Source organism: Fibrobacter sp., from assembly GCA_024398965.1.
In the GTDB taxonomy this organism is placed as follows: domain Bacteria; phylum Fibrobacterota; class Fibrobacteria; order Fibrobacterales; family Fibrobacteraceae; genus Fibrobacter.
The window spans coordinates 1-57,671 of the sequence record JAKSIF010000015.1 but is presented as its reverse complement, the minus strand read 5'-3'; the positions used below and the strand labels follow the sequence as shown (position 1 = coordinate 57,671).

The window sequence follows — 57,671 nt, the reverse complement described above, 5'->3', positions numbered from 1 at the left end:
TTGATGTAAGTCTCGCTCTGGTAATCGCGATAAGTCCAGTCGAAGGCATGGAAATGCCCGTCCTGGAAGTACAGGGTGGGCTCCACAAAAATGCCCCGCTGCATGTACACGCGTTGGCGCTGGTCCTTGGTTGTTGCTAGGAAGAACTGCCCCAGGGTCATGTAACCCGGGTCCAGGTTGACTGGGCGAAGTCCTGGTGTTCCTGTTGCTTCGGCGATGGCGAGTTCTACGTCGTTGGTCCAGAGCTTGATATCTACAATGTCAGTACGGTCCACCAGCTGTTCGTAACTGAAAAAAGCTCGCACAGGGGCTGCTCCGATTTCGTCGATATAGTAGTTGGTGAATGTGAAGGGGAAGGGGGATAGGTTTAGATCCTCTTCTCCGAACTTTTGGCGAAGGGTTTCTCGTACGGCTTCTACAGCCTGGGTGTCCTTGGCCAGGATTCCGACAATGATTTTAACCTTGGCTGGTTCCCTGATGGCGCCCATTATAGACCCTCGCTTGAAAGCTTGTAGATGTAGGGCCAGTCCTTACCGGTAACCCAAAGGTTCCTGCCATCGAAGGCGATTCCGTTCAGCACATCCATATTTGGATACTTGCGTCGCAGTTCGGCGGCTTTCTTGGAAAAGTTCAGGTACTTCAGGACTTTTCCGCTGGGCAGTTCAATGACGGCAATGTCGTCGGTCTGCCAGATATTGGCGTAGAGGATGTCGCCGATGACTTCAAGTTCGTTTAGCATCTTTACCGGGCGACCGTCGTCGGTTACGGAGATGACTCCTGCCACGTAGAATCCACCTAGGGCAATCTGTAGAAGTTCATTGGACCCGTTACTCATCAGGAGTGCGCTTTTCCAGTAGGTCAGTCCCCATCCCTCTGTAGGAATACGGAATTCTCCTTTTTTCTGGAAGGGCTTTCGATTGTAAATAAACGCCTTTCGTGATTTCCAAGTCAGGTAGAAAATGTCATCACCGACGGCAATGGATCCTTCGCCAAAGTACTGCTTGCCAAGTCTTGCGGAATCCAGGATCTTGCCGTTCAAGGTTCGACGGTAAAGTCCAGATTCTCCGTACTGTCCGGTAGTCTCGATCAGGTCAAGTCCATCAAAGAACAGTCCTTGGGTAAAGTGGTTCTGTTCGTGGGGAATGGAGTCCACGATGGTCGGTGTTATCCTCGGGGCTTCGGCCGTAGCAACTGCCGAAAGCACGGTCATGGCTATGACGGTTGTGCGAATAAGTTGTGCTAGTTTCCGAAGGTCCATACGATACCGTAAGCAAATCTAAGCCCTTCGGGAGTGTAACCCGATTCCGGCATATAGATGCTGTGGTTGAAATTTTCAATTCTGGAGTAAAGCTCGAATTGCAGAATCTGCATACGGGCTTCGAAATCCAAGGCCAGGTACTTTTTCAGGTGTTCAAGTTCCGGTCCGCCGTGTTCGCCGATGGTGCAGTCGTAACGGTCGTTAAACCACTGCCAATCCACACGGATGCTGACACCGAGGCGGTCAAATACAAAGCGATTCTGCCAGTGAATGCTTCCCTTGTAGTAAAGTTCCGGAGTGTCCAGCAGTCTGCGGCTTCGGTCAAGAACTTGACCGCGTTCCAGATAGAATCTCCAGTTGCCAAGTCCAAATCCCACCTGGAACATCCAGTCGAAGGTTTCCACATGGTCGATGTTTGTCCAGGTGTAGACCTCATCCAGGGTGTTGGTAGAATCTACGTAGCCCCACTTGACCCAGCGAGGCTTGATCAGGTTGTCCACGTGTTCCTTGCGTAGTCCAATCCCGTAGAAAACGTTGCGCATCTGCCATCCGATGTTTGTGGCCATGCGTGTTCTTTCTTCGTACTTCAGGTCCTTACGGTGGAAGGCCAATCGTCCCGTTTCGTCAAAGCGGATTTGGTCCACGTCGGGGAACTTGTTGTCATGGCGGATGCTTCCGCTCAGACGCAGGTGGAAGGGCAAAAGGGCTGTGGCGTCAATGGAATAGGCCTGGGCGTAGTCGACGCTGTCGCGCACGGAACTGTTGCGCTGCATGCCCGATTGGGTGCGGAACATAAGACGGCGCCACAGTGTGTCAGACATCTCTATGTAGCCCACTTCGCGGTCCTGCTGGTGATCTCGCTTAATGTCGTCGCTGCTGGTGTGATCGGCGTTAATGAATTCGTACTTCAGGCGGATTGCCGGATTCAACAGCGTGTGATAGGCAATGCCGAAACTTCCAAGCATGGTCTCGTAATTGACGAGCTTGGTCGTATCGTAGTAGAGTGTATCCTGTAGGGTTCTGCCTAGGGTATCCTGGTATTCCTTGACGCCGCTTACAAAGTGGGGCAGGGAATCCTCTTCGATTTCGTGATTGCCGTAAGTGAAGTCTGTGCTGAATGTCAACTTGCGGGTGAGGTAAAGTTCAAGGCCTGCACCGTAGGTAACCGTAGAAATGTCAATGGTGTAGGGGTCTGCCTGGAAGTTGCGGATGGACCAGTCCAGAGTATCCAGCAGAACTTTGTGGTTCGGGTTGTCTGCGTTATGAAGGTCAAAATAGTTCATCTTGACGTAGGCCTTGCCAAGGCCGAAACGCCAGGTCAGCATAGGCTGGATATGCATGCTGTTCATGGCAATGTTTCTGCCGCCAAAAGGAATCTGGGTGGAGTCGCGACCGAGGGAGAAATAGGGGGAGTGGGTTACGTTGGTGTAGCTGTACTCCTTGGAGTCCACATCGGAATGGCTCGTCAAGCCCAGGTCCAGGGTGACAGAGTCGGTCACCAGTCGACGAAATTCCAGGCGCAGGGCATTTCCGCTAAAGGCGGGGCGCTCCCAGTTAAGGTCGGTAATGGGGGTGTCTACGGGAATGCCCTTTCGCTGTTCAAACAGGATTCCGTTTTCGCCGTTCAGCCCCAGGGCGCTCCCGTCGTAACCAAGACGGGTGGTATACAGACCGGCCAGCTTGCTTGGGTACCTGCGGCTGAGGGAGCCTATGCCCAAGATGTCTGCATCCGGTTCCGGGCTTCCCAAGATGGATGTGCCCAGGACCCATTCGGATTTTTGTCCGGACAGGTCGTAGGTTCTCTGCATGACTTCACGAAGTGGGAGAACCCAACGGCCGGCGTCGGTTTCTCGAGGTGCGGGATCCGGGCCCCAGGGCGTCTGGAACAGACTGTCACTGGGGGCGGGTTGCCTATACTTGGTGGGGTGGATAACCTCGGCGTTTGCAAAGGCTATAAAGGCTAAAACGGCGAACAGCAGTAGGCGAAGCATCTTGGATACGACTAGTACCATTCGGCACGGGACTTTTCACGGCGTTCACGAAGTGCCTGTACCACGGTGTAAGGCATCTTCATGCAGTTAGGCGGGTAGGTTCCGCTTTCGGTGTGGAAATCGGATCCGCCTGTACCAACCAGACCGTAGTGGGCGGCCATTTCCTTGTACTTTCTGCCAACGGCACCCTTCTGGGCCGGGCTGTAGACTTCGATACCCTGGATGCCCCATTCCACCATGTCCTCGATGAACTCGTCGCTGACACCGGATTTGTAGGGGTGGGCAAGCACTGCGATGCCGCCTGCGTTTTCGATAAGGCGGATGGTCTGCTGAGGATTGAGGCCTTTCTTTTCAACGAATGCGATGCAACCGTCGCCCAGGTACTTGGTAAAGGCTTCGGAGAAGCTACCGATGTATTCTTCATCCACCATGGACATGGCAATGTGGGGGCGGCCGATGACCTTGCCCTTGCAGTAGCTCAAGACCTTTTCGAAAGTGATGTCGATACCCAGGGCGTTCAATTTCTTGATGATTGCCTTTACGCGGGTTACTCGCTGCTTGGCGAAATCCTGGAGCTCCATGTTCAGGGCCAGGTTGGTAGGGTCGCAGTAGTATCCAAGGATATGGATGTCCTTGCCCTGCCATACGGCGGAAATCTCGATGCCAGGAATAATCTCCAGGCCGATATTCTTGGCCGGTTCCGCAGCCAGATTATAGCTGTCCAGGTTGTCGTGATCGGTAATGGAAATGCAACGTAAACCCTTGCGCTTGCACAAGGTCAGAAGTTCTTCCACTTCCAGGGTACCGTCGGAGAGCTTGGTATGCAGATGGAGGTCTGCATAGCCGCCGTTTTCGGTAATGATGGTGGAAAAGCCTTTCTGCATTACTTGATTCCGTAGTACTGGGCGATAAGGGATGCTTCAGAGGACTTGTCCGGTTGCAGGCTCAAGTTCAAGAAGGGATAGCATTTTTCGGAACAGAAACCGATTCGGCAGGATGCTCCGCTGACCTTGGCCAGGTATAGACGGGGGAGAAATACTTCGCCTACGTAAATAACCACCTGGGGTGCAAAGGCCTTGATTTTTTCTTCCAGAGTCGCAAAGGCGATTTCGCCAAAACGGCATTCCAAATCGCTAAAGTAGATTGCCTGGGCTCGCTTAGCCGAGATAACGGCATGTAGGGATTCGTGGGCGCAGAGCAGGGCGTTCTGGAAGAATGACTGGGGCATGGCATGCATAAAATTGGAGGCATGTTCCATGTCTCGGGGGAGGATCAGCAATGTCTTGGGGGATCCCCTCAGGGCTTCTGGAAAATTGAAAGCTCCGGAGTCTTCGCCAGCCTGTTTCAAAAACCAGCGGAACAGGGATTCCTGACTGCTGAATCTCTTAAAAAAGTAGCGGAAACGGTCTGCAAAATACGGTGAGGGTTTCACTGTGACTCCATGAGCAAATACGGTTCAAAATATACTAAATTAGAGGTATGGCTAAACCGAAGTTCTATGCAATTAAGACCCCTACAGAAAGCAAAATCGTAACCACTTGGGATGAATGTGAAAAACTGACCCATGGGGTAAAGGGAGTGCTGTTCAAATCCTTCGGAACTAAGGCTGATGCGGAGGCTTGGATCTCTGGGATGGCCGCTCCAACGCCCGGTGGAATCCGCGTGTTTGTGGACGGTTCTTTTTCGCCTGGCTATCCCTATTCCGGTTGGGCTTTTGTTGTGACAGAAGATGACAAGGAACTTGCCCGCGGAAACGGCCTTACCGCCTTTGAGGCCGAGAGCCGCAACATCGACGGCGAAGTGATGGCTAGCTACCAGGCCATGCGCTGGCTGGACGCCCACGACAAAAATGGTGTTATTTGCCACGACTACGAAGGAATCGCCCGTTGGGCCAAAGGCGAATGGGCTGCAAAGAGCAACATTGCCAAGCGTTATGTAACCGCCGCCCAACCTTACCTGCACCGCGTCCAGTTCGAAAAGGTTGCCGCCCACACCGGCGTCAAGTGGAACGAACTGGTGGACCAGCTGGCAAAAGAAGCCATTGCGAAGGGACGCAAGGCTGAGAAAAAAGAGGGGTAGCGGCTCTCTTGTCATCGAGACCTGTATAGTTCGCTTTTGGGGAAGGGATTTTGTTGAAATTAGGGCTAGGTTGGATTCATGGATTTATCGCGCTTTTGCTTTGTGCGGTAAGCTTGTGCTATTCCCAGACCGGGGAATATGATGCCTGCGATTTTGATGACAAGGTCATCGACGCCTTTATTGCCAATGAAAATGCCCCATCCAATTACAGGACGGTTCTGGATTTATTCTTGAAGGAAGGCTCTTTGGTAAGACATTCTGTTTGTGCAGACAGTGTCCGGTATGAATTTTTGTCCCAAAAGGTTTCCAAACTTTTTAATAGAAGCAAGACCGACAAGGATTTGCCGGAATACGACGTGGCCTATACGAAGTATGTCTATTTTGCGGGTGGCGAGGAGAGCGGTTACACGTACGAGGACAATGCCTTCTACAATTTTGCATTGGACCTTATGATTGCAAAGTATGACCGTCACTTTGCCCATGTGAAAAATACCATGTTCCTGGCAGGAGTTAAGAGAAACTATAAACGGTATGGATTTGAATCAAAGTGGGATGCTGTTCTGGATGAATTTCTCGTTACCAGGTTGGCTGCTGAAAATGGAGTTTCCCTTGAGATTATGCGGTCTGAATTGGAGAAAGTTGTTCCGTTTTATTGGAATGTTCATCCTAAGTACAGTTCCAGTCAATACCAATGGCTGCAAAATTTTTTACGGGGTTATGAAACAGTCTATTATCGAAGCGAATACAGCACTTATGCGCCTATTCTTGATTTGATGATTGATGACAGTTTAATGGCTGCCCTTGCAGAAAATCAGGAAGAGCATGAAATAGAAAGTCGTAGGGATGACGAAATTGTCTTTGTCTTTAGCGTGGGTGCCATGGTCGGCAAATCCCTGTTGTCGTCCGCCTTTGATCCTGTAGGGGAAAAAGTTTCTGTTTCTGTTCCCCATGCCCGTTTCCGTTTTGGTCGCGCTGTGTTGCAGTTGCAGGGCGACATGTACATTGACCATAGCCTTTCTGCCATGGGCTTGGAAGGAATTCTGGGTTACGCCTTTGACTTTGGAACTTTTGAAGTGGATCCTCTTGCGGGATTTGGCTTTGACCAGTTCTTTATGGGGGCGGATACTACGTCTTCAAAGATTGGACTCTTGGGTGTGCAGGCTCTAAAGCGGATTCATCTGCACACCAATGCGGCCCTGGTGCCCAAGGTTCAGTGGTCCGTAAAGGCGATGAAATTTGACTCGCCCTTAAGTAGCCGTAGGCGTTGGGGTGTTGTTAACCAGTTCTATGCAGGGATTTCCCTTGAATTTATGATCTGGGACCATGATGTAGAAGCGGGCCTATAATGCGCTCTCTGAAAAACATTCTTATTGTGCTGTTGATGCTTTGTTCGTTTTCTGCGGCAGGGCAAATGGATGCCTGCACCTTTGACCGGTATTTGCTTGGTTTGTTTAACGAGAATGAAGTTGCTGATTCTGCCCGAAGGCATTTGGAACTTTTGGACTTTGTTGTTGAATATGGGCCCCAGGTAGAAACAAAAATCTGTGCTGATAAGAATCGCCTAGACAAGTTGGTGGAAGTTACCTACACACTTTACCAGGAACAAAGGGGCGCTCATGAAATGCTTGATGTATACACGAAGTATGCCTATTTTAGGGGCCGCGAAGAAAAGGGGCGAATCGCTACCGACGAGGATAATGCGGCGTACAACCTACTGCTGGATTTTACCATAGCCAAGTACAATTTTTTATTTGCAAGTTCCAAGCGGGAAATGTTGATGGATATTCCCCATAGCTCCTGGGTTTTGGTGAAACTTGTTTCGGATAAATTATTTAACGAAAGTAGGCTTGCTACAATTGCAAAAAGCGTGGGGAAGACGACCACTGGTGTGGTGTATGATATTACGGAATCCTGGGCGGGGCTATGGTTTGATAACGAAAGTCCCCTTGGCCGGAATGAAAAGTTTGATGTTGATTATTCCTGGATTATGAAAGTCCGCGATAACTTTTTGGAAAAATATCCGGAAAGCCGCTATAAAGCTGCCATCCAAAATCTCATGGACGAGGAAACTGTAAGCCTGCTTGAAAATTATGATCGCGAAGATGATAAGTTCAGTATGGGTATTGGACTAAATTTTGGAAAGACATTGCTGGGTTCGCCCTTTGAAGATGTTGACGAAACTGTGGCTCTGGGATTTGCTGGGCGGTTCCAGTACCATCATCTTCTGTTCCAACTCCAGATGGACGGTATTTTGGGACACAACTCATCTGCAACGGGGTTGGATGGAATTTTTGGCTACAGTTTTGAAATAGGTTCCTTTGTCGTTGATGCCTTGGCTGGCATTGGATTTGTGGAATTTGTGGTTGACAAGGATTCGTCTATGAATATGGCCTACATTGGAGGAATCCAGGTGATGAAACGCCTTCCTGTGGGTGATGTTCTTTACATATCCCCGAAGCTCCAGTGGCTTGCCAAGATGGTGGATTACGAAAATCCCGTTACGGGGCGTAACCGCTGGGGGCTGCTCCATCATTTCTTCTTGGGCTTTGTATACGAAGGACGTATACCTTTATCTAAAATGAATACGGATCCCACGGGCAGTGGCCACCGTTCCATCCGAAAATAGAACGCTATGTTAGTCGCATTTCTTGCGGTTTTGCCAGGTGCTGTCGTTAAACAGCTGGCCCTCGCTTAAACCGTACTTTTCCTGAATACCTGCCTGCTTGATGGCGTCTTCGATGGAAATCTTCCCGAGGATTGCCTGGGTGTAGATCAGCACCTTGCGGCGGACGGTTTCGGCGTCTTCGTTCAGCATTTCAAGGCGGAAACGGTTTACGCCTGCGGTGCGGAGCTGCGGCAACAACTTTAATGCGGATTGCGGGTGGCCTACGAACAAAGTGTTGCGGCATTCCGCATCGGATTGCAGGAAGTGGCGTTCGCCCTTATGGTCCTCGATTTCAACCTTGTGCTGGGTGCAGATCTTGCCGCATTCCGGGAAGCGTCGGCCTGTGGTAAGGCTCCTTGCAAAGGCGCAGTATTCGGAATGGAAGGCGGGCATGTACTGGTGAAGTGTCAGTTCCAGACGGCTTCCGTCGATGTTGTCCAGCAGGTCGAAAAGCTGGGTGCTGTTTAAGTCCCAAGAGGGATGCAGGGCGGTGAGGCCCTGGTCCAAAAGCCACTGGTAGCTGGCGCTGTTGGCTGCGTTCAGGCTGTAGTCGCCAACCAGAGGGATGCCGCTGTCCTTGAGAATGGAAAGGGAACCTAGGTTACGTACCAGGGCGAAGTCGGGGCAGAGCTCCAGAATCTTTCTCAGGTAATGGTTTTCGCCAGGCTTATGGATGCGAAGGGTGGCCATGCCTGCCTTGAAACCAAGGTCGCGAATCTGCTGGAGGGGTTCGTCGTATTTGACGCCCCAGTCAAAGTCCATGATGACGTTGTCGATGGCAAGGCCCTTCAGGGCAGCAATCTGGTCCGGGTTACGGACCAGGACAGAAATTACGGGCTTTGTTACTTTGGAAATGATACCGAAAGATTCCCTAGAGTCATCCTGAGCTTTGCGCTGCGAACCCTGCTTGTCATCCTGAACTTTGCGTTGTGAACCCTGCTTGTCATCCTGAACTTTGCGTTGTGAACCCTGCTTGTCATCCTGAGCGTAGCGTAGCGAAGTCGAAGGATCTAGCTGTTTTTTTATAACATCTTCCAGGAACTTGCGTCCTTCGGCGGCGCTCACGTGCATTTCCTTCCACTGGAGCTGAACATCTTCAAGCTGCTGCACGGCGGATTGGCGCAGGTTGCGCAGCACCTTTCCGGGAACGAAAGGTGTGCCGTCCACGCGAACCATCAGCGTTCCAAGTTCGTAAGGCGTGGACGACAATCCGCCCAGCTCCTTGCGGGCTAGAGCCTCAATGGCCGTAGGATCCACGGCGTTCTTCGCGGCTTCCAGCGGGCTTTCGCTTTCAACGACAGCCGCCTTGTCTACTCCCTGCATCAGGGTTGTGCCAGCAAGCCAAACCTTCAAGGTCAGTTTTTCGCCTACTGCGCCCGTCAATTCCATGTTCACGGGACGCTTCGTTTCTTGGTTGCGGTCGGTAAATGTCTTGCGCAGTTCTTTTTCAAGAGCGGGGGAGTCGTTGCGGAAAACGTCCATGTTCCGCCCAATCTGGCGCATGTCAAAATCACGGCTGAAATCCAGTCGTAGCACGGGGCCAATGCCACGCATGCCATCACCGCGCCTGTTGTGGGCGTTCTTCACCATCTCTGCACCGTACAAACGGCTGCCAGTACTTATTCCGAAGGTCGCATCTTCAAACAAGATGCCGTCGCCGGGGCGGGGGAGTGCGGTGTTTCTGTCTGCGCCATCCCTGCTAACCATGGAGGCAGGCATATTCAGTTCCACATAAACTGCTCCGCGGTCCACTTTCACCACCTTGCCTAAATACATCCCATGGTGGTTGCTGAAGGTTCCGTTCACCAGTTCCTGATGGTTATCGCCATCTAGCCAGCCGGTGGTTAAACCGCGGGAGAACAGAACTTCCAGCGGCTCCAGGTCGGCGCTTTCCAATCCCAAGTCCGCGCGGTTCTTTTCGCTTTCACCTAAAGCGCGGTTCTTCCCGCTTTCACCTAAATTATTCAAAGCCTTCCTATAGGCTCTTGTCACCGCTGCTACATATTCGGGGCTCTTCAGGCGGCCTTCCACCTTCAGGGATTCCACGCCGATTTCAGCCAGTTCCTTCAGCTTGGGCAGGGCGCACAAATCCCTAGTACTGAACAAGTATTGCGCGTTGGTTTCAGTATATTCCTTGCCGTCTACGAAAATGCGGTAGGGAAGGCGGCAACTCTGGGCGCACTGCCCGCGGTTTGCGGAACGTCCGCCGAAGTTTTCGCTGGTGAGGCACTGTCCGGAATAAGAAACGCAAAGGGCACCATGAACAAAAACTTCTATTTCAAGGTCGGTGCCTGCCTTTACTGCGGCAATCTGCTTGGCAGAAAGTTCGCGGCTTAGAACTGCGCGGTTGAATCCGATGGGCTTCACCAGGTTTACGCCCTCGGCGCTGGCCAAGGTCATCTGGGTGCTGGCGTGTATTTCCTGCTCGGGGCAGATGGCGCGAATCAGGCGAGCAAGGCCAATGTCCTGGATAATAAATGCGTCGGGCTTCAGTTCAATAATCTTCGCCAAGAATTCCGGCAGGCCCTGCAGTTCGCGCTCGAACACAAGAACGTTCATCGCCAAAAAACTGCGGACTCCGTGGGCGCGGGCATAGCGGATCATTGCTCCAACGTCTTCGAAAGAAAAATCCTCGGTGCGGCCGCGGGCATTCCAGTGAGGGACTCCAAAATAAACGGCGTTGGCCCCGTTCTTCACGGCGGCTTCCAGCATGTCCCAGGTTCCCACAGGCATCAAAAGTTCTTGTTCTTTCATCGTGACTGTACCGTTGCTTATGTTCTTCATCAAACATAGAAATTTTGGTATTTCGCAGATGATTGTTCGTAGAAGATTGTTAAGACTAACTGTTATCTGTTGTGACTTTAGTCCTAGGCAATCAATGTGTTGGGAGAATTGGTTAGGACTAATCCCTTAAAACTCTTAGACTAGCCTTATTTTTTTACTTGCATCCCATAGGCTCATAGAACCAAAATCGCTTTATTTCGTATTAGTCCTAACATTCTCTTTGACTATTTGCTCTTTGCTAGGACTAAAATTCCAAATCAAGCATCGTAATCCTAGTGAGAAAATTTTTCAACGATTTTCATAGGATTAAAATGTACAAGCGCGTGTTTTAGTCCTATTGAGCCATACGTTTTACGGATTTTTGATAGAACTGAAACTATTTATTTTAAATGTTAGTCCTAATTTTGCCATTTTTTTCCCCTGTCTTGTGGGAATATTCTAATTTAGCGGTTATGAAAATGCTGAAGAAAATTTGCGCACCTCTTTCGACTTTGACCTTTATTCTTTTCGCTTTAACCGCCATGGGTTGCTCTGACAAGGAAGCCGAGGCTGAAATCGCCCGCCTGACCCAGGAAAATGCCTCTCTTCAGAAAACGGCTGATTCTCTGCAGACAAATCTGGATTCCCTGAACAGGTATGCCGATTCTGTTAAGAAGTCACTAGATAAGCTGGATATGGGAATTTAGTCCATATATACGGATCTGCCGTAAGCTTTATTCCTAAAAATTACTTGTAGAAATCAAACTGCCACCCCCAGTCGAACCGATTTGGGGGATTTTTTGTGGATAATTTTGGGATAAAAACAAAAAATTATCTATATTTGGGCCCGTGACTGCTAGGTCCACCGCCAAGGCGGGGACCCTAAACCCGCTTCGCTGGCCCAATTATTGCCCGAAGCCCTTTGCCGTCAAGCCTCCAAGGAGGCGCAGCCTTTTTTAGGCAAGTAAGATGGTCCCTTTAACTAAACACAGTCAGTCACCCGGCCTATGGGTTTATTTCCAGCCTGTACGCTCGGTCAACCCTTACTTATGAGGTGCCCCGAATGGAATACATCGCAATCGCACTGTCTCTTGTAGCAGTGATTCTGTGCATTGTTATCCTGACTAAGGTTAACAAGCTCCTTACTATGCTTCGTACCCCGATTTTCAAGAAGCTCACACCGGACATGAACTTGAAGCCCAATTCCCGCCGCCCCGTTAGCGCTCAGGAAATGGCTCAGCGCGGTGAAAAGTCTAACAAGGAAAATCGCCAGAACAATAACGGTAAGGACCGTCCTGCAAAGGAAAACCGCGAAAATAATCGCGAAAAGGCCGCTTCTGCTGCTCAGCAGCCTGCTGCCAACCGCGAACGCAATAACGAACAGCGTGAAGGCCGCGGCAACCGCCGTGACCGTCGCGAAGGTCGTCCCGAACGCGCTCGTCGTGAAAACAATAACGAAGCCCAGGCTCCCGTTGCCGCACCCGCAGTAGAAGCAGCTCCTGCAGCTGCCGAAGCTCCTGCCGCAGAACGCCGTCCTCTGGCTCCCCGTATCCCCGTTGAAACCCCGGCTGCTCCTGCCGCTGCCCCTGTTGCAGCTCCCGCAGCACCTGCAGTTCCCGCTGTTTCTGACGATGATATCGCTCCGGTAGAAACCACTTTTGATCCGTCCAAGGTTCGCTACGGCCGCCGTAATGTGATCAAGAAGGCTCCGGAACTTTCCGACGAAGAAGCATAATTAGCTTAAAGTTTAGAGCTTAAAGCTTAAAGAAACCCCGATCCGAAAGGATCGGGGCTTCTTTTTTATCTAGACGTTGAAGAAAAGTCGCTGTAAAAAAAGTCGCGGAATTTACCCGCGACTATCTTTATACTTTAACCTTTAGACTTTCTACTAGAATTCAATCAGGCCCTTTTCAGCGTCGGCGAGAATCACCTTGGTGGCCATGCCGATGAACAGGCCGTGGCCAACGATACCCACGATGTGTTCCAGGTCGCGAGCCAGCTTGTCTGCATTGGCGATGGGGGCGAACTTGGCATCGGCGATGAGGTTGCCGGAATCGCTAATCACCGGACCGTCCTTGCCGGGAGCGCCCATGCGGACCTTCAGTTCACCGCCCAGCTGCTTTACCTTCTCGGTAACAACGGCGATGGCGCCCGGGATGATTTCCAGGGGAACGGCGAACTTGGTGCCGAGAACGTCAACCTTTTTGCCGGAGTCTGCGATAATCACGTAGTTGTCGGTCATGGAGGCGACGATCTTTTCCAGCAGGTGAGCGGCTCCGCGGCCCTTGATCAGGTTGCGGTTGTCGTCGATTTCGTCGGCGCCATCGATGACCATGTCCAGGTGGGAGACTTCGCCCATTTCCTTCAGGGGAATGCCCAGGGCGCGGCACTGCAAGGTGGTGCTCCAGCTGGTAGAGACGCCAACGACCTTGATGCCTTCGGTCTTGATGCGTTCGGCAAGACGATTCACCATGTGGGCTGCGGTACTGCCTGTACCGAGACCAACGGTCATGCCGTCCTTGATCATGTCTGCTGCCTTAACGCCAGCTGCCTTCTTCAGTTCGTCCATGTTTGCCATTAGCGCCATCTCCTGTGGTTGTCGGGATTGTGTCCGAAGTCGTCGAAATTCTCGCCGTCTTCAAAATCGTCAAAATCTTCTTCGTTCTTGTCTGGGAAACCGGATTCCAGTTCCGTAAAGCTGGGGGCGTCTATGCCTACCACCTGCACGTCGAAGGTCAAGTCCTTGCCGGCGAAGGGGTGGTTTCCATCAACGATGACTGTATCCTTTTTGATTTCCTTGATTGTGTAGATTCCATCGGACTCGTCGTCATCGTCCAGGTTCAGTCCGTCGATGAATTCGTCCGGGGTTTCGGGCATCTGGAACTCGCGGACATCCTCGTCCATGCACATTTCCAGTTCCATTCCCAGCCAGATTTCGCCGATGTCCTTCAGCTCCTCCTTGGGAACTTCCAGCACCAGGTCCTCTCGGTAAGGTCCGTAACCTAGGATCGTTGGAATGTCTACAGAGAATTTTTCATCCAGGTGCCTGCCGTTCAAGGCATCTTCAAGACCGGGAATAATGTTGCTATACCCGTGGATGTACACAAAGGGGTGGGTAGGAGGCACCTCTTCGAGGATTCTGCCGTCCTTTTCCATAAGTGTATAGGCAATGCTGACCTTCAGCTTGTCTTGAATTGTTTCCATACGGAACAAAGATAGATTTTTAGCCCTGTTTTTGGGGTTGAAAAGTTTAATTGTCGGTCAAATTAGAGTAAAAAAACAAATAAAACACTAAACAAACTCTAATAATTTGTAACTCATATCTCATAATTATATAAATTAGGCCCATGCTTTACGGAATTTGCTCTGATATTCATTCCAACGCGGTGGCTTTCGAGGCTGTTTTGCAGTCTATGAAAGACAATGGCGTAGAAAGAAAGATTTGTCTTGGTGACCTGGTTGGCTATGGTGTTGATCCCGATGAATGTGTCCGCTTGGCCCGCGAGAATATGGACGCTTGTATCATTGGAAACCATGATAGCGTTGCTATCAAGCATGAGTCCTGCGAGGGGTTCAATCCCTATGCAAAACAGGCCATCATGTGGACCCAACAGCATCTTTCCAAGGAATCTGTTGAATATCTGCGCAGCCTTCCGTACATTTTTGAAGAAAATGACATCTGCTTTGTCCATGCCTCTCCCTTGAGCCCGGCGGACTGGGTCTATGTGACTGAACTGGAAGATGCCCTTGATGCCTTTGACCATTTCACCGGACGCTACTGCTTTGTTGGTCACACGCATAGCCCTGTGATTGTAGCGAGCCGTCCCATGGCCATTCCAAAGATTCTGGATGAGTACGAGTACACCATCGAGGATACGGAACGTCTCTTGGTGAATGTCGGTAGCGTTGGTCAGCCTCGCGACCGAGATCCTCGTTCTTGCTGGTGCCTGCTGGATACCGAGACCAAGTGCGTCCGCCTGATTCGTGTTGACTACGACGTCTTTGAAACACAGGAACGCATGCGTAAGGCCGGCATGCCGGACTTCCTTATTGAACGCCTCGCCGTCGGCCGCTAGCGCGACCAATTACAAAGTACGAAATATGAATTATGAGATTATAATCGCGGCTTTGCCGCCTTGCTTTATCTTGTAATTCGTAATTCATAAATCATAGTTATCGAAGATCATGAAGTGGGTTTTAGCTGTTTTTGGTAAGGCTGGTTCTGCCTACATCGCCGACGAGGTGGATAAGTACGTCAAGCGTCTCCGTGGGGGAGCCATCCCTCTGGAGGTGGTGGAACTTAAGGAATCCAAGCTGGATGACCGCGTGCAGTCTCTGGCCCAGGAGGCAGCCCTTTTCGAGAAGAAGTTCCCTAAGGGCGAGTTCAAGCGTGTGATTCTGTCTGAAGAGGGCAAGCTGATGGATACGGTAAAGCTTTCCGATACCTTGCGGGACCGTTTCCCTGGGAACGTGGTGTTCTTGATAGGATCTGCCTATGGCATTGACGAGAACTTGAAGAAGTCTGCCGACATGCTTCTCAGTCTATCTCCATTGACTTTTACCCACGATCATGCCCGCATCATTACGGCGGAACAGCTGTATCGGGTGCAGATGGTGATGCAAAACCACCCTTATCATCACCGCTAGCGCTAGAATCATTCAATAACCTCTTGTAGGCGCAAGCTCTCGCTTTGTTGGTGGTCTTCCTTACATAAATTTTTTTTTAGAAAAAACGATTCAATCGCTTTTTTTTCATTTATATTCCTGTGTATGGGTAACGAAATTTTTGAAAATCATTACGAATATTTTCTTGCTCAAAATGAACGAGAGAAAAACGCTCTTTTCTGCCGCATTCTTTGGCTTTGCTGTTTGGTTGGTCCGGCCATTGCCATTGGTGTTTTATTGGGTGCCTTCCCTGAAGTGACCTTTGGCGCATGCTTGCAAACATTGCTGGTAACACTCGCCTTCGCCGTTGGTCATACGATTCTTTTTAAGTTCAAGCCAGAAAGCCCTGTTATCAAGTATATCGGCTTGATAGGAACTCTTGTAACGATCTACACCATGTGTGTAGAGAATATTGGCGTCTATCTTACCTACTTCTTTGTTCCCCTGGTAAGCTTGCTTTATTGTAGTCGCAAGACCTTTGTTTCCATAAGTATCCTTACCTACATAATGCTTCTGCTGAGTAACTGGCAAATCGCGGAGTATTCTGCAAACCTGCGCGTTGATATTGATGCTGTTCCCTGGTTCATTGGCCGCGTGGGTGGAGAAACCATCGAGTTCCTGGTAATGTTTGCTGGAGGCTGGGTTATTAACGGAGTCATGAACAAGTATCTACGTACCATGTACTTCAATGAGGTCAGCCTTTCAAAGACCGAGCGTGAAGCCTATACGGATCAGCTGACCGGTCTTTGGAACCGTCGCTATATTGACCTGGCATTTGACAAGTACGTGGTTGTTCAGCATAATGTTGGCGCGCTTCTTGTTGTGGATATGGACCATATGAAGTTTGTCAATGATTCCTACGGTCATCTTGAAGGGGACCGTGCCCTTAAAATTCTTGCCGATACTATGCGAAAAGTTTTTGCAAAATGCGAGTCGGCTACGATTTGTCGTTTTGGTGGTGATGAATTTGCAGTGCTTTTGCCTTCTGTTCAAACGGTAGCGGATTTGACCCTGCATATTAGCCAACTTATTTCGAAAGTGGACGAATCGTTCTGCAACGATGAAAAGTTGAACGCGATCAACATATCCGTGGGTGCCGCCTTCATCAACGATTTGGACATGAGCTACCAGACTGTGTTTGATCGTGCAGACAAGGCTCTATACGATGTCAAGAATTCAGGTAGAAACAGCTACCAAATCTACATGGACGTGTAATATAAAAGGTGTTTTCTTCTTAGCAGAAAACACCTTTTTTCTTTTTTTCTAAATTTGCCGAGGAAAGTTTGAACCGATGTGCCGCCTTGACGGTGCAACTCCAGGCAATTATATGAACGAAGAAATTTCTAAACGCCGTACATTCGCTATCGTCAGCCATCCTGACGCCGGTAAGACTACTATCACCGAAAAGTTCCTGTGGTACGGTAACGTCATTCGCGAAGCGGGCCATGTCCGCGCCAAGTCCAACCGCAGCTACACTGTTTCCGACTGGATGAAGATTGAACAGCAGCGCGGTATTTCCGTTTCCAGCTCTGTGCTGAACTTCCCCTTCGAAGGTTGCATGTTCAACCTGGTGGATACCCCGGGGCATCAGGACTTCTGTGAAGACACCTACCGCGCCCTTACTGCCGTGGATGCAGCCCTCGTGCTTATCGATAGTGTGAACGGTGTGGAAAAGCAGACCATCCGCCTTATGAACGTCTGCCGCATGCGCCACACTCCTATCATTACCTTCATCAACAAGATGGACTTGGACGGCCGCCATGTGCTGGACCTGCTGGATGAAATCGAGAACATCCTGAAGATCAAGGTGGCGCCTTTCACTCTGCCCATTGGCGTAGGTAAGCTCTTCAAGGGTGTGTACTCCATCGCCGACAACACCTTCCACACCTTCAACAAGGAAGAAGGGGAGCAGCAACTCATCCAGATGACCGGCCCCGATGATCCCCGCCTGGTGGAAATATGTGGTGAGAACTGGGTTGAACAGTTCAAGGAAGAATACGAAATGGTCACTGGCGCCATGGATCCCTTCGATCACGAAAAGTTCCTGAAGGGGGAGATGTGCCCCGTGTTCTTTGGCTCCGCCGTGAACAACTTCGGTGTTCGTCAGCTGCTTAACGCCTTTGCCAGCTTGGCCCCGCCGCCGCTGGTCCGTGATACCGACAAGCGTCCCGTGGACCCCGGTGAAGAACCTTTCAGTGCTTTCGTCTTCAAGATCCAGGCCAACATGGACCCCAAGCACCGCGACCGTACTGCGTTCCTGCGTATCTGCTCCGGAAGCTTTACCCGTGGCGAAAAGGTTTTCCACGTGCGTACCGGCCGTGAAATCCGTCTGGCTGCGCCCACCGCATTCCTCGCCAAGGATAAGGAAGTCATCGACCATGCCTGGGCTGGCGACATCGTGGGCATTAACGACCCGGGCCTGTTCCGCATTGGCGATACCCTTACCGATGGCGAAAAGATGAACTATACCGGCATTCCCGACTTTGCCCCGGAACACTTCGCCCGCGTGACCTTGCTGAACCCGTTGAAGAGTAAGCAGATGGCCAAGGGCCTGGCTGAACTTTCCGAAGAAGGTGCTACCCAGCTGTACGAACCCATGAAGTCCGCCATTCCTGTGATCGGTGTGGTGGGTGAGCTGCAGTTCGATGTGCTGAAGTTCCGCCTCCAGAGCGAATATGGCGCCGATGTGTCCCTTGACCGCGTGCCCGCCCACGGTATCCGTTGGGTCAATGGCCCCGAAAAGGATGTGGCCAAGTTTGCCGAAGAGTATGCCATGGACTGCATGTTCGACAAGGAACGTAACCTGGTTTGCCTGTTCCCCAACGAATATCGCCTGAATTTGGCCATGAAGAACTACGAAAGCCTCACTTTCGCTGAAACTTCCCAGGGGTAGTGTTTAGCATAAAGTTTAAAGGATAAAGTTTAAAGGTCTTTTCTTTATACTTTAACCTTTCATCTTTTCGCTATTATATATATTTCAGTCATATATTGCGGACGGACCCCGTCTGCCAGACTTTTAACATCTAAAAGGAATACTATGAAACGTCTCTCTATTCTCGCCATGTCCATTTGCGTAGCCGGCCTTGTTGCTTGCAACCAGGCTTCCGCTGGTGGTTCTATGAACCAGCAGGCTAAGCTCGAAGCCCTCGAAAAGAAGGTCGCCGAAATGGAATCCAACCTGGAAGCCGTGGGCTACATTCTCGAAAAGCGTGCTGGCATGTCTATCGAAGATGCCAAGAAGGAAATGGAAGAGGCAAACAAGGTTTGGGACATTCCTGTTGATGACAGCCCGGTCTTTGGTGCCGAAAATCCCAAGCTCACCATCGTAGAATTTACCGAATTCCAGTGCCCGTACTGCTCTCGTGTAGCTCCGGTCATGCAGGAACTCAACAAGAAGTACCCCAACGAAATCAAGTTCGTCTACAAGCACTTCCCGCTGTCCTTCCACCCCAATGCCCGTCCGGCTGCCGCAGCTGCCATTGCCGCACAGAAGCAGGGCAAGTTCTGGGAATACCGCTATGCTCTGGCACCGCACTCCCGCGAACTGGGTGACTCCATCTACGTCGAAGTGGCTAAGCAGGTCGGCTTGAACATTGAACAGTTCAACAAGGACCGCGAAATGACCGACGAAATGAACGCTCGTATCCAGAAGGACTTTGATCTGGGTGCCAAGGTCGGCGTTCAGGGAACCCCGAACTTCTACATCAACGGCAAGCGTCAGGATCGTTTCAGCGAAGAATTGGTTGAAAAGCTCCTGAAGGAAGCTAAGTAATCTGGTTTCGCCTGTATACACGACTTTGGGTCGTGTATGCTTTTTTGCGTTTAAAAAAACATAAATTCAAACTAAACTACACATAAACAAAAGGATGCGACATATGATGAAGCGTACATTGACTGCTGCAACCATCGCTGCTCTCAGCTTTGGTGTGACAGCTACAATGGCTCAGCCGAAAGCACCTCGCGTAGTTCCTTACAAGTTCTTCGACGAACAGTATCGTCCCGGAGGATTTGACTACGCATACGGTGGCAAGAGCAAGGGTATCACCATTACTAAGGATGGTGGTTATAAGTCCAAGGCTGCCCTGAACATTAAGCTCGACCCCAGTGAATATTCTGGTGCTTCTGTTTGCTTGTACAACGAAACCTTCGACCTGAACAAGTTCATGCTGGATTCCCGCATTGAATTCATGATCAAGGGTAAGAAGGGTGGCGAACAGGTAAAGATCGGTCTCCTCGATGAAGAAGTTTCTGACGGCAAGAAGACCCAGGTCGTTCTTCCCATGAACAAGTACATCGAAGGTGGCGCTGTCACTACCGATTGGAAGAAGGTTTCCATTCCTCTCGTAGACTTCCCGGACCGTGGTCTCTACTGGGACAACACCCGTAAGTCTGAATTCCCGGCTCGTATCGACTGGGACAAGATTGCTGAAATCCGCTTCTCCATCGACAAGAGCGGTGCAGGCGATTTCGAAGTCTGGGTTGACAATATCGAAGTTGTCAAGGGCAACAAAAAGGCCAAGCCCAAGGCTAAGATTGTTTACTGGGACGAAAACAACGACGTTATCGACGGCCCGAAGAACCCCGAAAAGCTGGACGGCAAGGTTAAGCCCGTTGCAAACGGCACCTTCTACTCCAACGGCCTCAAGGGCTTCAGCTACAGCTACGGTGGTCTCTCCGCTCAGCGTGAAGCAGACTCCAAGACTGCTGGTAACCCGAACGTTCTCGCTCTCTACATCGATAACAACGACTGGTCCGGTGTGACCTACTCTCTGGGCGAAGGCAAGTACATCGACTTGTCCAAGGTCCGTAACAAGGGTGGTCTCTACTTCTGGATCAAGGGTAAGCTCGGTGGCGAAAAGGTATACGTTGGTATCCTGGACAACCAGGGCAACGATATCAAGAGCCAGACCAAGATTAGCCTGAACGACTGGATCGAAGGCTCCAAGGTTGGTACCGATTGGAAGCTGGTCAAGATTCCTCTGAAGAAGTTCGGCGACAAGGGTAAGGCTTGGGACGCTAACAAGCAGGCCGAAGTTGCTAAGGATATCCAGTGGAACAAGATCCAGGAAATCCGCTTCTCTGTTGGTAAGGGCGAAAACCAGGGTGAACCGGGTAAGCCGGCTCCTGTGACCATCTTCGTCGACCAGATTACCTTCACCGAAACCATCGACTGGGTTGACCCGGATATCAAGTGGGACAACTGGAAGTCCAAGGCTCCGGACATGGTCATCTCCGACTTCGAAGGCAAGTTTGCTAAGGATAAGTGGGAACCCTCCTTCGGTCCTAAGTCCAAGGCCGAAATCGAAATGCCGTTCAAGTCTGCAAAGCTCGATGGCAATTCCCTCTTCATCAAGCATTTCGAAATGTCCGACTGGGTTGACTTCGTTCTCGACTTCACCAAGAATGGTGCAAACCACGACGCTAAGGGTCGTGACTGGACCAACCACTGGGGCATTATGTTCGACGTCTACTCTGAACGTGCATGGCAGTCCATCACCGTTCAGATCGGCGACGCTGGTAACGAACTCTTCGTTTCCAACACTGGTGTACCTCGCGGTCGTACCACTGTGATCGTTCCGTTCCGTACCTTCAGCAAGTTCCCGTACTACCAGCCGCCTACCGCTAAGGAAAACGGCGTGTTCGACCTGAAGGGTGTCGTTTCCCTCGACTTCAAGCCGGGTGGAGAAGGCTCCAATGGTTCCTTCGAAATCGACAACATCAAGTTGACCAACCAGAAGGAAGTCAAGCAGGCTGATCGTCCGGCCGTTGTTAAGGTTGACGTTAAGGGTTCTTCCGATGTCATCAACCCGGAAATCTCTGGCGGCCTCTTCGGCATCAACGCTGCCCTTTGGGATGGCGACATGCTGGACAACAAGAAGTTCAAGACCCAGACTTGGGAATATGCAAAGCGCATCAACCACGGCATTATCCGTTACCCGGGTGGTCTCCGTGCTGATGACGACCACTGGAAGGAAATCCTCGACAACCACGACTGGATGGTCGATACCGACGAATTCCTCGCATGGTTGAAGAAGACTGGTTCTAACGCTATGTTCACTGTGAACTTCGGTTCCGGTACCGAACAGGAAGCTGCCGCTTGGGTCAAGCACACCAACATTGACAAGAAGGCCGGCATCATGTACTGGGAAATCGGTAACGAAGTCTACGGTAACTGGCATCCGTACTACGAAAAGTATGGTAAGGACGGCGGTACCATTTATGGTAAGCGCGCTCGTAAGTTCATCGAAGCCATGAAGAAGGTTGACCCGACCATTAAGGTTGCTGTGCTCGGCGTTCTCGATGGTGCTTGGAACGACAACGTTCTTAAGGAAACTGCTGATATTGCTGACGGTCTTATCGTTCACCACTATCCGCAGCACTTCGGTGAAGAAAACGACTTCGCAATGCTCTCTGCTCCGCAGGACCTGACCCCGATCTACAGCCGTCTGCACAAGACTGTTGACAAGTGGTCTAAGGGTAAGGACAAGAAGATCGAACTCTGGCTCACCGAATGGAACTCTGTTGACTTCAACCCGGGTCCGCAGACCATCGCTCTCGAAAACGGCCTGTTCGTCGCTGACTACCTCGGTATGCTTGCAACTGAAAATGTTGACAACGCTCAGTACTGGGATATCCACAACGACATCACTCCGGAAGGCGGTGACTACGGTTACCTGACCCGTTCTGCAGAAGAATGCATGAACTGCCCGCGTCCCAGCTACTGGGCATTCCAGATGGCTTCTGACGCTCTCCGCGGTAAGCTCCTGAAGACCACCATCACTGGTGACAAGGAATCCCTCCTCACTACTTACTACACTGAAAATGGTAAGAAGAAGAGCCTCCTCGTGATCAACAAGAGCCCCTACAGCGATTACGAATTGAAGCTGGATATCCCTGGCTTCAAGGGCAAGGCCAAGATGCAGACTTTGGACAAGACTTCCGAAAAGCTGAAGGAAGGCTGGGCTAACGATCCTTCCAAGAAGGCTAAGGACGTTGACCTGTCCAAGCCGGTCAAGGTTGGCAAGCGCACTGTTAACTTGATCGTTCTCGACAAGTAATTAGCGAAACGCAAAATGCTTAAAGAATCCCTCGCAGCGATGCGGGGGATTCTTTTTGATATAAAAGACTGCGGGTTTAAAATGCAGTCTTTATAGAGAATGAAGAACTATAATGAGAATGCGAAAAAAGACCTCGCGTTTTGCGAAGCCTTTTTAACTTCGATTGTCCTATTTGAACTTATCGTTCCAGCTTGAAGAATACGGCTCCCAGGGGCGGGACCTGTACGTTCAGACTCTGAGCGCGGTTCTGCCAGGGAATGTCCTGTGTCCAGACTTCGCCGAAGTTTCCAACGTTGGAGCCACCGTAAGCGCTTGCGTCGGTATTGAAGATTTCCTTCCACTTGCCCTTGGTGGGGGCGCCCAAACGATAGTCGTTGCGGACCACCGGAGTGAAGTTGAAGACGCAGAGGATTTCGTTGCCGTGGTCATCCTTACGGACAAAGCTTACGATGGAGTTGTCGGCGTCATCGCACCAGATCCATTCGAAACCGGTATGGTAATGGTCAATTTCCCAGAAGGGGGCGTTGTCCTTGTAGATGTGGTTCAAGTCCTTCATCATGGCGAGGATCTTGCCGTGGCTATCCCAGCTGACCAGGTGCCAGTCCAGGGAGCGCTTTTCGCACCATTCACGGAACTGACCGAATTCGTTGCCCATGAAGTTCAGCTTCTTGCCCGGATGTGCGTACTGGAAGGCGTAGGTCAAACGGAGGTTTGCAAACTTCTGCCAGTTGTCGCCAGGCATCTTGCCCAGCATGGAACCCTTGCCGTGAACAACTTCGTCGTGGCTGAACACCTGGATGAAGTTTTCGGAGTAGGCGTACACCATGCTGAAGGTGAGGCTGTTGTGGTGATACTTACGATGGATGGGCTCGTGCTGGATGTAGCTGAGGAAGTCGTTCATCCAACCCATGTTCCACTTGTAGTGGAAGCCCAGGCCGCCTTGTTCAGGAGGACGGGTGATGCTGGGGAAGCTGGTGGATTCCTCGGCAATGAGGATTGCGTGGGGAGCCAGGCGGCCCATCACAGAATTCAAGTGCTTCAGGAATTCAAGAGTGTCGTAGTTGATGTTGCCGCCATCCTTGTTGGGTACCCATTCGCCGGGGCCCTTACCGTAGTCAAGGTACAGCATACTTGCAACGGCGTCTACGCGGAGGCCGTCGCAGTGGAATTCCTTGAGCCAGTACATTGCGTTTGCAATAAGGAAGTTCTTGACTTCGTTGCGGCCCAGGTTAAAGATGTAGGTGCCCCAGTGGGGGTGTTCGCCCTGGCGGGGGTCTGCGTGTTCATAGCAGGCGGTGCCGTCGAAGCGGCCAAGGGCGTGGGCGTCCTTGGGGAAGTGTGCGGGAACCCAGTCGATGATCACGCCGATTTCGTTCTGGTGGCAAAGGTCCACGAACTTACGGAACTGGTCGGGAGTGCCGTAGCGGCTGGTGGGGGAGTAGTAACCGGTAACCTGGTAACCCCAGGATTCATCCAGCGGGTGTTCTGCCAGAGGCAGGAATTCCACATGGGTGTAGCCCATTTCCTTCAGGTAAGGAATGAGGGTTTCTGCCAGTTCTTCCCAGTTCAAGAAACGATCCGGATCTGCGGGGTCGCGACGCCAGGAGCCGGCGTGGACTTCGTAGATGTTCATGGGGCTGCCAAAGACCTTGGTAGCGGTATGGGTCCACATGTACAGGTCGTCGCCCCATTCGTAACCATCCAGGTGGGTGGTGATGGAGGCGGTTGCCGGGCGCACTTCGGAAAGCTTTGCCAGCGGGTCCACCTTCACGTGGAGGTGGCCGTCGGCGCCGTGGATTTCGAAACGGTAAAGTTCGCCTTCGCCCAGGTTCGGGATGAAGATTTCCCAAATGCCGCTGGAGCCAAGCATGCGCATCTGGTGGCGGCGGCCGTCCCAGCTGTTGAAGTTACCGATGACGGATACGGCCTGTGCGTTGGGAGCCCATACGGCGAAGTGGATGCCCTTGAAGCCCTGGTGTTCAACCAGGTTGGCGCCCAGCTTGCGGTAAAGTTCGTAGTGAGTTCCTGCGCTGATCAAGTGACGGTCAAAGTCGGACAGCACCGGAAGGAATGCGTATGGGTCGGTAAGCGTATATTCGTTACCGTCGTTCTGACGGATAATCAGATTGTAGAAGAAGGGCTCGTATTCCTTGTCAAGGATTGCTTCAAAGAAGCCTGTATCGCCAATCTTCATAAAGTCAAATTCGAATTCGCCGTCGCAGGATTCGCCACGGATAAAGCTTGCCTGGGGCTGATAGGTGCGGATAACGGTCTTTACGCCCTTGTCGGTATTCAGGGGGTGAATGCCGAGGATCGAGAACGGGTCCTTGGTCGTGAAGTTCCAGATAGCCTGCATATCGTCAGACGTCAAACTGGTAAAATCATTCCATTCCATGTGTAAACTCCAATTTTAATCAATATAAATATAAGTAAAACATTTTTTGATTGTTGCCAAAAACCTTAAAATAAAATGGATTTTTCATTTCATATTGGAGTATTAGGGGACGAGTCTCATTGACGATGAAAGCCTGATTATTCGCGAATTTTGCTTGATGATATTACTACATTTGTAACCATGTATAAGCGTGTTCTAACCATTCAGGATATATCCTGCTTCGGGCAATGTTCTTCTACCGTAGCTTTGCCGGTGATATCCGCCTGCGGTATTGAGACCGCGGTGATGCCGTCCGCTGTTCTTAGCACTCATACGGGCCGTTTCCGCGGCTACACCTTCCGCGACTTGACCGACGACATGCTGCCGATCAGGGACCACTGGGTTCGGGAGGGAATCAAGTTCGACGCTTTCTATACAGGCTATCTTGGAAGCGTTCGCCAGGTGGACATTGTCCGTGAAATCATGGCCACGACAGGTAACCCGGGCTCCTTACGCATCGTGGATCCGGTTTTGGCCGATGCGGGCAAGCTTTACGCCGGTTTTGACATGAAGTTCGTTGAAGCCATGAAGCGCCTCTGCGCCGAAGCCGATGTGCTTCTGCCCAATATCTCCGAGGCCTGCTTCCTGACTGGCATGGAATATACGGAAGTCTACGACAGAACCTTGATTACCGAACTTTGCAAGCGTCTTTGTGATTTGGGTGCCAAGTGCATTGTCATGACCGGCATTGGCTTCAGAGATGGCTATACCGGTGTTGCAGTGTTTGAAAACGGGGTGCTTGAACATTATGAGCACAAGAAGGTGTCCATGTGGTGCCATGGTACCGGAGACCTTTACGCCTCTGCTTTTACAGGCTGTATTATGCGAGGCAAGTCCAAGATGGAAGCTGTCAAGATTGCTGCAGACTTTACGTTGAAGAGTATCGAGAATACCTATGGAGACGAAGAATCCCACTGGTATGGTGTCAAGTTTGAAACCGCACTTCCCACGTTGATTGATTCCCTGAGGTAGCAAATGGCAATTGCTTTCGAAGAAAATCCCAAGGCCATGAAGTTTACGAAGAGCTTCAAGGTTACTCCCGAGATGATCGATGATAACAAGCATTTCAACAACGTATGGTCTGTACAGTGGATCCAGGACATTGCCATAGCCCATTCCGAGGAAAAGGGTGGCATGGCCCTGATGCGTCAGCTTGGCGCAGGCTGGATGATCCGTACCCAGCACATTGAATACAAGAATCAGGCGTTCCTTGATGATGAAATTATCGGGACTACCTGGGTGGATGGCATGAGCAAGTTGGCCAGTCTTCGTAAAAGCCAGTTTGTTCGAGCATCCGATGGCAAGGTCATCTTCGAATCTGAGACAACCTGGGTCTTTATGGACATGACCAGGGGCCGTCCCATGGCCATTCCCGCAGAAATGTGGGCTGTTTACCAGGAAAACCCCTGATTTAAAGCTCAATCCGCATTATTTTTTTTTATCCCTTATACAAAAGGGATTTTTTGTTTTATATTCGTATTGTATCGATTGGTTTACAATATGAAGTTACTGTATTCCTTGTTTTGCGTTGTTTTGTTGACAGTGTCGGTGCAATCCGCCACTCTTGCTGACCTGGCTGTTCGAAATTGTGAAAGTTTCAATGAATATTCCAGTCGTCTAAAAATGGTTGCCGATAGTATCGCGGCCGTGGATGCGCAAATCCAGAAAGTTACCAATACCGTTGTTTCCAGTTTGCCTCCTTTGGAACCCAAGGGGGAGTTTGAAAAACTTGCTGATTATGAATCCAGAAAAGCGGACTACGACGCATTCGTCAAGTCTAAGGTGGAAGGCCAGATTGCTGGTTACTTGATGTACAAAAACGAGTGCGAAGTCATCTACAAGAAAATCGTTGAAATTCAAAGTCAGGTGCTGGCAGATGCTATGGCCTCCGGAAATGGAAACGTAAGTCCCTTCTCTGCGGAAGGTGAAATAGACTTGGATGTCTTGCTGAAGCCAACCTCCAAGCATGTGGATGAGTATGAACGTCGCATCCAAATTATTGAGGAACGAATTGAGAATACGGATAAGGAACGCGAGGTCCTGTTAACTCGGTTTCTGGATTCCTATCCCCGTTTGAATCCCAAGGAAGATCTTGAAACAGAACAGGAATTTGTTGCAAGGCGAACTGTATGGCAGCAAACAGGAGACAGTCTCTATTCTTCTCTGCTGAAACGGTGCGATGCTTATCGAGAGAGACTTGTGCTGGGTATATCCAAGTTGGAGGGGTTCATTAACGAGGTTCGTTCCCTTCATCTTTGGACTTATGCAAAGGATGCTTCCGTAGTTCTTGGCAACTATGATTCCGAAAAGGAAGCCTTTGAGTTGAACGTCTTGGATACATTGAACCCGGAAGTCCCGTTTGCCTATGCCGGCTGGCTGTATATGCCTATTGACAAGGCAAAGGACTTTGATCGAACCCTGACTGGATTCGATGTTCGAGTGGAGTTCTTTAATGATCCGTTGCATACGGATCATGGGGACCTTTATGCCGGCGTTATTAAGATGGATTTGACCCATCCGAGTTTTGAATTTGATTACTGCGGAAAATTCATGATTCTTGATTATTCTCATGAAGAAGGTTTTGAGCAGTGGAAAAAACGCATCAAGAAGATGCGTAAGAATCTAAAGTGAACGAGGGAATTATGAAGAAGTTCTCAAAGTTGTCAATCTGTGTTTTGTCTGCATTCGCCTTTTCTATGGGACAGACTCCTGCACCAGCACCTGTTGCGCAGCCTGCACCCGTTGCCCAGCCAGTAGCAGCTCCTCAGCCTGCTCCGGCACCAGCCCCTGTGGCGCAGCCGGCGCCTGTTGCCCAGCCAGAAGCAGCTCCTCAGCCTGCTCCGGCACCAGCCCCTGTTGCGCAGCCGGCGCCTGTTGCCCAGCCAGAAGCAGCTCCTCAGCCTGCTCCGGCACCAGCCCCTGTTGCGCAGCCTGCACCTGTTGCCCAGCCAGAAGCCGCTCCTCAGCCCGCTCCTGCACCAGCTCCTGTTGCGCAGCCTACACCTGTTGCCCAGCCTGTAGCCGCTCCTCAGCCCGCCCCTGCACCAGCCCCTGTTGCGCAGCCTACACCTGTTGCCCAGCCTGCTCCGGTATTTGTTCCTGACGCCGCTCCGGAACAGCTTCCTCCGTCTAAGCGTGAACCGATCCGCTATGTCCCCAGTGCAAGTATTGTATGTCCTGCGCCTGCTGCTGTTGTCAAGGGTTCCAGCGCTTCTGCAACTGCAGTACCGAATGCTGCGAATCAAGTTGCTGTTGCAGGCATTCCGTCGATGCTGACTCGTTCTGAACACGGGTTCTTCTCCAGTATCCGCATGGCCGTTACTATAAACCCCTATGTTTTGTATCCTAATTCTCCGTACTATCTGGAAGATGTAGAAGGAAACGGACTCGTTCTTAGAGGGTCCGCGGACGCCTTCTTCCTTGCGGGATATGAAAATGAATGGAGAATGGCTCTTGGCGTGGGCGGAGTTTTTGCAGCCAACCTCAATTATACCAACTTTGGGTATCTTGATGGAGCCATCATGCCTGCGGCCCAAGTTGAAGCGGGTTTCCCCTTTATTGGTTTTCGTCAGACCTTGGCCTGGCATATTGATGGAAGTTCCGTCTTAAGTACGGTTTACAGGACTGGAGCCTATATCAAGTCTGGATTCCTTGGTCTTGAAGGTGGCTATTCCATCATCACTAATTTTGGTCAAGGCCCCTATATTTCCCTATTCTTTGATATTTAGCCAACTGCCCGATTTTTTGTCGGGAAATATTATACATTGTTGGTATGGCTAGCATAATTGAATATAAAGGCATGAAACCTGTTCTTGGAGAACGGGTTTTCTTGGCTGAGGGAGCCCGTCTTATCGGTGACGTTGAAATCGGGGATGATTCCTCTGTTTTCTACAACGCAGTCATCCGTGCGGACCTGGCAGAAATTCGTATCGGTTGCCGAACCAATATCCAGGATAACGTGAGCGTACACTTGTCCAAGGATGTTGGGGTCCATATCGGAAATGAGGTCACGGTTGGTCATAACGCAATTATCCACGCCTGTGATATCGAGGATAATGTCCTAATCGGAATGGGAGCCATTGTCATGGACGGGGCCCGGATTCGCAAGAATTCCGTGGTTGCCGCAGGGGCCTTGGTGCCTCAAGGCAAGGAATATCCCGAAGGAAGCCTTATTGTTGGGGCTCCGGCAAGGGTTGCCCGTACACTAACCGACGAAGAAATTCGTAAATTTCACGATGGTGTTTTGCATTACATAGAAGCAAAGGATGAGCTGTTAAAGGCTCAGCAACGGTAACGCAAAAGGGTAGTTCGTGTACAAGTTTGTTTTTCTGATCAATCCCATTAGTGGCGGCGGCCAGGGCAAGACCATTTTTCAGTTCTTGCCAGAGATCATGTCGTCCATGAATTACAAGGAGGACCAGTGGAAAGCTGAGTTCACCATTCATGAGGGTATGGAAAAACAGATTGAAGATGCTCTCGCATGCACCGAAACCTTGATTGCCGTAGGTGGCGATGGAACGGTGTCTTCCGTGCTGTCTGTAATGGTTGCCTCCGACTATGCAAAGTCTGTCAAGATTGGCCTCATTCCCTTGGGAACAGGTAACGACCTGGCCCGAGTATTGAACTTGTACAAGCCCTATGTGGATAAGGGACTTTTGTTCCTTGTGCGTAGGCTTCTGCTTGCCAAGTCCCGCCCCTTCGATATTTGGAAGGTCAATGGCAAGATGGCCTTTGCCAATTATTTCTCCGGTGGAATTGACGCTAGAATCGCCCATGACTTTAATCAGGATCGCTCTGAGGGCGCGTTCAACTCCAATTCCGTGATTGCAAATCGAATTCACTATGTGGATCGTTTCTTTGCGGATAGGAACTATAAGTTGAAGCAGGCAAAGGTATCCTTTGTCGATGCTGATGGTAAGGAATATTCTCAGGATCTTTCTGGTCATCGAACTGTCATTGTGGGGAATATCCCCAGCTTTGCCGGTGGCTCAAGGCCTTTCTATAAGTCCGACATGGCAGATTGCCTGCTGGAAGTGGTTTGCGTTCCCAACATGTTGATGTTCCTGTTGGCCATTGCAATCGGTTCTGTTCCTGTGGTGGGAAATCTTGTGAAGAAATACTTCTTGATTTCTCGAAAGGCGAAGTCCCTGAAGATGGAATTTGCAGAAGATGAATTCCTGCAGCTGGATGGTGAAGATTTAAGTGGCAAAATTGGTGGCCAGGTTCAGATTGACTATGCTTGCCAGGTTCAGATTCTTGCCCTGGGGGAATGATGCATTCCGTCAAATTGCAAGAAATATTAAATGACGTTGCATCATCTTCTGTCGCAAGTAGCGTCGCGTCCTCTTCTGTTGTCATCCTGAGCGAAGCGAAGGATCTAGTGCTTTCCGGTTTTGCCTCCCTGGAAAAAGCAGGCCCTGCAGACGTCAGCTTTTGGACAGGGAATGTCAAGAGCATTACGGGGGCTAACGGATTTTCTGCGGCGGATTTGGCAAAGTGCGAGGCCGGCGTATTATTTGTTCCAATGGGTACCGCGCGAGAAATTTTCCCCAAGGTCCGCTGCCTGGTTCCTGTAGAAAATCCCTATCACGCCATGGTCTGCTTTCTGGAAAAGTACGGAAAAGACCTGGTGGACGTGCCGCGAGATTCGTCGGGCAAGGCGGTTGCCGAGATTGATCCCACGGCAGAAATTGGCCCCGGCTGCGTTGTAATGCCCGGCGCAAGGATTGGTGCCCGCTGCCGCCTGGAAGCAAACGTAGTGATTTACCCCAACGTTGTTGTGGGGGAGGGCTGCATTTTTCAGGCAGGCGTTGTGGTCGGTAGCCGCGGTTTTGGCTTCTATGAATACCAGGGCAAACGTCGCATGGTGCCCCATGTGGCAGGAGTCCGCATTGGCGACAACTGCAGCTTTGGCGCAAACACCGTGGTGGCCGCCGGATTTATTTCGCCCACCACCATCGGGAACGATTGCCATTTCGATGCCATGGTGCAAATCGGTCACAACTGCGTTCTGGGAAACAACATCTACATGGCCGCACAAACTGCATTAGGCGGCACCACTATCGTAGAAGATGATGTGAACATTGCCGGCGGCGCAAAGGCTGCTGGCCACCTTACCATCGGTCGCGGCGCCATCGTCACCGCAAAAGCCGGCGTCACCAAGAGCGTTCCCGCAGGCCGCACCGTAGCAGGTTTCCCCGCCATCGACGCCGATGTCTGGCGCAGGCAAATGGTGGAACTCCGCATGATGGCAAAAAAGAATCTGAAGAAATAATTTTTCATTATCATCTTTTGACATTTATTTTTTAGTACATTCTTTTTAGACAGACAATGGTTGCTGAAGGCAATGACCATAAATGGTCGCTGCTCTCGCTTTAGGTCGCGTTCTTATATCCCATAGATAGGCTACAAATGCCTGAAATGGTGCGTGTAGGAATACGGCCTTTTTTTGTTTGTGAAAATCTTGACAGTTTGTAGCCGAATGGCTACATTAAGGAGGAATAAGAAGGAACTGAATAATGGGTAAGGTTAAAGTTACGGATTTGGATGTTGCAGAATTCTTGGATACAGAAGAGTCTGTTAAACTTTTTTTGAAGGAGGCTCTTGCTGAAAATGATCCTGTGTTTTGGCAACATTGCGTTAGCACTGCGGCTCGATCAGCGGGTATGGCGAAAATTGCTGAGAAATCTGGGCTGAATCGTGAAAGTCTTTACAAGGCAATGAAGGAGGATGCTCATCCTCGCTTCGATACGGTAATGCGGGTTTTGAACGCAATGGGACTTCAACTTTCTTTGAAGATTGTGCCCGAAAAGAAAGTGCGAGCAAACGTTGTCGCTGAAAAGCGTGCAAAATACAAAGCGAAGTAAGTTATATTATCTTTGTTCCTAAGTTATGACCAACGCTCAGCATTTTGAATTTGAATCTCCGTCCTTGAGCTATAGGAATGCCAAGGTGACGGTGGATGTTCTGGAAAGGGATCCTACCCACAAACCTCGTGTGGTTTGGAGTGTGGACGGTCGCGAAGTTTACCGCACGGATCTCTGCAAGATTTTTTCTGACTTGAAGTTTGGCGCTGCACGTACGGCAATTTATTCTTACGAGGATGAGAGTCGTGCTCATGCGGTGGGGCTGAATGCTGGTGCTATTGCCGGCCCGGAACATCTGGCTCCTGTATTCCTGATGTGGCCTGGCCGCAGGTTTAACGTGAACTTGGTTCGCGGAACAGCCGCTGATGATGCAGCCGGGAAAGCCGCAGGTCGGAGCATCGCTGGTCAGAACGTCGCGGAAGTTCCCCTGATGGATGGTTCTGCAGCGCCCTTCTTCTATGGCCTGCGTCGAGCAGCGGGGGAGCCGGAAGCCCTTGTGTTTTATGATGCTCCTGTAAAGGCCGAATGGGATTTGACGGCGAAGGCTGCCGACGGTTCTGAACGCACTTTCGGTCATGTTCGTATTTGCCCTGCAGAAACTTTTGAGGTGGAATATGTTCTGGACCGCAGCAAGAGTCGCGGGGATGCTTGCGACCTGCAGTCTGCCGCCGCTGTCAGTATTTATTCGCCGGAAAACTTGTTCCAGATTTTTATGGCCCGCACCTTCATTTCTGCCGAGGAATTTGAACAGGCAAAGGCCAATGGCCTGCTGGGCGGTGTAGATGAATCCTGCGGCATGCTGCTGAACCGTTGCGACGGTGCAAAATGTTCCAAGGATTTTCGTGTGGCAAACGAACCTGCCATGCATAAAATACTAGATTTAATTGGCGATATCACATTTATCTGTCCGGCTCTTCCCAGAGTCCGAATCGAAATCACAAATGGTGGGCATGTTTCCCACCGACAAATCATGGAGAGGTTAATTCCCTATGTCTCTGCTGGACTCTTTGAAAAAATCTGATAAAGAAGGCGTTCTCTACGGCGAAGATGTTTGCCACGAAGTTCTTCCCCAGAAGTTCCCCTTTGCTTTCGTTGACGAAATCCTGGAACTGAACGTTGGTGATGGCACTGCTGAAAATTCGCCTTCTCTGGTGGGCCGCATGCACGTGACTGGCGAACAGGATTTCTTCAAGGGTCATTTCCCTGGCAATCCGGTGATGCCCGGCGTGATCCAGATTGAATCTATGGCTCAGGCTGCAACGCTCCTTACCATGATTGCTATGGAAGAAAAGACCGTGGGCAAGCGCCCGGCTTTCATGGGTGTGGAAAACTGCCGCTTCCGCAAGGCTGTGATTCCTCCCACCGATATCATTTTGAAGGTTCGCCTCACTGACCTTCGCATGGCTCGCCGCGGCATCTTCAAGTATGCCGGTCAGGTGTTCATCGGTGAAGACCTGGTGACCGAAGCTGAATTCAGCGCTGCAATGGTTTAGTGGCTTGCCGCGCGGGAATGCTGTTTCGTTAACGGCGTTACGTCATCCTGAAGGATCCAGTACATAAGTAAAAAAGAGGATTGTCATCAAATGACAGTCCTTTTTTGGTATCTTCGTTTTTATGGAGAAGGGTGCGCAAGATAGAATTGCTGGAAAGCGTGAATCCAACATGGAGGGATTTGTATTTTGATTTGTTCTAATTTCGTTATGGATTCTTCGAGCCTGCGGCTCTCAGAATGACGAAGAATGCTTATGTTTCTCGGAATGACGACAATCCCATTTACACTTGGGATGATGTCGCGGCCTCTTTGCTCTACATCTCCGGGTCCAGTTCGCCGCGGATGATTTCAACTTCGTGATGGTTCACCAGGCTGATGATGTTGGTGGGGCGGATTTCGATGGGGCCGCAGTCCACCATCATGTCCACGGAGTGCTCGAAGGTTTTCCAGAGATCGTCGGGTTCGTAGATGTCTTCGTCGCTGAGTTTTGCGGCGGTGCTCAGGATGGGCTTGTCGAAGTGCTGGAACAGTTCCTGGAAGAAGGGGTGGGTAGGCATCCTGACACCGATTTCGGGGCGCTTCACGTCCAGGCGGCGGGCGATGTGGGGGTCTGCCGGCAGAATGAAGGTGAAGGGGCCGGGAACGCGGGGCTTCATGATGTTGAAGGCGAAATTGTCTACGCGGGCGTAGTCGGTTGCGGTTCGAATGTCCGGAATGATCAATGCCATGAAGAATTTCTTCATAGGCTTTTTGAGGGCGTATAGCTTGTGGATGGCCTTGGGGGATTCCGCGTTACAGCCGATGGCGTAGCCGGATTCCGTAGGGTACAGTACGAGACCGTCGTCTTCGAGAGCGGCTGCGGCCAGCTTTACGATGCGGGCCTGGGGATTTTGAGGATGTACTTCGAATCGCATAGGCTGAATTTACACAAAATTTGAGGATTTGTGCATTAAAATTGCAAAAATAATGTTCCATGTGAGAGCAATTGTTCCACTGGATTCTTAGCACTGCGGAATAACTTGTGTTCCCTCGAAGGCATTTTTCAGGTGGCTGAACTGCAGTGGCTTCTGGTAGACTCTTGCGCTGAGCACGTCGAAACGGCAAGGCTGGTCGAATCCCTTGGGTGCCGCCGCCCTGTTCTCCTGCAGGTAATGGCAGGCGGTGCGCCAGATCTTTTGCTGCTTCATGCGGTTGACACGTGCCGCAGGATTTCCCTGCTGGTTGTTCCACACGGATTTTACCTCCACGAAAACGATGGTGTTGCCGTCTTTTGCCACAATGTCCAGCTCGCCTCCGCGGTAGGCGTAATTGCGTGCCAGAATCTCGTAGCCTAAGCGCCTAAGGTAGGCTGCAGCCAGGGATTCTATAAAGTTACCCTTGGACTTGTTTTCTTTTTTGTTTGTGTCTGCGTTCTTATTTTTAATCATTTTTCCTTCGCTCCTTGGGTTTGTGGTTCGATATGCAAAAAGCTTTCCCTCCTTGGGGAAAACTTTTCAATCTAATAACGCGCCCTTAGGCGATGTAAGAAATGATGTATGAACTAAAAAAGATTAAGGAAGTTCCATGCCCAGCAAGCGGATTTCCGAAATGGCGAAGTCTTCGTTTTCGGCCTCGTAGACATCATCCAGGTAGATTTTCAGTTCCGTGGTTTCCATTGCCTGGATGTTGGGATACTGCATACCCTTGATGTTCTCGAGCTTTACCTTCTGCTTAAAGCCATCCTTGGTCTCGATGGTGATTGTCTTTGGCTTCTTGAAGATGCGGAAACGGTCACCGAAAGCATCGTCAACGGAACGCTGGTAACCGATGGCGATACCGAAATGGGTAACGATGGCATTGTTCTCAAAGTACAGGGTCAGCACCGGATTCTGGGGTTTTTGGGGCTTGGTGTAGAGCCATGCCGTAGTAAGGTCGTCGTCGCTCAGGTTGGACAATGGGTAGCCCTTGGACTGGTCCACTTCCAAGGCCTTTGTCTCGTAGTTGCCGAGGGCATCTGTCCATTCAAGTTCACGGAGTGTGCTTTCCGGCTTATGGGTAAGCATCAGCAGGATAAGCAGCATGATGATGATGGGGAAGATGAAGATTGTCAGTGCGGCAAGTTTCTTCTGGAGGGCTCGAGCCTTGGGAGAAATCCTTGTAACCGTATCGGAAATGGACACAGTGCGGCGGCGCAGCGGAGTGTGGCTTCCGGTAAGTCGTTGTCTGTCGCTTCCAGCTCCGAAAACCTGGTCGCAGGCATCCAGGAATTCCTGCATGTCATGGAAACGTTCGTTCAATTTCTTCTTGAGGCACTTGAGAATCAGTTCAGTAAGTCCCGGGGGCATGTCCTTGCGGAACTGGGCGGGTGCAGGAGGCTGTTCCTGAACGTGCTTCAGGGCGATTTCCACAGGGCGGTTGCCTTCGAAGGGCAGGCGTCCGCATGTCATTTCGTACAGGATGACGCCCATGCTGTAGATGTCAGACTGCAGGGTGACGCTGTCGCCGTGGCACTGCTCGGGGCTCATGTATTCGGGAGTTCCCATGGTCATGCCGGTACGGGTCAGACGGTCCTTTTCCATTTCCTGGACGTAGGAAATGCCGAAGTCCATGATGTACACGCGGTTGTCGCGGGTCAGCATGATGTTGGAGGGCTTTACGTCACGATGTACGATTCCCTTGCTGTGGGCATAGAGAAGACCGCGGGCAATCTGGCGGATAATGACCTCGATGGCCTCGAAAGAGAGCTGTTCCTTGTTGTGGAGAATCTCTGAAAGGTTGGTGCCTTGGACGTATGTCATGGAAATGAACAGTTGATTGTTCTGCTGACCGAAGTCGAACACATGAACGATGTTCTGGTGGTCCAGTTCCTTCATGGCCTGGGCTTCCATGTAGAAGCGCTTGATGGCTTCCTCGTCGGAGGAGGCGTCCAGGATCTTAAAAGCAACTTCACGCTTCAGCCTCTTGTCCATGGCCTTGTAGACGTTTCCCATGCCGCCTTTTCCCAAGGTGCCGAGAAGGTCGTAGTTTTCGTTGAATGGACGAGGAAAAATTTCAGGTTTCTGCGGTGCGATCATTTTGCTTTCTTGATGCTGAATATTTTAATTACCATCACAATATAAAAACCTAAAGCGATGGCAAGGGCCAACAAAGTGTTTTCTATGGGGTCCTGCTGATCCAATAATAGGTGTGTAAGGCTACTTTGGTTGTATCGGGACCAAATAACGTAGGATAGGGCCCTGCCGATGGGTAACATCTGGTCCAGGGGAACCAGGGCTCCGGCCAAGGCAACCTGGGGTATAATCAGCAGGGGCAGGAGGGCGTTTGCCTGTCCGGCGTTTCTGGAGAATGCGCTGACTGCAAGACCTACGGTTATGGGTGGAATCACCATGGTCAGCAAGGTCAATAGCAGTAACGGTACCGGAACGTGGAGGGTCATGCGGAAGTTGACGAAGGCGAATACCACTAGTGTTTGAATCCAGGCTACAACCATGGGCAGGAAAAGCTTTGCGCAGAGGGTGGTAACCACGGGAACACCCTTCCGGAATTCGTTAAGGAGGATTTCTTTTTCCTGGACAATCTCACGGATGGAAAGGGAAAGTGCCAGCCAGTTGGCGGAAAGGATCAAGGCGAAGGATACAATCCAGAGTGACGACAGGTCGGAGAATATCTGGGAGAAAAGAAAGCCGATAACTAGGGGCTGCAGCAGCAGGGCTGTGAACTTGCCCTTGTCGCGGAACCACTGCTTGGCTGTGAGGCCCACCTTGTAAAGGAATGTGGGGGAGAGCCTGGTCTTTGTGAAGTAGAAATTGCCGTTGTTTCCCTGGTGGGGTGTATCCAGTCGTAGGGTATTTTTGCGGGTGTGTTCCAGCCAGAGGGTGGAAGAATCCTGGTTCAGTCTGGAAAGGATTTCTTCTGGGTCCCTGGTGTTGAAAAAACTGTAGCATTCCCTAGGTTGACCATAGAAAGCCTGCTCGCCGTTGTGGATGACCAGGACCTTGTCTGCGATTTCCAGAGCCTCGTAGCTATGAGTGGTAAGGATTACGGTGTGACCTAGGAAGGCCAATTGCTTCAGGTGGGTACAGAGTATTTTTGAGTTGTAGGGATCGAGGCCGGATAGGGGCTCGTCAAGGATAATAAGCCCAGGGTTTCCCATGAGCTCGCGGGCGAGGGCGACGCGGCGCATTTCGCCGCCGCTGAGCGTCCTTACCGCATTGTCCATCCGTCCGCTCAGCCCGAAAAGTTCGCAGAACTTTTCCAGTCGCCCTTGGACGCCGGCCTTGTATTCGTGACGGTTCATGCTGATCCGTCCGCCGTCAAGAAGCGTTTCCTTTACAGTCAGGTCCTTACGTAATTCGGGATCCTGCTCCAAAAAGGCGATGTGCTTGCGGATTTCTTCGTTACGGTAGTCCAGCCCGCCGATGCTTACAGCGGACTTTTCTCCACTGCGGTTAATGCCCTGGAGCAGTCGCAGGAGTGTAGACTTTCCCTGTCCGGAACGTCCGATGATGGCAAGAATCTCTCCGGCGGGAAGCTGAAAGTTGATGCTTGTCAGCAGCTGTTTTTTTCCGGCGAATACATCAAGGCCTGCGGCCTTTACGCTGAATCCGTAGGGCTGGTTCTTGCAGGTGATTTCACCTTCTCCGCCGGTGATGTCAAACTGGATCTTGCATCCGGGTAGACGTATGGATTCTCCCTTCTGCAGGGATACAATCTTTTTCTGTTTTCCCTGAGGGCTAACGACCTTTTCCTTGAAACTGACTTGGGCCACCAGGATCTTTTCGCCGTTCTCTCCGCTGATCTCGGTAAGCCTTGCGCAGGTTCCCTGAGGGAGATTTATGTGGCCGCCTTCGTCGTCCAGTGTTTTCCATTGGGAATTCAAGGGCCAGCTTTGTACTAGGTCCGTGTCCACGGAGTCCATCACCAAAAGTGAAAGCTTGTCGCCCCTGAGGGTGGACCGCAGCTGTATAGGACCAATCAGGATGACATCTCCGTCCTGAATTTCCGTGGAGTTGTCGTGCCCCTCGGGAATAGACTTCCCGTTGACTTGGGTCACGCTATTTCCCGTCAGGCTGGTGAGCATCCATTTGTTGCAACCATCTTGCGCAGTATCTTCCTTCTGGATGACAGCGTGATACCTGGAAACCATAAGGTTGTCCAGTACCAGGCTGTTGTCAGACTTTCGCCCAATGGTAAAAGCCTTGCCGGATTCTACGTTGATGATTCTAAATGATTGCATTAACAATTAACTATTAACAATTAACAATGAATAATGGGCTTCGAATCTCGAATCTGGAGTCACGAGCCTATCATCCTTATGCCAAAGCCTTCAAGCCCGCAATGAATCGGTTGCAGGCTTTTTCCAAAGTCTCGTCGCTTGCCGCATAGGAAAAACGAACGCAGGTGTCGTCACCGAAGGCGGCGCCCGGCACAATGGCAAGGCCCTGGCTCTGCAGCAGGTATTCGCAAAGTTCGATGGAACCGCCGATGACCTTTCCCTCGGGAGTTTTCTTGCCGTAGAAGCAATCTACGGGAGCGAACAGGTAGAACGCACCTTCGGGAGCATGAGCCGGAACCGGCAAAATCTCTGCCGTGCGCTTCAGCATGTAATCGCGACGCTTGCGGAAAGCCTTCTGCATGGCTTCCACGTTGCTCTTGTCCATTTCGAGTGCAGCAAGGGCTGCGTACTGAGCCACGTTGCTGGGATGGTGAGTTGCCTGTCCCTGGATCTTTCCGATGATCTTTGCGATTTCAGCCGGGGCGGCATCGTAGCCGATGCGCCATCCGGTCATGCAGTGGGACTTGGAGAAACCGTTGATCACGATTGTCCTTTCTTCCATGCCGGGGAATGCTGCGGCGGATACAAACTCGGTGTCGTAGACAAAGTATTCGTAGACTTCGTCGGAGATGCAGTAGATGTCCTCTTCGACAATTACCTTGGCGAGTGCGGCCAATTCTTCCTTGGTATAGACGGCGCCGGTGGGGTTGCAGGGGTTGTTCAGCAGGATGGCCTTGGTCTTTTCGGTGCAGGCTGCCTTAAGCTGTTCCGCAGTAATCTTGAAGTTGGCGTCCTTGGTTGCCTGGACAAAGACCGGAGTACCGCCAAGCCATTTCACCAGTTCCGGGTAGGTTACCCAGTAAGGGGCGGGAATGATCACTTCATCGCCAGGATTGACGAGGGCCGCCAGGGAGTTGAATACTGCATGCTTGGCCCCGCTGGTCATGATAATCTGTTCGGGCTTGTAGTTGAGTCCGTTCTCCACCTTAAGCTTGTTGGCAACCGCTTTGCGAACGTCCATGATGCCAACGGGAGCGGTGTAGCGGGTCTTGCCTTCGTGGATGGCCTTGCATGCGCCTTCCTGGATGGGGGCGGGGGTTCCGAAATCCGGTTCGCCTGCGCCGAGGCTTACCACGTCCTTGCCGTCGGCGATCATCTGCTTTGCCAAGGTGTCAATTGCAACCGTCAAGCTGGCGGCGATGTTCAATGTTCTAGTGGAGAGAGGTTTTGCCATGTCTGAGCCTTATCTTTTTGATAACCCTGTACTGGTCCAGGGTCCCTGCAATTAAGGGGAATATTGTAAACTGGGAAATGAATATGCACACAAGTCCGATCAGGGAAATTTCACCCATGCTTCTGATTCCCGGATGGGAGGAGAATAGCAAGGCGAAGGTTCCAATGAAGGTGGCCAACTGTGCAACGATAATAGAAGAAAGATTGTTTTGCAATACGGTCAGGGCTGTACCGCGTTGCTTCTCGTAGTAAGCCGCCCACAACTGTAGTGAACCGTCAACACTGGTTCCAATAAGCAGGATGTAGGCAAGGGAACTGTATGCCGAAAGATGGATGTTGTTAAAGTGGATCGTGATGGTAAGCCAGCTCATGGAGAACAGGGCTGGCAAGATGGTAAAGAAGGCGCGGCTCAATTTGTTGTAGTAAAGCAGGAGAATAATCCAAAGCAGGATTGTCCCGAGGAATATGGACTTGTCCAGGTTGGCTAGAATGGCGTCCAGTACCGAGGCCCTTAGGATAGGAGTGCCGTACACCTTGAATTTCTTGTCTTGAACACCTTCCAGTTTTCTAATCTGGGAAGTGACGTGTCTGCAGTAAAGACCGTTTTCGGAATTGCTGCTGGGAATGATAAAGGCGAAGACTCCGGAATTGCCGTTCCTGTCGGAGAACTTGCGTCGGATGTTTTCGGAGAGCTCGAAGTCCTTGACGTCGCTGTCGTAGTTTTCCAGCATCTCGACTATGTTTGCGCTGTCACTGGTACTGAGCCTGGATAGGACTTCCGGAGTTGCAAGCTTTTTCAGCTGTTGAACCTGCTCGGATTTCTGCTTGGAAAGCTTGGGCATGAACTGGTACTGAGTGAACACCTTCTCGATGTCGGGAATAACGCCTCGTTCCTGCAGATGGCTGATATCCTGGAGTAGGTCGTCATTGTAGGAAGAGTCCGGCAACATGATGATGACCGGATCGTAGGGGGAGAATCCGGTTTCGCTTATTAGGGAATCTGCCTCGGCCTTATTGTGCTGGATGTCCATCTTCTTGAAGTCGTAACGGAACTTCAAGTTGTTGCCGCTATACAGGATTCCCGACAGGCTGATGATGCTGAGGGTGATGATGATGACCCAGTTCACGGCGTTGGGCAAAAGCTTGATTTTTCGGACTCGCGTATAGGGCGTTCCCATGATGCTGAATGTCTTTTTACGCTGGAGGAATTGCAGCAGGGACGTAGACAGTAGGGGACAGACGGTCAGGTTGAGTATGGTTCCGATGGCACCCATTACACCGAACTCCCTAAGGCCAGGAAGAGGGATGATGATGAGGGAAGCAAATAGGGCCGCCATGATCAGTGAGGATGCCGCCACCGTAGGGATGATTCCAAGGATGGCGCTTTCGACGCTAAGGACAGGCCCCAGGTTGTTCTGACGTTCCTTGAAGTAACGGGCCAGTACATGGGTGTTTATCTGGCAGGCGTGTCCCGGCAGTAGCAGTGCCAGGGGGAGGGTAAACAGACAGATTCTTCCAAAGATCAGGTATGTCAGAGCCAGGGTAAATACAGCAGGCAATGCCATGGGCAAAGCAGAAATCGCAATGAGCTGGGGCTGCTTGTAGAAATGCAGGATCAGTAGAATCAGGATGATAAGCGCGGCGAATCCTCCGGCAATCTTTGCCTCCGGCAGGAGCTTTTTCCCGGTTCGTACCGAATCGTAGACTTCGCCTGTATAGAGAACCTTGATCCCTCGGGCTTCCGCGTTGGTTTTCATGAAGTAGGCCACGCTGGCGTAAAGCTCTCGATTGCTTTTCAGGTCTGTCAAGGACTTGGTCGGGTAGATGTCAATAATCCTGATGGTTCCGTTTTGATTGGAATATCCCTGCTGGAGATTCTTGAAATACTTGGCTTCGATCTCCTCGATAATGTTCCTCGGGACGGAATCAGAATGATTCTCTTCTGTAGAATCCAGGCTTACAAAGAAAGGATTGTTCTGCAGAATGATCTTGCTGCGGGTTTCCTCGATGCTTTCAATGACCTTTTCCAGGTCGTCTTCGCTGGCATAAAGAAGACGGTTCTTCTTGAAAAAGTCGACATCGGCGGTGTAGTCGATGAAGTGGACAAGGGAATCCCTGGCGAAGGTTTCCGCAAAGCTATGGGCAAGATCATAGTTGGCTAGGCTGTCGCCGGAACTCAGGATAACCGTAAGGCTGCCCAGACCTCCGAAAGCATCCTCGATTTTTTGAACGTCGGTTTGGACTTCGTTGCCCTTAAGGACATCTTGTAGCTGGATTTCCCATCGCAAGTGGTTGATGGGATAGATGCATAAAAGACCAAGTATGGCAAGGACTGCTATGATCGCCTTGGGATATTGCGCGATTCTCTTGGTAATTTTTGCAAAGAGGGAGAACATCGCCTCTAATATAATTATAATTTGATTCCTGGATGGACTTACAAAAAATGCAAAGCGCTTGCAAGACGCCTTTTTGGGGTGAGTTCCTTCGCATAATGCGTGGGGCGGCAATGTGTGTTTGCTTTCTATTCGTCCTTGCTTCGACTACCTATGCGGCAGAAGAAAATGCGAGTGAATCAGGGGATTCCTTTCGCTTGGCGGACCTCTGGCTATGGCCCTTTAACAATGTGATTCAGCCTGTTTTGAATGGCTTGATCTACCCGGTGGCCAAGCCTATGGATTATGCGTTTAAAAATGGTGCAATCGAGAAGTCCGTAGACCTGATTACCTTTGGTGAACGGGATAATATCTTTATCTATCCTAGCTTCAATTTTAAGCCCGGCTCCAGGACCTTGATCGGGGCGAACTACCGCCATCGCGGAATCTTTCTAGATAAGGATTATCTTGTGGTTCAGGGCAATTATTACGCCAATGGTGACGTAATGATGGCGGCCCGCTACACAAAGCATGCCCTGTTTGGAACATCCTTCTTTGGTGGGTATAGAATCGATATGGCTTGGGACAGGGATGATACCTTTATCTTGCCGGAAACCAAGACCGCCTTTACCCAGCCGGATTCGACAATCTCAATGACATGGCGATTGGGGCGCCCCCTGACGCAGTCGGCAAGGTGGAATGTGGAAGGATGGACAACGTTAAAGTTTGTGGACGCCTCCTTGCCGGACGTTGCTGATTCCATTCTTGTAAGCGATGAATATCCGATTCAGGATAGAGGACTTTACCAGAAGAGCCTGCAGATTCCTGTGGCCTTGTCTATCCTGTACGACAATCTGGATGTCCCTTACGCACCTTCAAGGGGAAGTCGTTTCGGTATTACGGGAACGTATAATTTTGTGGGCAAGTACAGTGGGCTTGATTTTGACGATCTGGGGGAGGATGCTCCCTTGGGGGCAAAAGGCAAAATCAAGGATGGAGGGCTGAATCACGACTTCCTCAAGACAGAACTTCTGTTCCAGCATTATTTCTACTTGGGTTCTGGCGACAACTATGTGCTTTCTGCGAAGGAAGCCAGGGCTAATCGCAAGTTCTATACGGATTTCTCCTGGGATGAGGCCGTGCGTGTTTGGCGACCGGAAAATGTACGCAATACTCTTTTCGAACGTCGCGTTATTGCCTTCCAGTACCGTTACATCGGTATATGGGAAATGGAGGAAGGAGGCGCTCCCTATAATGCCTTCACCTTATTGAATGCCCGAACTCCTCTTCGCGGCTATGGTGACGCTTGGTCTGCCCATCAGCTCATGAGTTTCAGCTGGGAATACCGCTGGCCTGTGGACCGTTTTGTGGACGGCGTGCTTTTTGATGAATATGCCCTAATCGCCCCTGGAATCAAGGATTGGTCCAAGGATCGTTTTTACAACTCATGGGGCTTCGGTATTCGAGTGCGTCAGCCAAACATGTACCTGTTCCGACTACAGTTCGGTTTCCACGGGTTGCATGGTGTGAACCTGGTGATGACCATCGCTCCGGAATTCAAGTAGATTTAAAGTTTAAGTTCTTCCTGGATGCCAATGTCGGGTATGCCGGTGGGAACTGGCCCCGAGGGCATTTTCCTATGGAGCATGTCGTAGGCGTTTCGGGTGGCCACGCGGCCTCGTGGAGTTCTAGACAGCAGGCCTTTTCGAATCAGGTAGGGTTCGTAGACTTCTTCGAGGGTGTCGGGCTCTTCACCGATGGCTGCACCGATGGTGCCAAGGCCTACGGGGCCACCGCCGAAGTTATCAATGATCATGGCCAGAATCTTTCTGTCCATAAAGTCAAGACCTTCTCCATCGATTCCAAGCATGTCGAGGGTCTTCTGTGCGGACGCCACGTCTATGACGCCCGTGCCGCGGACCTGGGCCACGTCACGGCAGCGGCGTAAAACCCTATTGGCAATTCGGGGGGTGCCGCGGCAGCGTCCGCCCAGGAGTCGGGCTGCATCTTCGTCGATGCCAACGTCCAGAATGCCCGCGCTTCGCATAAGAATCTTCACGATGTCTTCTTCGTCGTACAGTTCTAGACGGTACTGCAGTCCAAAGCGGTCGCGTAAAGGCCCTGTAAGGAGCCCACTGCGGGTAGTTGCTCCAACTAAGGTGAAATGTTTTAGAGGGAGGTTTACGCTACGGGCCGCGGGGCCGGAATCCAGCATGATGTCGAGCCTAAAGTCTTCCATGGCGGGGTAGAGGTATTCTTCTACAACGCGATTCAAACGGTGGATTTCGTCGATAAACAGAATGTCGTTTTCTTGCAGGCTTGTCAGAAGACCGGCAAGGTCGCTGGCCTTTTCAAGAACAGGGCCGCTGGTGATGTGGATGTTTACCCCCATCTCCTTCGCGATGATTCCCGCAAGCGTTGTCTTGCCAAGCCCCGGAGGGCCAGAAAACAGGCAATGGTCCAGCGAGTCGCCGCGGTGCTTTGCTGCTTCCATGGCGATGGATAGGCTCTCTTTGATGCTCTTCTGTCCGGTAAATTCCTCAAGTGAAGGCGGACGGAGGTTCCTTTCCATATCATTTTCGTCGCCTGAGCGACGTTCAGGAGAAATAATGCGCTGGTCTTCCATAAGGTACGTTGCCTGGGTCTATAGATACTTTAGGGCTTCGGGAATCAGGGCTGCTGCGTCGGCCTCGTTTCCAAGAACTTCTACAGCCTTGACTACGGCCTTTTCTGCTGCAGGATCCTTGACACCCAGGGTATGGAGTGCAAGAACGGCTTCCATCTTGGCTCCGGTAAGGGCGCCCATGCTTGTAATGCCGCTTCCTTCTACGTTGCCAAGGCCCTGGAGCATGACTCCTGCCTTATCTTTTAGGGTAAGCACCATCTGTTCGCAGGTCTTTTTACCGAGCCCCTTGATCTTGCCTAGGGCAGACTTGTTGTCGCTGGCAATCATGTTTAGTAAATCAGCCGGAGAAACACCGCTCAATATACGTTGGGCCATCTTGGGACCAACCCCGTTTACATCGAGCATCATCAGGAATACCTGCTTTTCTGTTGTATCGGCAAATCCGAAAAGCGTCATGGAATCTTCTCGAACCACAAGATTGGTATGGAGGGTTACGTCGTTGCCAACCTCGGGCAATTTGCCAGCTGTATAGGCGGAAATGTTGATTCCGTAGCCAACTCCGTTGACATCGACCACTACGAAGGTGGGGGTCTTTTCTTCTAGCTTGCCTTTGATATGCTCAATCATAAAATCTGTATAGTATATATGAACGTTTGTTTACTGCACAAATATACACTCTTGTGCTAAAAATGTCAAGAAAAAAGCACGGTAATGCGAAATTATGTGTTTTTTGGGGCTGATTTTGTAATGATTTGCCGTTAAAGCTTTATGTAAGCTGAAATATTCTACTATTGTCGAGAAGAAACTTTATGATAGAAGTTGCAGTCCTTGCCATCTTTTGCGTAGCGCTTTTGACGTCACTTGTGGTTGGCGTGCCTTTGCTGTATGCGCTGGGCTTTGGACTACTGCTTTTTGGCGGTTATGGAGTTCGTCGCTGCGGCCTGCGGAAAACTGCGGAAATGTGCTGGAACGGCGTAAAGACAGCCCGTGGCATTTTGCTGTTGTTTGTTCTGCTGGGGCTTTTGACTTCCTTGTGGCGTGCCAGCGGAACTATCCCGACGATTGTGAGCTACGCCGTGGAGCTGATTCACCCCACAAGCTTTATTCTGCTGACGTTTCTGCTGAATTCCGCCATGTCCCTTTTGACGGGAACCGCTCTTGGGACTGCAGGAACCATGGGCGTGATTTGCGCTACGGTTGGTCGCACTCTTGGTGTTGATGAAGCCTGGATGGGCGGCGCCGTTCTTGCAGGTGTTTATTTTGGAAATCGCATTTCTCCCATTTCATCCATGGCGTTGCTTGCGGCCAATGTAACGAAGACGGATATTTACCAGAATGTTCGCGGAATGTTGCACACGACATGGCTTCCGTTTTTGTTGAGCTGTGGAATTTATTTTGTGGCGGGAATTGGTGGTGATGGAGTTACTGCGGACTCCGCGTCGCCAGTTTCGCAAAACATAACGGAACTTTTCTCCAGGGAATTTTCCCTTTCTTTGTGGAGCCTAGTTCCTGCATTTGTGATTGTTGCATTGTCTGTGGCTCGGGTGCGGACAAGTCTTGTTCTTTTGTGGAGTTCTTTCGCAGCGTTTGTCGTGGCGATTGTAATTGAAAATCAGTTCGTTATCAATTTGTTAAAATCAATCATTTTTGGCTATGAAACTACAGTTCCCGAAATGGCGAAAATGATCAATGGTGGCGGCCTCGTTTCCATGGTGAATGTTTTTGCCATTGTGGTGATTGCAGGTTGCTTTGGTGGAATTTTCAAGGGAACGCAAATGCTAACGCCTTTGCAACTTCTGGTGGCGAAGTTGTCGAAAAGGACCAATCCCTTTGTGGCTACTTTGACTGCGGCTGTTGTAACTTCTTGCGTGGTTTGCAACCAGACCTTGACTATCATTTTGACAAATCAAATGACGGAGAATTTGGACGGTTCGAATCGCGATCAACATGCCTTGAATATTTACGACTCTGCCGTAACCGTGATTGCACTTGTGCCCTGGTCCGTGGCGACGGCCATCGTGCTTGCCGCAACTCAGGCGCCCAACAGCGCTGTACTTTGTGCTTGCTTCCTGTATTTGCTGCCGTTGTGCCGAGTTCTTAATATATTTGCAAAGAAATGATTATCTCGGCAAGCATTCGTACCGATTTACCGGCGTTCTATTCAAAGTGGTTTTTGAATCGTATTCGCGAAGGATACGTGCTTGTTCGCAATCCGTACAATAAGGATTTTGTAACCCGCTACGATTTAAATTCAAATGTTGTAGATGGACTTTTTTTCTGTACAAAAAATCCAGCACCACTTATACCCCATTTGAATGAACTTGCGGATTACCGTTGGCTGTGGCATGTGACTTTGACGCCTTATGGAAAGGATGTAGAGCCTAATGTCCCTGATAAGCATTTTGTTGTGGAAAAGTTCAAGGAACTTTCCGTTGCAACGAATCGTCACAACGTAAATTTTAGAAAGTCAAGTTCTATACTTGAAGATGATTTTACTCTCATAAAAAATCTGGATGCAGTGCAATGGCGCTATGATCCGATCTTTATTACAGATAAATATTCCGTGGAGCAACACGTAAAATCATTTTCTGTAATGGCGGAACTTTTGGCGGGTTACACTCACACATGCATCATAAGTTTTGTAGATATTTATAATAAAGTGGCTCAAAATTTTCCGGAGCTAAAACCTGTTTCGAACGAAGAACAAATTGCGATAACCAAGGCCTTTGTTGAAATTGGTAACCGTTACGACATTTCAATAAAAACCTGTGTGGAAAATTCCGTGTTGTCAAAGTTCGGTGCTGATTGCAGTGGCTGCAGCACGGCGCAAGTTTTTGAAAAAGCTTTCGGTCTTGAAAATAGTGCGTTGACTTTTGTTCCACCAAAGAAAAAGTTCGCTCGCTCAGAATGCGAAGTGTGTGTTGTCAGCGGCGATATTGGTGCCTATAGCAATTGCTTGCATCTTTGCAAATACTGTTATGCAAATTATGGTAAAGATGTTGTGCTTTCAAATCACAAAATGCATGATTCGGAATCGCCATTGATTATAGGCAATTTAAAAACAAATGATGTGATTCACCAGGCAAAGCAAATCAGCTGGATCGTTCCTAGAAACGATAAGCAGATAAACCTGTTTGATGAATAGAATCTTTGGAAAAATGATGAGTAAGTTTTCAGAATATATCGGCAGTCAGTTCGGGAACCCCCGCGGTTTTGTGGGTGCAGTTTGCTGCGTAATCATGAACGTCATCAACAGGGCCATGTACAAGAATACGGTTGCCCTGGTGGACGTTTCGCCTGATGACAAGGTGCTTGACGTTGGTTTTGGAAACGGTTACTTGTTGCAACTTCTTTATGGCAAGTGCAAGTGCGATATGTACGGCATCGACATTTCCGAAGACATGGTGGCTGCGGCGACTTCTCGAAATGTGCGTGCCTCCCGCGAAGGAAAACTTCATTTGCAGATTGGCGACTGCTGCGATTTGACCTTTGATGAAAATACATTTTCTGCGGTAACATCCATCAACACCATCTACTTCTGGAATGATACTGTAAAGGGCCTGTCCGAAATTCGCCGTGTGCTGAAACCTGGCGCCGCCTTCTATAACGTGGTCTACACCAAGGAATGGCTGGACAAACTGAGCTACACGAAAAAAGGCTTCAAGAAGTTTGAACCGGAAGAACTGATCTCGCTTGGGAAGGCCGCAGGCTTTGTCGAAGTGACGATTAAGGAAATCGTGAAACGCAAAAGCTTTGTGGTGATGTATAGAAAATAAGAGGTCTTCGAACTTCTGCATTTTTATTTATAACTGTCACTAGAATCCTCTGTTTTGTATATTGAAAATTGAATGGAGGCTTTATGGATTTTGCTCATTACTTGCCTGTGATTTATGGAATTGGGATTCCGTTCTTGGGAACGGTTCTCGGGGCGGCCTGTGTCTTTTTCATGAAGGGAAGTTTGCGGCCCAAGGTGCAGCGGGCCATGATGGCTTTTGCCGCTGGTGTGATGGTGGCGGCGTCCGTATGGAGCTTGCTGTTGCCCTCCATCGAATCGGCTGCGGATTACGGCAAACTTGCCTTTGTTCCTCCTGTTGCGGGATTCTGGGCGGGCATTCTTTTGCTGTTTCTGATTGACAAGATTACGCCCCATTTGCACTTGGGCAGTAATGATCCCGAAGGTCCCCGCGTGAAAATGAAACGTACGACGATGCTTGCCCTTGCCGTAACCATCCATAACATTCCAGAGGGAATGGCCATTGGCGTGGTGTTTGCCGGATGGCTTGCGGGTGCTGGTGCCGTTGCGGGAACTGCTGGCGATGTTGCAAGCGTGGGCGCGGCGGGCGGAATCTCGTTGGCGTCTGCAGTTGCAGTTTCCATCGGTATGGCCTTGCAGAATTTTCCGGAAGGTGCAATTGTTTCGCTGCCCTTGCGTGCCGAGGGCGAGACACGTTTAAAGTCCTTTGGACTTGGTTTTGTATCTGCAGTTGCAGAAGCGGGCGCCGCCGTGGTTACGGTGCTTTTGGCAAGTTCCATTCTCCCTGCCATGCCCTATTTGTTGAGCCTTGCTGCCGGAGCCATGATCTACGTGGTGGTGGAGGAACTTTTGCCCGAAGCCAATGAAGGTGTTCACTTTGACGGCGTAACTCTGCTTTTCGCTCTGGGATTTTCCCTGATGATGGTGCTGGATACGGCGCTGTAATTTGAGGGATTAATCATTAAAATTTTCTGCAATTTGCCCAAGCGTGCTTTTAGCTTCTTTGTATTTCACATTGTCAAATACAAAGAACTGGGTTACCCCATCGTAGTCTTTTTTGAAGAAATCTTTTTCGCAGATTTCTTTCAGCAGTTCGTTGATGTTGATGCCCGGCATGGCCGATGGGCAAGTGTCAGTTGCGGCCCGCACGCTGCGAACTTGCTGGATTAGCTTTTTTAAATCATCATTAAATGTGATTTGCGGATACAACTTGTGCAAATCGTAAAGATGACGAGACAGGCGTCTTGTTTTTCCGGCGAGGTAATAGTCGCAAATGGCAAAGACTTTATCTACGAAGGTTCTTTCTAAAGATTGCACTTTCATTTGAAACGGCTGCAAATCATACTTTTCAACATCTACGTTGCTTGCGTATGTTGCAATGTAATTCCCGATGGACATTTCTACAACAGGAAACGCTTCGGTGACCATACTGGTTTCTAGGCGGACTTCTGGAACGACTTGTGCACTGGAGTTGCACAACTGCTTATAGGCAAAAGTGTAGTTGTTGATGTCGCGATCGCTTTGCGTCTTGTCAAAGTTGGTAATGACAAGCCCGAGCTTTGTTGCGATAGGCGCGATCACATTGTATTTAAGCTTTTTTCTTCGCGAAGCACCGATGTGACCGCAAAATGCAATGTCGATGTCTTCTGAAAATCGATTGATTGTATGGTGCGCCTTGGATAACGATGTTCCGCCCTTGAAAACGGCAAGGTCTGATGTAGCCGCGATTTCGGCAAGGATGAGGGAGACGTAATAGTCTTTTTCAACTAAAGCGTCCATCACATTCAGGGTGTCGCTAGCGCCCTTTATCAACTTCAAAAAGTAATCAGGCTCATTATGCAAATACACTTTCCAACCTCAAATCGTAAATGCTCTTGTAGGTTTTCAGCGGAAATTCGCCGATGTATTTGTCTATGTCTGCGCGGGTGATTTTTGCTCTTTGAATAAAGCCCTTGATACGGTCGGGAGCCTCTTCTTCGCATTCGTAGTCCGTGTATTCCTCGACATCCTTTAGCAAATCTAAGAGTTGCAGCGTGCTCACGTTTTCTCGAGTCACTGCAATTCGCGAACGACGGATAAAAAATGGAGTTTGTCCGACTTTTACTTCGCGCACAACTGCAGTCGCGTTGTTTGATACAATTTCAGCCTTGTAGGGCACTTGCAAGGTTAGGCCAAGTTGGTTTGCAAAGGTGTAGCCAGAATAGTATCCGTACACGTCTTGTTCGTTGCGGATGTACTTGTATTCTGCCACCATGTTGGCCGAGGGCTTTGGGCAATATTCGCCATTGGGATCGGGCAAGAAGAATACGCCCGCTTCGAAGCGGAGTAGCTGATGACTGTCGCACAGCTTTTTAAACTGTTGACGAAGATTTACGGGGGACAACCCCAGACATTCTGCGTCGGCTGTAAAAATCGGCTTTCCGGGGCCAAAGTTCTTTTTCAAAAATTCAAGCAGCATATTTGCCTCGTAATTAACAAGATTTAATATATGAAATTAAATTGTGTTAGTCAAGGAGGCCGAAACATTTGTTGAATTGTGGAAATTTCCGATTATTGGCCAATTCAAGTTTGTTATACAACGAATGGATGTTTGCGATTTTGGGTTGATGCCGGTAATCGTTGTATCAACGATGATAGAATTTACAACTCCTTGATTTCTTCGGGAGTAAGGCCTGTTCGCTTAGAAATGATTTCCAGAGGAACACCATCATCACGGAACCCCTTGGCAAGTTCCTTGTTCTTGGCATCTGCCCCCTGGGAAAGACCTTCGTTGCGACCTTCTTCTTTTCCCTGCAGGTAGGAGCCCTGCTTTTCGTAAAGCATGTCAGTCATGTTATCTACCTCCAGGAGTAAAAGTTCATCGGTGTACCCCACAAAAGATACATCTTTTGCGAAGTCTTCGTCAAGGAGATTTCCCGCTTTTTCCTCGTCGATGGTCTTGTCTTCCAGCACATCGCGAAAGAGCCGCAGCATTTCTGCGCGGGGCGACACATCACGGGCTTCCCAGCAATTTTCTTCTTGCAGGCGGTCGTCCATGCGGAAAAACTTCGACATTTCCACAAGGAACACATCAATCTTCTTGAATGGATATTTACGGTTCCGCATTACCTGGCACTGATGAAAATAAGTGTCAGGCTCCAGCGGGAACTGGTCATCCACAAGCAGCGAAAGCACATAGATATGCGGCAGCTCGTAACTCTTGTTTTTCTTCACCTGGTTATTCACGATGCGAGATGTGTAATAAACCAGACGGTCCATGAACAGCGTGTTGAAATTCTGCTGCACCTCGATGACCACGGGTTCATTCGCCTGATTGTATCCGTAAATGTCAAAAATGTTGGTCTTGTTGTCCATCACGCCAGGCTGTTCCTGAACGCCCAGGGTGAACTTCGTAATCGCCTTGTTCCCAGTGAGCCCGAGCATGGCGTTCAAAAACTTGATCGTTCGCTCCGGCTTGCCTTCGCTCGCCATCAGCATCTTAAAAATGCCATCGCTGAACGGATAGACATTCCTATAGATTTCACGATACTTGGGGAGATTCTCAGGATGTTCCTTGAGATCGCGGGCCATGGCCCAAAACTGGGTTCTATTCATTTTTCCTCCAGTCGCTACAGGCTAAAAAAGCGACGGCTTGATTAGTGTTCTTTTGTTCACTACTAAATTTATACAAAAGTTTGGGCGGTGTCAAGGCGGGGCGCGAAAAAATTTCACTTTGCAAACTATAGGCGACAGGGGGCGATGTTTTGGGCGTTGCCCTGGCGGGCCGGCCCTCTTGCGCTATCGACTCGCGATGCGAGTCGTTCGTTCAGCCTCGCGCGACCTGCGACTGCACAAGGCAAGCGCCGCGCGAGTCCGACCCCATACGGGCTGCGGGGCCTAACGCGAAAGCAGGGCGAAACTCTACTTCAAATTTTCAACAAATGAATTTAAGAGCGTCTCGCTGATATGCCTTTTGGACAATCGAAGAATCCTAGCGCATTCAATCGCATCTTCTTTATTCAACAGACCTTTTTCATTAGCTGCAGTTAAAATGCCAATTGTGCCGGATATTCGTAATTTCATAGTCGTGGCCACATGTCTGGCTCGAACTTCATCGACAATTAAAAGATCGCTCTTGTTTTCGTCGGAATAGATGATTGCTTCGCTTTCGCCAAGATCCAAACCAGTCATGCGCATCAGCATATTGACAGTGTTGCTATTAGCAATCGAGACTTTCTTGAGAAAACTGCAGTTTTTTACTTTGTCGGCTTCCTCTTGAAAAATCGGGTTTGCAACCAGTTCTTCGAACACAGCCTCGGGAAGCAGGACCTCGCCAAAGAGAGTTTCAAGAATGTCAAGACGGTTGATTTTGAGAAAAGAAATTATTGGAGTTGTATCAGAAACGACAATCATCCCTACCTCTTGGAAAGTAGTTCCATCACATTGCCTGCGTCCTGTTCAACTTCTTCCCAGCTCTGGTCAATATACGGGATTCCCTCGCTCCCATACAATTCAATCAGTTCCCACTTGGAAATGCCCAAAATTTCGGCGGCACGACCATGCGAGATTGTCTCGTTCTTGATAAAGGGGTACAGCAACAAAGCATTGCGACGGAGCTCATCGCACTTGTTTTCGCACACCATGAAATTCATGATGTCTTCCGGGACTTCCATTGTTATTGTCGCCATAATCGACCTCCTTCGCTTCCCGCTAATATACATTTTTACAGCATTCCAGGGATGGTCTTGTATTTTTCCCGGGCCCCTTTTTTGAATACAAATATTCTCTACGCAAACTTCAGTATGGAATTCGCCATTATTGGCAGAAACTGCTTTATTCATACTTTCCTCCAGTCGCTACATGCTAAAAAAGCGACGGACTGTTTAACTCATAATACTTAACGCGGCATTGGCCGGAAACGAACAAACAACTGTTCTTTTGTTCACTACTAAATTTATACAAAAGTTTGGGCGGCGTCAAGGCGGGGCGCGAAAAAATTTCACTTTGCAAACTATAGGCGACAGGGGGCGATGTTTTGGGCGTTGCCCTGGCGGGCCGGCCCTCTTGCGCTATAAAAAGACCGAGCTGGAAAAATCCAGTTCGGTCTTTTTGTCGTTCAGCCGCTTCGCGTCCTAACCCATGCGGGCTGCGGGGCCTAACGCGAAAGCGATGTGGAACCGACAGGGATGTTTTTCTTGAAGGCTTTCATGTCGGCTTCCGTCGGTGTGTCTATGCAAATCTTGCGGTGTTGATGGATGCCGATTTTGCAGTCATCACGAGCAAATTTTCCTTGCTGATTTTTTTAGACGCATCGACCTCAATGGTTGTATAACGCAAAGCAGTCTTTGTCTAGGCTCCGATTGAATTACTCATCCATCACACATCTAACAGAAAAGCCTTGTTTTTTAGGAGTATTTGATATAGGATTTGATTTTGAAGTTCGATCTTGCCACGAGCCCTTTGACCATAATGCAAAATTTTCAGGATTTTCCTCAGGATAATGCCAATAAGTTCCCTCATTTAAATTTACGAAAGTATTGTCCCAATTGTAGCCAGCCCCAACAAGGCTATACCCTGTGGTATTGTAACCACCAAAACCGAATGTAGATCGCACCCCTTCAACACCGTGGGTATTACCATTGCTATTGACTATGATGTAGAAATCATTATAAGTCAACAGACGCCAGCCATCCGGGCAAATTCCCTGATGATGAAGAGTTGTTGCGTCATATTTATCCCGACAATCTTTTTGGTTACATTCACTTGGCAGTTGCATCATCTCAGCCCATTGATAAAGCCCACCATAATAATGACAATTTAATGTATCATTATCATAACAATACCGTTCAATTATATCATTATCTTCCTGATTTTTCCTTCCACGAACCATAACACCAATATTTAAATTTTCAACCATCGCATAAATTGAAGTAACCTTTCCAAGAGTATCACGGCCTTTAAACTTGAGATATTTATAAGATCGATTATTTCGAACATCTGTAAATTCAAGGCACCCTCCAAAATCCTTGCAATTAAACGGACTCCATTCAGCCGATGTCCCCCAAGGATTTTGTTTACTACTAGATGATCGAATTTCATTAGAGCTAGAACTCGACTGTTTCACAGAAGAGCTACTGCTAGACTTGACACTTGATGAGGAGTTCACCGAGGAACTGGACTTAGCCGAGCTGCTGCTGGATTTTTCCGAGGAACTGCTAGATTCCCGATCGGGGTCGGGAATGACAGAAGAGGATGACCCATCGGCTGTGTCGCTGCCCTTGACGCTACTGCTAGATCCTTCGCTATCGCTCACGACGCTTGAGGAGGAACCCGGAATGACAGAAGAGGAAGAGTCACCGTTGATGCTGGAGGACGACTCATCGTCCTCAACAGCGGAACTCAGGGAACCGTTTTCAGCAGATGCGCTGGTGGAGTCGTCGCCGCAGGCGTTAAAGGTGAACAGCGCAAAAGCGACTGCGCTGGTGAGTGTGATTTTTTTGAATGTGTTCATATTAAAACTCTGTTAAATGTGTCTATGCAAATCTTGCGGTGTTGATGGATGCCGATTTTGCAGTCATCACGAGCAAACCAAAGACTCCATCTTATAAAGATTATTTTTAAGCAGCTTGTTTTTCTTGTTCATATTGGATCTCGGTAGATTTCAATTTTTTTTGCGTATCTTAATAATCAAGAACACAACGAATATTTAAATGACTTCTTTTATAAGATTTTGACACAGAAAATTCTTCCAAACTAAAAGTAATTGTTTTTGCGACATCTAAATCTTTTTCAGAGGGTATCCAAAATTTGGCCAATTCCTTCTCATAGCCGTCATCGCCATGAGGCAAGATACTCATACCGTACGAGTTTTTCGCAGTAAACTTATGTGACCAAATAGCCTGAGAAAGAAGGCTGTGACTCAAATCTATTCCAGCAGGAGTGATAGCAACATGTTTCCACTCAGTTTCATTCATCACATGCCATCCCTCGGGACAAACGCCTCTCACCTTGCTGTCTTCGGGATATTTATCGTTAAAATTGGCGGTACACTTGGGGTTATCGGCCACACTCACACTGTCACAAACTTTTGGGAGTCCCATCGCTTCGCTCCAGGAGTATAGAGCTCCGAAGTAGTTGTCGCAATACCAGGGGTCGTCCTTATAGCAACTTTTTTCAATTTTCGCATCATCAAATATGGTCGTGGCGATATCAAGCACGGTATCTGCAAAATTCAAATTTTGAGCCATCACAGTAAAGCTGTAATTTCCATCCATGTCAAAAGACTTGACCGTCCTATAAACCTTTCCATCACGAGGGTCCGTAAAGGTTCCATAAGTAGCCTTAGAGCCGAATACACTGTCCATGTTCGGGTAAACCTTGGGCAAGACTGCTTCCACAATAGAATCAATGACCCATTGGTTATTTTTACATGTGACATATCCCGTATCTAAAGCAGAAATAACAACTTTATGCTCATTTTCTTCGCATAGCCTATATACAAATTCGGAACTACTACTTCCGCCCTTTTTAGATGAAGAACTTGATTTTCCATCGGCTTTTACGCTAGAGGAACTGCTAGAACCTTCGCTGTCGCTCGGGATGACACTTGATGAGGAACCCGGAATGACAGAAGAGGAAGAGTCGCCGTTGATACTGGAGGATGATTCATCGTCCTCAACAGCGGAACTCAGTGTGCTGTTTTCACCAGATGCGCTGGTGGAGTTGGAGTCGTCGCCGCAGGCGTTAAAGGCGAACAGCGCAAAAGCGACCGCGCTCACCAAACCAATTTTCTTAAAAGTCTTCATAAAAAACTCCGAATATATTCCCCATAAATTTAGTTTTTCTAAAACATCGTTCCCCTGAAAATAAATTTTATTAATCAGAATTTGCCTAGTTTCCCATACGCCTCACCCTGAGGCATATAGAACATCTTGCATCCTGCATTCGCGTTAGGGATGGTTACCCGTATGGGCCGAGACTCGCGTAGCGCGGCTCGGTGAGCGAAGCGAATACAGCCCGACCCCGGCGGCGGTTCTGTTGTGCGTGTCCCGGGAGCCGGGGGAACGCCCAAAAGTTGAGAGTAACGCGAACACTGTTCGTACTGCCGAGACGCGTGGGAGTGCGCTTGCGCCACGTATTTTATCTCTTGCAATAACTGACGGCAGTTGTTATAAACGAAAGTGCGGTGAGCAAGAGGCCGGCGAAGACGGTGCCGTTCCAGCCCCAGAGTGTCCAGAAGGTGCCGGAGAGGAATGTACCCAGGGAGCCGCCGATAAAGTAGATGGTCATGAAGATGGTGTTCATGCGGCTGGTGGCTTCGGGGCAGAGTTTCATGACGGAGCTTTGATTGCCCAACTGGATAAATTGCATGCCGATATCGATGAGGATGATGCCCACGATGATGGCGGCGTAGCTGTTGCTTCCGAAGTAGAAGGTGGCCCAGGCGGTGGCCATGAGGAAGTTGCCTGCGTTGCAGAATTTTTCTACGCCGAAGCGTTTGATGTACTTGCCGATGCGAGAAGCGGTGAGGGCGCCGGCGATTCCGCAGAGTCCCAGAAGCCCAACGGTTTTACTGTCCTGGAAGAAGGGCGCTTGCTTCATACGGAAGGCGAGGCATGCCCACAGCGCTAAAAAGGAGCCGAAGGCGAATCCCGAGCGGATGCTGTAGATTCGTGCCTGGGAGAACCGCACAAAAAGTTCCCCGATGGATTTCAGCATGCTGAAAAATGTGCCGCGGTAAGTGGTGGGCACATTGGGCAGAACTTTAAAGACGATGGCGGTGGAGGCGAGCATCATCATTGCGGCAATGAGGAACATGGAACGCCAGCCAAACCATTCGCCTACAAGGCCGCTGCACACACGGGAGGCGAGAATTCCCGTAAGGAGGCCGCTTAAGACCATGCCGGTTTTCAGTTCCTTTTCGTCGGGCCTTGAAAACAGGGAAACCATGGGCATAAAGATTTGCGGCGTCACGGAGCAGATGCCAGTAACGAAGGAACCTGCCAGAAGCATCACGGCGTTTGTAGAAAAGTAGATGGAGATAAGCCCGAAAATCAGCAGGGTGAAATTTGCTAGCACGATGCGGCGGCGGTCAATCATGTCGCCTAGCGGCACGATAAAAAGCAGGCCCAGGGCGTAACCCACCTGTGTGAGCACCGGCATGAGATTCACGTAGAATTCCG

51 protein-coding genes and 2 pseudogenes (1 of these 53 running past the window's edge) are annotated in these 57,671 nt (G+C 49.9%); 28 read left to right on the top strand and 25 right to left on the bottom strand.

Annotated elements, in window-relative coordinates; genetic code table 11:
- The 5 genes in view from MJZ26_08075 to MJZ26_08055 are tightly spaced (each overlapping or abutting the next) and all read right to left on the bottom strand, a layout consistent with a single transcriptional unit that may run on beyond the window.
- On the bottom strand, positions 1-488 hold the 5' portion of the coding sequence (locus MJZ26_08075; protein ID MCQ2105733.1) for a DUF4416 family protein. It extends 100 nt beyond the left edge of the window; only the first 488 of its 588 coding nucleotides appear in the window; the start codon lies at positions 486-488; its stop codon lies off the left edge, out of view.
- Positions 488-1,258: a glutaminyl-peptide cyclotransferase gene (locus MJZ26_08070; GenBank protein MCQ2105732.1), complete on the bottom strand. Its 771-nt coding sequence runs from the start codon at positions 1,256-1,258 to the stop codon at positions 488-490. Before MJZ26_08070 ends, MJZ26_08075 begins: the two co-directional genes overlap by 1 nt.
- Positions 1,240-3,270 carry a hypothetical protein gene (locus MJZ26_08065; GenBank protein ID MCQ2105731.1) on the bottom strand — a complete coding sequence of 677 codons (2,031 nt, stop codon included), beginning with the start codon at positions 3,268-3,270 and terminating at the stop codon, positions 1,240-1,242. Before MJZ26_08065 ends, MJZ26_08070 begins: the two co-directional genes overlap by 19 nt.
- The gene (locus MJZ26_08060; GenBank protein MCQ2105730.1) at positions 3,261-4,133 is read right to left on the bottom strand and encodes a PHP domain-containing protein; all 873 of its coding nucleotides are present in this window, start codon (positions 4,131-4,133) and stop codon (positions 3,261-3,263) included. The genes MJZ26_08065 and MJZ26_08060 overlap by 10 nt, the downstream gene beginning before the upstream one ends.
- Positions 4,133-4,681 (bottom strand): hypothetical protein, encoded by a 549-nt coding sequence (locus tag MJZ26_08055; protein MCQ2105729.1) that lies wholly within the window; start codon positions 4,679-4,681, stop codon positions 4,133-4,135. Before MJZ26_08055 ends, MJZ26_08060 begins: the two co-directional genes overlap by 1 nt.
- A 47-nt stretch (positions 4,682-4,728) precedes the next feature.
- Here MJZ26_08055 and MJZ26_08050 point away from each other — a divergent pair, with 47 nt between their 5' ends.
- From MJZ26_08050 to MJZ26_08040, 3 genes are read left to right on the top strand one after another with little or no spacing between them, the layout of a single operon-like run.
- The gene (locus tag MJZ26_08050; GenBank protein ID MCQ2105728.1) at positions 4,729-5,328 is read left to right on the top strand and encodes a ribonuclease H family protein; all 600 of its coding nucleotides are present in this window, start codon (positions 4,729-4,731) and stop codon (positions 5,326-5,328) included.
- 50 nt (positions 5,329-5,378) lie between these two features.
- Positions 5,379-6,674 carry a hypothetical protein gene (locus tag MJZ26_08045; protein ID MCQ2105727.1) on the top strand — a complete coding sequence of 432 codons (1,296 nt, stop codon included), beginning with the start codon at positions 5,379-5,381 and terminating at the stop codon, positions 6,672-6,674.
- On the top strand, positions 6,674-7,954 hold the full coding sequence (locus tag MJZ26_08040) for a hypothetical protein (GenBank protein MCQ2105726.1): 1,281 nt from the start codon (positions 6,674-6,676) through the stop codon (positions 7,952-7,954). The genes MJZ26_08045 and MJZ26_08040 overlap by 1 nt, the downstream gene beginning before the upstream one ends.
- 9 nt (positions 7,955-7,963) lie before the next feature.
- Here MJZ26_08040 and MJZ26_08035 read toward each other — a convergent pair whose 3' ends face one another.
- A complete protein-coding gene (locus MJZ26_08035) occupies positions 7,964-10,747 on the bottom strand; it encodes a U32 family peptidase (GenBank protein MCQ2105725.1) in 2,784 nt (927 codons plus the stop codon).
- A gap of 488 nt (positions 10,748-11,235) precedes the next feature.
- Between MJZ26_08035 and MJZ26_08030 the strand changes: the two genes are divergently transcribed.
- Both MJZ26_08030 and MJZ26_08025 read left to right on the top strand, forming a co-directional pair.
- The gene (locus MJZ26_08030) at positions 11,236-11,463 is read left to right on the top strand and encodes a short coiled-coil protein (protein ID MCQ2105724.1); all 228 of its coding nucleotides are present in this window, start codon (positions 11,236-11,238) and stop codon (positions 11,461-11,463) included.
- Between the two features lie 356 nt (positions 11,464-11,819).
- Positions 11,820-12,491: a hypothetical protein gene (locus tag MJZ26_08025; protein ID MCQ2105723.1), complete on the top strand. Its 672-nt coding sequence runs from the start codon at positions 11,820-11,822 to the stop codon at positions 12,489-12,491.
- Positions 12,492-12,644: 153 nt separating this feature from the next.
- Here MJZ26_08025 and rpiA read toward each other — a convergent pair whose 3' ends face one another.
- Together rpiA and MJZ26_08015 are read right to left on the bottom strand one after the other, a co-directional pair.
- The gene (gene rpiA / locus MJZ26_08020; GenBank protein MCQ2105722.1) at positions 12,645-13,334 is read right to left on the bottom strand and encodes a ribose-5-phosphate isomerase RpiA; all 690 of its coding nucleotides are present in this window, start codon (positions 13,332-13,334) and stop codon (positions 12,645-12,647) included.
- A complete protein-coding gene (locus MJZ26_08015) occupies positions 13,334-13,960 on the bottom strand; it encodes an FKBP-type peptidyl-prolyl cis-trans isomerase (GenBank protein ID MCQ2105721.1) in 627 nt (208 codons plus the stop codon). The genes rpiA and MJZ26_08015 overlap by 1 nt, the downstream gene beginning before the upstream one ends.
- A gap of 143 nt (positions 13,961-14,103) precedes the next feature.
- Between MJZ26_08015 and MJZ26_08010 the strand changes: the two genes are divergently transcribed.
- The 6 genes from MJZ26_08010 to MJZ26_07985 all read left to right on the top strand — a co-directional run bounded on the left by MJZ26_08010 (position 14,104) and on the right by MJZ26_07985 (position 22,479).
- Positions 14,104-14,832 carry a metallophosphatase family protein gene (locus MJZ26_08010; GenBank protein MCQ2105720.1) on the top strand — a complete coding sequence of 243 codons (729 nt, stop codon included), beginning with the start codon at positions 14,104-14,106 and terminating at the stop codon, positions 14,830-14,832.
- 109 nt (positions 14,833-14,941) lie between these two features.
- Positions 14,942-15,403 (top strand): 23S rRNA (pseudouridine(1915)-N(3))-methyltransferase RlmH, encoded by a 462-nt coding sequence (locus tag MJZ26_08005; GenBank protein ID MCQ2105719.1) that lies wholly within the window; start codon positions 14,942-14,944, stop codon positions 15,401-15,403.
- Between the two features lie 123 nt (positions 15,404-15,526).
- Positions 15,527-16,636 (top strand): GGDEF domain-containing protein, encoded by a 1,110-nt coding sequence (locus tag MJZ26_08000; protein MCQ2105718.1) that lies wholly within the window; start codon positions 15,527-15,529, stop codon positions 16,634-16,636.
- Between the two features lie 112 nt (positions 16,637-16,748).
- Complete coding sequence (locus MJZ26_07995) at positions 16,749-18,314, top strand: peptide chain release factor 3 (protein ID MCQ2105717.1); 1,566 nt, start codon at positions 16,749-16,751, stop codon at positions 18,312-18,314.
- 144 nt (positions 18,315-18,458) lie between these two features.
- Positions 18,459-19,193, top strand: coding sequence for a thioredoxin domain-containing protein (locus MJZ26_07990; protein MCQ2105716.1), 735 nt, complete (start codon positions 18,459-18,461; stop codon positions 19,191-19,193).
- Between the two features lie 103 nt (positions 19,194-19,296).
- Complete coding sequence (locus tag MJZ26_07985) at positions 19,297-22,479, top strand: carbohydrate-binding protein (GenBank protein MCQ2105715.1); 3,183 nt, start codon at positions 19,297-19,299, stop codon at positions 22,477-22,479.
- Between the two features lie 178 nt (positions 22,480-22,657).
- Here MJZ26_07985 and glgB read toward each other — a convergent pair whose 3' ends face one another.
- Positions 22,658-24,874, bottom strand: coding sequence for a 1,4-alpha-glucan branching protein GlgB (gene glgB, locus MJZ26_07980; GenBank protein MCQ2105714.1), 2,217 nt, complete (start codon positions 24,872-24,874; stop codon positions 22,658-22,660).
- Between the two features lie 180 nt (positions 24,875-25,054).
- On the opposite strand from glgB, the gene MJZ26_07975 reads away from it, so the two are divergent.
- The 11 genes and pseudogenes from MJZ26_07975 to MJZ26_07925 all read left to right on the top strand — a co-directional run bounded on the left by MJZ26_07975 (position 25,055) and on the right by MJZ26_07925 (position 33,272).
- Positions 25,055-25,885 carry a pyridoxamine kinase gene (locus tag MJZ26_07975; GenBank protein ID MCQ2105713.1) on the top strand — a complete coding sequence of 277 codons (831 nt, stop codon included), beginning with the start codon at positions 25,055-25,057 and terminating at the stop codon, positions 25,883-25,885.
- 3 nt (positions 25,886-25,888) lie between these two features.
- The gene (locus tag MJZ26_07970) at positions 25,889-26,323 is read left to right on the top strand and encodes an acyl-CoA thioesterase (protein MCQ2105712.1); all 435 of its coding nucleotides are present in this window, start codon (positions 25,889-25,891) and stop codon (positions 26,321-26,323) included.
- A 90-nt stretch (positions 26,324-26,413) separates the two neighbouring features.
- Positions 26,414-27,544: a hypothetical protein gene (locus tag MJZ26_07965; GenBank protein ID MCQ2105711.1), complete on the top strand. Its 1,131-nt coding sequence runs from the start codon at positions 26,414-26,416 to the stop codon at positions 27,542-27,544.
- A gap of 11 nt (positions 27,545-27,555) precedes the next feature.
- A complete protein-coding gene (locus MJZ26_07960; GenBank protein ID MCQ2105710.1) occupies positions 27,556-28,641 on the top strand; it encodes a hypothetical protein in 1,086 nt (361 codons plus the stop codon).
- Positions 28,642-28,685: 44 nt separating this feature from the next.
- Complete coding sequence (locus tag MJZ26_07955) at positions 28,686-29,207, top strand: gamma carbonic anhydrase family protein (GenBank protein MCQ2105709.1); 522 nt, start codon at positions 28,686-28,688, stop codon at positions 29,205-29,207.
- Between the two features lie 16 nt (positions 29,208-29,223).
- Positions 29,224-30,186, top strand: coding sequence for a diacylglycerol kinase (locus MJZ26_07950; protein ID MCQ2105708.1), 963 nt, complete (start codon positions 29,224-29,226; stop codon positions 30,184-30,186).
- Positions 30,187-30,623: 437 nt separating this feature from the next.
- Positions 30,624-30,854, top strand: a pseudogene (locus MJZ26_07945) (UDP-3-O-(3-hydroxymyristoyl)glucosamine N-acyltransferase).
- Positions 30,855-31,025: 171 nt separating this feature from the next.
- A pseudogene (locus MJZ26_07940) lies at positions 31,026-31,187 on the top strand (UDP-3-O-(3-hydroxymyristoyl)glucosamine N-acyltransferase).
- Positions 31,188-31,431: 244 nt separating this feature from the next.
- Positions 31,432-31,779, top strand: a complete 348-nt coding sequence (locus MJZ26_07935; protein MCQ2105707.1) for a putative addiction module antidote protein — start codon at positions 31,432-31,434, stop codon at positions 31,777-31,779.
- 25 nt (positions 31,780-31,804) lie between these two features.
- Positions 31,805-32,800, top strand: a complete 996-nt coding sequence (locus tag MJZ26_07930) for a UDP-3-O-acyl-N-acetylglucosamine deacetylase (protein ID MCQ2105706.1) — start codon at positions 31,805-31,807, stop codon at positions 32,798-32,800.
- A complete protein-coding gene (locus MJZ26_07925; GenBank protein ID MCQ2105705.1) occupies positions 32,787-33,272 on the top strand; it encodes a beta-hydroxyacyl-ACP dehydratase in 486 nt (161 codons plus the stop codon). The genes MJZ26_07930 and MJZ26_07925 overlap by 14 nt, the downstream gene beginning before the upstream one ends.
- Positions 33,273-33,585: 313 nt before the next feature.
- On the opposite strand, the gene MJZ26_07920 is transcribed toward MJZ26_07925, so the two are convergent.
- The 6 genes from MJZ26_07920 to MJZ26_07895 form a co-directional block, all read right to left on the bottom strand.
- Entirely contained in the window at positions 33,586-34,185 is a 600-nt protein-coding gene (locus MJZ26_07920) for a threonylcarbamoyl-AMP synthase (GenBank protein ID MCQ2105704.1), read from the bottom strand.
- A gap of 87 nt (positions 34,186-34,272) precedes the next feature.
- Entirely contained in the window at positions 34,273-34,698 is a 426-nt protein-coding gene (locus MJZ26_07915) for a YraN family protein (GenBank protein MCQ2105703.1), read from the bottom strand.
- 123 nt (positions 34,699-34,821) lie between these two features.
- Positions 34,822-36,324, bottom strand: a complete 1,503-nt coding sequence (locus MJZ26_07910) for a serine/threonine protein kinase (protein ID MCQ2105702.1) — start codon at positions 36,322-36,324, stop codon at positions 34,822-34,824.
- A complete protein-coding gene (locus MJZ26_07905; protein MCQ2105701.1) occupies positions 36,321-38,486 on the bottom strand; it encodes an ATP-binding cassette domain-containing protein in 2,166 nt (721 codons plus the stop codon). The genes MJZ26_07910 and MJZ26_07905 overlap by 4 nt, the downstream gene beginning before the upstream one ends.
- 76 nt (positions 38,487-38,562) lie before the next feature.
- Positions 38,563-39,759 carry a pyridoxal phosphate-dependent aminotransferase gene (locus MJZ26_07900; GenBank protein MCQ2105700.1) on the bottom strand — a complete coding sequence of 399 codons (1,197 nt, stop codon included), beginning with the start codon at positions 39,757-39,759 and terminating at the stop codon, positions 38,563-38,565.
- Positions 39,737-42,154: an MMPL family transporter gene (locus MJZ26_07895; protein ID MCQ2105699.1), complete on the bottom strand. Its 2,418-nt coding sequence runs from the start codon at positions 42,152-42,154 to the stop codon at positions 39,737-39,739. The genes MJZ26_07900 and MJZ26_07895 overlap by 23 nt, the downstream gene beginning before the upstream one ends.
- A gap of 110 nt (positions 42,155-42,264) precedes the next feature.
- On the opposite strand from MJZ26_07895, the gene MJZ26_07890 reads away from it, so the two are divergent.
- Entirely contained in the window at positions 42,265-43,695 is a 1,431-nt protein-coding gene (locus MJZ26_07890; GenBank protein ID MCQ2105698.1) for a BamA/TamA family outer membrane protein, read from the top strand.
- 2 nt (positions 43,696-43,697) lie between these two features.
- On the opposite strand, the gene ruvB is transcribed toward MJZ26_07890, so the two are convergent.
- Positions 43,698-44,756 carry a Holliday junction branch migration DNA helicase RuvB gene (gene ruvB / locus MJZ26_07885; protein MCQ2105697.1) on the bottom strand — a complete coding sequence of 353 codons (1,059 nt, stop codon included), beginning with the start codon at positions 44,754-44,756 and terminating at the stop codon, positions 43,698-43,700.
- A gap of 18 nt (positions 44,757-44,774) precedes the next feature.
- A complete protein-coding gene (gene ruvA / locus MJZ26_07880) occupies positions 44,775-45,383 on the bottom strand; it encodes a Holliday junction branch migration protein RuvA (GenBank protein MCQ2105696.1) in 609 nt (202 codons plus the stop codon).
- 182 nt (positions 45,384-45,565) lie between these two features.
- Here ruvA and MJZ26_07875 point away from each other — a divergent pair, with 182 nt between their 5' ends.
- The 4 genes from MJZ26_07875 (at position 45,566) to MJZ26_07860 (ending at position 49,455) form a co-directional block, all read left to right on the top strand.
- The gene (locus MJZ26_07875) at positions 45,566-46,876 is read left to right on the top strand and encodes a hypothetical protein (protein ID MCQ2105695.1); all 1,311 of its coding nucleotides are present in this window, start codon (positions 45,566-45,568) and stop codon (positions 46,874-46,876) included.
- Positions 46,873-47,901, top strand: coding sequence for a DUF1848 domain-containing protein (locus tag MJZ26_07870; protein MCQ2105694.1), 1,029 nt, complete (start codon positions 46,873-46,875; stop codon positions 47,899-47,901). The genes MJZ26_07875 and MJZ26_07870 overlap by 4 nt, the downstream gene beginning before the upstream one ends.
- A 16-nt stretch (positions 47,902-47,917) precedes the next feature.
- A complete protein-coding gene (locus tag MJZ26_07865; GenBank protein MCQ2105693.1) occupies positions 47,918-48,532 on the top strand; it encodes a class I SAM-dependent methyltransferase in 615 nt (204 codons plus the stop codon).
- An 83-nt stretch (positions 48,533-48,615) separates the two neighbouring features.
- Positions 48,616-49,455 carry a ZIP family metal transporter gene (locus MJZ26_07860; GenBank protein MCQ2105692.1) on the top strand — a complete coding sequence of 280 codons (840 nt, stop codon included), beginning with the start codon at positions 48,616-48,618 and terminating at the stop codon, positions 49,453-49,455.
- A gap of 9 nt (positions 49,456-49,464) precedes the next feature.
- On the opposite strand, the gene MJZ26_07855 is transcribed toward MJZ26_07860, so the two are convergent.
- The 6 genes from MJZ26_07855 to MJZ26_07830 all read right to left on the bottom strand — a co-directional run bounded on the left by MJZ26_07855 (position 49,465) and on the right by MJZ26_07830 (position 54,613).
- Positions 49,465-50,328, bottom strand: a complete 864-nt coding sequence (locus tag MJZ26_07855) for a nucleotidyl transferase AbiEii/AbiGii toxin family protein (GenBank protein MCQ2105691.1) — start codon at positions 50,326-50,328, stop codon at positions 49,465-49,467.
- 16 nt (positions 50,329-50,344) lie between these two features.
- On the bottom strand, positions 50,345-50,968 hold the full coding sequence (locus MJZ26_07850) for a hypothetical protein (protein MCQ2105690.1): 624 nt from the start codon (positions 50,966-50,968) through the stop codon (positions 50,345-50,347).
- Between the two features lie 182 nt (positions 50,969-51,150).
- Positions 51,151-52,104: an Rpn family recombination-promoting nuclease/putative transposase gene (locus MJZ26_07845; protein ID MCQ2105689.1), complete on the bottom strand. Its 954-nt coding sequence runs from the start codon at positions 52,102-52,104 to the stop codon at positions 51,151-51,153.
- 306 nt (positions 52,105-52,410) lie between these two features.
- Positions 52,411-52,902, bottom strand: a complete 492-nt coding sequence (locus tag MJZ26_07840; protein ID MCQ2105688.1) for a hypothetical protein — start codon at positions 52,900-52,902, stop codon at positions 52,411-52,413.
- A gap of 2 nt (positions 52,903-52,904) precedes the next feature.
- Positions 52,905-53,177 (bottom strand): UPF0175 family protein, encoded by a 273-nt coding sequence (locus MJZ26_07835; protein ID MCQ2105687.1) that lies wholly within the window; start codon positions 53,175-53,177, stop codon positions 52,905-52,907.
- Positions 53,178-53,854: 677 nt separating this feature from the next.
- Positions 53,855-54,613 (bottom strand): hypothetical protein, encoded by a 759-nt coding sequence (locus MJZ26_07830; GenBank protein ID MCQ2105686.1) that lies wholly within the window; start codon positions 54,611-54,613, stop codon positions 53,855-53,857.
- A 19-nt stretch (positions 54,614-54,632) separates the two neighbouring features.
- On the opposite strand from MJZ26_07830, the gene MJZ26_07825 reads away from it, so the two are divergent.
- A complete protein-coding gene (locus tag MJZ26_07825; protein ID MCQ2105685.1) occupies positions 54,633-55,016 on the top strand; it encodes a hypothetical protein in 384 nt (127 codons plus the stop codon).
- Between the two features lie 153 nt (positions 55,017-55,169).
- On the opposite strand, the gene MJZ26_07820 is transcribed toward MJZ26_07825, so the two are convergent.
- Together MJZ26_07820 and MJZ26_07815 are read right to left on the bottom strand one after the other, a co-directional pair.
- Positions 55,170-56,294, bottom strand: coding sequence for a hypothetical protein (locus MJZ26_07820; protein MCQ2105684.1), 1,125 nt, complete (start codon positions 56,292-56,294; stop codon positions 55,170-55,172).
- A gap of 334 nt (positions 56,295-56,628) precedes the next feature.
- The coding region (locus MJZ26_07815; GenBank protein ID MCQ2105683.1) for an MFS transporter at positions 56,629-57,671 on the bottom strand (1,043 nt) is incomplete at its 5' end.

Coding starts and splice junctions, on each gene's coding strand:
- MJZ26_08070 (MCQ2105732.1), bottom strand. CDS start 1,258: ATGGACCTTCGGAAACTAGCACAACTTATTCGCACAACCGTCATAGCC.
- MJZ26_08065 (MCQ2105731.1), bottom strand. CDS start 3,270: ATGGTACTAGTCGTATCCAAGATGCTTCGCCTACTGCTGTTCGCCGTT.
- MJZ26_08060 (MCQ2105730.1), bottom strand. CDS start 4,133: ATGCAGAAAGGCTTTTCCACCATCATTACCGAAAACGGCGGCTATGCA.
- MJZ26_08050 (MCQ2105728.1), top strand. CDS start 4,729: ATGGCTAAACCGAAGTTCTATGCAATTAAGACCCCTACAGAAAGCAAA.
- MJZ26_08040 (MCQ2105726.1), top strand. CDS start 6,674: ATGCGCTCTCTGAAAAACATTCTTATTGTGCTGTTGATGCTTTGTTCG.
- MJZ26_08035 (MCQ2105725.1), bottom strand. CDS start 10,747: ATGAAAGAACAAGAACTTTTGATGCCTGTGGGAACCTGGGACATGCTG.
- MJZ26_08030 (MCQ2105724.1), top strand. CDS start 11,236: ATGCTGAAGAAAATTTGCGCACCTCTTTCGACTTTGACCTTTATTCTT.
- MJZ26_08025 (MCQ2105723.1), top strand. CDS start 11,820: ATGGAATACATCGCAATCGCACTGTCTCTTGTAGCAGTGATTCTGTGC.
- rpiA (MCQ2105722.1), bottom strand. CDS start 13,334: ATGGCAAACATGGACGAACTGAAGAAGGCAGCTGGCGTTAAGGCAGCA.
- MJZ26_08015 (MCQ2105721.1), bottom strand. CDS start 13,960: ATGGAAACAATTCAAGACAAGCTGAAGGTCAGCATTGCCTATACACTT.
- MJZ26_08010 (MCQ2105720.1), top strand. CDS start 14,104: ATGCTTTACGGAATTTGCTCTGATATTCATTCCAACGCGGTGGCTTTC.
- MJZ26_08005 (MCQ2105719.1), top strand. CDS start 14,942: ATGAAGTGGGTTTTAGCTGTTTTTGGTAAGGCTGGTTCTGCCTACATC.
- MJZ26_08000 (MCQ2105718.1), top strand. CDS start 15,527: ATGGGTAACGAAATTTTTGAAAATCATTACGAATATTTTCTTGCTCAA.
- MJZ26_07995 (MCQ2105717.1), top strand. CDS start 16,749: ATGAACGAAGAAATTTCTAAACGCCGTACATTCGCTATCGTCAGCCAT.
- MJZ26_07990 (MCQ2105716.1), top strand. CDS start 18,459: ATGAAACGTCTCTCTATTCTCGCCATGTCCATTTGCGTAGCCGGCCTT.
- MJZ26_07985 (MCQ2105715.1), top strand. CDS start 19,297: ATGATGAAGCGTACATTGACTGCTGCAACCATCGCTGCTCTCAGCTTT.
- glgB (MCQ2105714.1), bottom strand. CDS start 24,874: ATGGAATGGAATGATTTTACCAGTTTGACGTCTGACGATATGCAGGCT.
- MJZ26_07975 (MCQ2105713.1), top strand. CDS start 25,055: ATGTATAAGCGTGTTCTAACCATTCAGGATATATCCTGCTTCGGGCAA.
- MJZ26_07970 (MCQ2105712.1), top strand. CDS start 25,889: ATGGCAATTGCTTTCGAAGAAAATCCCAAGGCCATGAAGTTTACGAAG.
- MJZ26_07965 (MCQ2105711.1), top strand. CDS start 26,414: ATGAAGTTACTGTATTCCTTGTTTTGCGTTGTTTTGTTGACAGTGTCG.
- MJZ26_07960 (MCQ2105710.1), top strand. CDS start 27,556: ATGAAGAAGTTCTCAAAGTTGTCAATCTGTGTTTTGTCTGCATTCGCC.
- MJZ26_07955 (MCQ2105709.1), top strand. CDS start 28,686: ATGGCTAGCATAATTGAATATAAAGGCATGAAACCTGTTCTTGGAGAA.
- MJZ26_07935 (MCQ2105707.1), top strand. CDS start 31,432: ATGGGTAAGGTTAAAGTTACGGATTTGGATGTTGCAGAATTCTTGGAT.
- MJZ26_07930 (MCQ2105706.1), top strand. CDS start 31,805: ATGACCAACGCTCAGCATTTTGAATTTGAATCTCCGTCCTTGAGCTAT.
- MJZ26_07920 (MCQ2105704.1), bottom strand. CDS start 34,185: ATGCGATTCGAAGTACATCCTCAAAATCCCCAGGCCCGCATCGTAAAG.
- MJZ26_07915 (MCQ2105703.1), bottom strand. CDS start 34,698: ATGATTAAAAATAAGAACGCAGACACAAACAAAAAAGAAAACAAGTCC.
- MJZ26_07910 (MCQ2105702.1), bottom strand. CDS start 36,324: ATGATCGCACCGCAGAAACCTGAAATTTTTCCTCGTCCATTCAACGAA.
- MJZ26_07905 (MCQ2105701.1), bottom strand. CDS start 38,486: ATGCAATCATTTAGAATCATCAACGTAGAATCCGGCAAGGCTTTTACC.
- MJZ26_07900 (MCQ2105700.1), bottom strand. CDS start 39,759: ATGGCAAAACCTCTCTCCACTAGAACATTGAACATCGCCGCCAGCTTG.
- MJZ26_07895 (MCQ2105699.1), bottom strand. CDS start 42,154: ATGTTCTCCCTCTTTGCAAAAATTACCAAGAGAATCGCGCAATATCCC.
- MJZ26_07890 (MCQ2105698.1), top strand. CDS start 42,265: ATGTGTGTTTGCTTTCTATTCGTCCTTGCTTCGACTACCTATGCGGCA.
- ruvB (MCQ2105697.1), bottom strand. CDS start 44,756: ATGGAAGACCAGCGCATTATTTCTCCTGAACGTCGCTCAGGCGACGAA.
- ruvA (MCQ2105696.1), bottom strand. CDS start 45,383: ATGATTGAGCATATCAAAGGCAAGCTAGAAGAAAAGACCCCCACCTTC.
- MJZ26_07875 (MCQ2105695.1), top strand. CDS start 45,566: ATGATAGAAGTTGCAGTCCTTGCCATCTTTTGCGTAGCGCTTTTGACG.
- MJZ26_07870 (MCQ2105694.1), top strand. CDS start 46,873: ATGATTATCTCGGCAAGCATTCGTACCGATTTACCGGCGTTCTATTCA.
- MJZ26_07865 (MCQ2105693.1), top strand. CDS start 47,918: ATGAGTAAGTTTTCAGAATATATCGGCAGTCAGTTCGGGAACCCCCGC.
- MJZ26_07860 (MCQ2105692.1), top strand. CDS start 48,616: ATGGATTTTGCTCATTACTTGCCTGTGATTTATGGAATTGGGATTCCG.
- MJZ26_07850 (MCQ2105690.1), bottom strand. CDS start 50,968: ATGCTGCTTGAATTTTTGAAAAAGAACTTTGGCCCCGGAAAGCCGATT.
- MJZ26_07845 (MCQ2105689.1), bottom strand. CDS start 52,104: ATGAATAGAACCCAGTTTTGGGCCATGGCCCGCGATCTCAAGGAACAT.
- MJZ26_07840 (MCQ2105688.1), bottom strand. CDS start 52,902: ATGATTGTCGTTTCTGATACAACTCCAATAATTTCTTTTCTCAAAATC.
- MJZ26_07835 (MCQ2105687.1), bottom strand. CDS start 53,177: ATGGCGACAATAACAATGGAAGTCCCGGAAGACATCATGAATTTCATG.
- MJZ26_07820 (MCQ2105684.1), bottom strand. CDS start 56,294: ATGAAGACTTTTAAGAAAATTGGTTTGGTGAGCGCGGTCGCTTTTGCG.